Annotated in this window: 47 protein-coding genes and 1 pseudogene; 30 read left to right on the plus strand and 18 right to left on the minus strand. The window is 40.3% G+C overall.

What is annotated here, in order from left to right; genetic code table 11:
* Positions 1 to 294 precede the first annotated feature (294 nt).
* Complete coding sequence (locus tag CWB60_RS19070; protein ID WP_138577625.1) at positions 295 to 2,250, minus strand: TonB-dependent receptor domain-containing protein; 1,956 nt, start codon at positions 2,248 to 2,250, stop codon at positions 295 to 297.
* A 108-nt stretch (positions 2,251 to 2,358) separates the two neighbouring features.
* On the minus strand, positions 2,359 to 3,273 hold the full coding sequence (locus tag CWB60_RS19075; protein WP_138577623.1) for a LysR family transcriptional regulator: 915 nt from the start codon (positions 3,271 to 3,273) through the stop codon (positions 2,359 to 2,361).
* Between the two features lie 125 nt (positions 3,274 to 3,398).
* Between CWB60_RS19075 and CWB60_RS19080 the strand changes: the two are divergent.
* A pseudogene (locus CWB60_RS19080) lies at positions 3,399 to 3,740 on the plus strand (LysR substrate-binding domain-containing protein); the annotation flags it as partial.
* Between the two features lies 1 nt (position 3,741).
* Here the strand turns inward: CWB60_RS19080 and CWB60_RS19085 are convergent.
* The gene (locus CWB60_RS19085) at positions 3,742 to 4,617 is read right to left on the minus strand and encodes a LysR family transcriptional regulator (RefSeq protein WP_138577621.1); all 876 of its coding nucleotides are present in this window, start codon (positions 4,615 to 4,617) and stop codon (positions 3,742 to 3,744) included.
* A 119-nt stretch (positions 4,618 to 4,736) separates the two neighbouring features.
* Between CWB60_RS19085 and CWB60_RS19090 the strand changes: the two genes are divergently transcribed.
* The gene (locus CWB60_RS19090) at positions 4,737 to 5,705 is read left to right on the plus strand and encodes an aldo/keto reductase (protein WP_138577619.1); all 969 of its coding nucleotides are present in this window, start codon (positions 4,737 to 4,739) and stop codon (positions 5,703 to 5,705) included.
* 20 nt (positions 5,706 to 5,725) lie between these two features.
* Positions 5,726 to 7,465, plus strand: coding sequence for an alpha-amylase family glycosyl hydrolase (locus CWB60_RS19095; RefSeq protein ID WP_138577617.1), 1,740 nt, complete (start codon positions 5,726 to 5,728; stop codon positions 7,463 to 7,465).
* A 60-nt stretch (positions 7,466 to 7,525) separates the two neighbouring features.
* Here CWB60_RS19095 and CWB60_RS19100 read toward each other — a convergent pair whose 3' ends face one another.
* A complete protein-coding gene (locus tag CWB60_RS19100) occupies positions 7,526 to 9,595 on the minus strand; it encodes a bifunctional 2',3'-cyclic-nucleotide 2'-phosphodiesterase/3'-nucleotidase (protein ID WP_138577615.1) in 2,070 nt (689 codons plus the stop codon).
* A 135-nt stretch (positions 9,596 to 9,730) separates the two neighbouring features.
* Between CWB60_RS19100 and CWB60_RS19105 the strand changes: the two genes are divergently transcribed.
* From CWB60_RS19105 to CWB60_RS19130, 6 genes are all read left to right on the plus strand, one after another.
* Positions 9,731 to 11,164: an amidohydrolase family protein gene (locus tag CWB60_RS19105; RefSeq protein ID WP_138577613.1), complete on the plus strand. Its 1,434-nt coding sequence runs from the start codon at positions 9,731 to 9,733 to the stop codon at positions 11,162 to 11,164.
* Positions 11,165 to 11,183: 19 nt separating this feature from the next.
* Complete coding sequence (locus tag CWB60_RS19110; protein ID WP_138577611.1) at positions 11,184 to 12,473, plus strand: M20 family metallopeptidase; 1,290 nt, start codon at positions 11,184 to 11,186, stop codon at positions 12,471 to 12,473.
* Positions 12,474 to 12,575: 102 nt separating this feature from the next.
* Complete coding sequence (locus CWB60_RS19115; RefSeq protein ID WP_029771731.1) at positions 12,576 to 13,187, plus strand: TetR/AcrR family transcriptional regulator; 612 nt, start codon at positions 12,576 to 12,578, stop codon at positions 13,185 to 13,187.
* Positions 13,188 to 13,217: 30 nt separating this feature from the next.
* Entirely contained in the window at positions 13,218 to 13,628 is a 411-nt protein-coding gene (locus CWB60_RS19120; RefSeq protein ID WP_138577609.1) for a GFA family protein, read from the plus strand.
* Between the two features lie 15 nt (positions 13,629 to 13,643).
* A complete protein-coding gene (locus tag CWB60_RS19125) occupies positions 13,644 to 14,090 on the plus strand; it encodes a RidA family protein (RefSeq protein WP_055254750.1) in 447 nt (148 codons plus the stop codon).
* A 273-nt stretch (positions 14,091 to 14,363) separates the two neighbouring features.
* The gene (locus tag CWB60_RS19130) at positions 14,364 to 14,588 is read left to right on the plus strand and encodes a hypothetical protein (RefSeq protein WP_004588490.1); all 225 of its coding nucleotides are present in this window, start codon (positions 14,364 to 14,366) and stop codon (positions 14,586 to 14,588) included.
* Here CWB60_RS19130 and CWB60_RS19135 read toward each other — a convergent pair.
* Positions 14,585 to 15,787 carry an MFS transporter gene (locus CWB60_RS19135; RefSeq protein WP_249318446.1) on the minus strand — a complete coding sequence of 401 codons (1,203 nt, stop codon included), beginning with the start codon at positions 15,785 to 15,787 and terminating at the stop codon, positions 14,585 to 14,587. The genes CWB60_RS19130 and CWB60_RS19135 overlap by 4 nt on opposite strands.
* Positions 15,788 to 15,888: 101 nt before the next feature.
* Here CWB60_RS19135 and CWB60_RS19140 point away from each other — a divergent pair, with 101 nt between their 5' ends.
* Complete coding sequence (locus CWB60_RS19140; RefSeq protein WP_138577607.1) at positions 15,889 to 16,671, plus strand: AraC family transcriptional regulator; 783 nt, start codon at positions 15,889 to 15,891, stop codon at positions 16,669 to 16,671.
* 15 nt (positions 16,672 to 16,686) lie between these two features.
* Here the strand turns inward: CWB60_RS19140 and CWB60_RS19145 are convergent, their stop codons facing one another.
* The 3 genes from CWB60_RS19145 to CWB60_RS19155 all read right to left on the minus strand — a co-directional run bounded on the left by CWB60_RS19145 (position 16,687) and on the right by CWB60_RS19155 (position 20,182).
* Positions 16,687 to 18,747, minus strand: a complete 2,061-nt coding sequence (locus CWB60_RS19145; RefSeq protein WP_138577605.1) for a TonB-dependent receptor — start codon at positions 18,745 to 18,747, stop codon at positions 16,687 to 16,689.
* 74 nt (positions 18,748 to 18,821) lie between these two features.
* Entirely contained in the window at positions 18,822 to 19,478 is a 657-nt protein-coding gene (locus CWB60_RS19150; RefSeq protein WP_024031659.1) for a YoaK family protein, read from the minus strand.
* 11 nt (positions 19,479 to 19,489) lie between these two features.
* Positions 19,490 to 20,182, minus strand: coding sequence for a substrate-binding periplasmic protein (locus CWB60_RS19155; RefSeq protein ID WP_138577603.1), 693 nt, complete (start codon positions 20,180 to 20,182; stop codon positions 19,490 to 19,492).
* 118 nt (positions 20,183 to 20,300) lie between these two features.
* On the opposite strand from CWB60_RS19155, the gene CWB60_RS19160 reads away from it, so the two are divergent.
* The 6 genes from CWB60_RS19160 (at position 20,301) to CWB60_RS19185 (ending at position 26,322) form a co-directional block, all read left to right on the plus strand.
* Positions 20,301 to 20,549 carry a TIGR03643 family protein gene (locus CWB60_RS19160; RefSeq protein WP_054983514.1) on the plus strand — a complete coding sequence of 83 codons (249 nt, stop codon included), beginning with the start codon at positions 20,301 to 20,303 and terminating at the stop codon, positions 20,547 to 20,549.
* Between the two features lie 76 nt (positions 20,550 to 20,625).
* Positions 20,626 to 20,988 (plus strand): hypothetical protein, encoded by a 363-nt coding sequence (locus CWB60_RS19165; protein ID WP_138577601.1) that lies wholly within the window; start codon positions 20,626 to 20,628, stop codon positions 20,986 to 20,988.
* A 23-nt stretch (positions 20,989 to 21,011) separates the two neighbouring features.
* Positions 21,012 to 22,091 carry an endonuclease/exonuclease/phosphatase family protein gene (locus tag CWB60_RS19170; protein ID WP_096042199.1) on the plus strand — a complete coding sequence of 360 codons (1,080 nt, stop codon included), beginning with the start codon at positions 21,012 to 21,014 and terminating at the stop codon, positions 22,089 to 22,091.
* A 492-nt stretch (positions 22,092 to 22,583) separates the two neighbouring features.
* Positions 22,584 to 23,855 carry a hypothetical protein gene (locus CWB60_RS19175; RefSeq protein ID WP_138577599.1) on the plus strand — a complete coding sequence of 424 codons (1,272 nt, stop codon included), beginning with the start codon at positions 22,584 to 22,586 and terminating at the stop codon, positions 23,853 to 23,855.
* A 2-nt stretch (positions 23,856 to 23,857) separates the two neighbouring features.
* A complete protein-coding gene (locus CWB60_RS19180) occupies positions 23,858 to 24,379 on the plus strand; it encodes a hypothetical protein (RefSeq protein WP_138577597.1) in 522 nt (173 codons plus the stop codon).
* Entirely contained in the window at positions 24,367 to 26,322 is a 1,956-nt protein-coding gene (locus tag CWB60_RS19185) for a hypothetical protein (protein ID WP_138577595.1), read from the plus strand. The genes CWB60_RS19180 and CWB60_RS19185 overlap by 13 nt, the downstream gene beginning before the upstream one ends.
* Positions 26,323 to 26,925: 603 nt before the next feature.
* Here the strand turns inward: CWB60_RS19185 and CWB60_RS19190 are convergent.
* A complete protein-coding gene (locus CWB60_RS19190) occupies positions 26,926 to 28,302 on the minus strand; it encodes an NAD-dependent succinate-semialdehyde dehydrogenase (RefSeq protein WP_004588502.1) in 1,377 nt (458 codons plus the stop codon).
* 182 nt (positions 28,303 to 28,484) lie between these two features.
* Positions 28,485 to 29,003 (minus strand): NUDIX hydrolase, encoded by a 519-nt coding sequence (locus tag CWB60_RS19195; protein ID WP_126006098.1) that lies wholly within the window; start codon positions 29,001 to 29,003, stop codon positions 28,485 to 28,487.
* Between the two features lie 238 nt (positions 29,004 to 29,241).
* On the opposite strand from CWB60_RS19195, the gene CWB60_RS19200 reads away from it, so the two are divergent.
* From CWB60_RS19200 to CWB60_RS19225, 6 genes are all read left to right on the plus strand, one after another.
* The gene (locus tag CWB60_RS19200; RefSeq protein ID WP_024031667.1) at positions 29,242 to 30,582 is read left to right on the plus strand and encodes a sigma-54-dependent transcriptional regulator; all 1,341 of its coding nucleotides are present in this window, start codon (positions 29,242 to 29,244) and stop codon (positions 30,580 to 30,582) included.
* Between the two features lie 212 nt (positions 30,583 to 30,794).
* The gene (locus tag CWB60_RS19205) at positions 30,795 to 31,010 is read left to right on the plus strand and encodes a hypothetical protein (protein ID WP_004588505.1); all 216 of its coding nucleotides are present in this window, start codon (positions 30,795 to 30,797) and stop codon (positions 31,008 to 31,010) included.
* Positions 31,011 to 31,037: 27 nt separating this feature from the next.
* Complete coding sequence (locus CWB60_RS19210) at positions 31,038 to 32,522, plus strand: sensor histidine kinase (RefSeq protein ID WP_138577593.1); 1,485 nt, start codon at positions 31,038 to 31,040, stop codon at positions 32,520 to 32,522.
* Positions 32,523 to 32,984, plus strand: coding sequence for a response regulator (locus CWB60_RS19215; protein ID WP_024031669.1), 462 nt, complete (start codon positions 32,523 to 32,525; stop codon positions 32,982 to 32,984).
* 61 nt (positions 32,985 to 33,045) lie between these two features.
* The gene (locus CWB60_RS19220; RefSeq protein WP_138577591.1) at positions 33,046 to 35,016 is read left to right on the plus strand and encodes an ATP-binding response regulator; all 1,971 of its coding nucleotides are present in this window, start codon (positions 33,046 to 33,048) and stop codon (positions 35,014 to 35,016) included.
* Between the two features lie 15 nt (positions 35,017 to 35,031).
* Positions 35,032 to 35,646 (plus strand): fumarylacetoacetate hydrolase family protein, encoded by a 615-nt coding sequence (locus CWB60_RS19225; protein WP_064386337.1) that lies wholly within the window; start codon positions 35,032 to 35,034, stop codon positions 35,644 to 35,646.
* On the opposite strand, the gene CWB60_RS19230 is transcribed toward CWB60_RS19225, so the two are convergent.
* The 3 genes from CWB60_RS19230 to CWB60_RS19240 form a co-directional block, all read right to left on the minus strand.
* On the minus strand, positions 35,603 to 36,526 hold the full coding sequence (locus tag CWB60_RS19230) for an ABC transporter substrate-binding protein (protein ID WP_404821057.1): 924 nt from the start codon (positions 36,524 to 36,526) through the stop codon (positions 35,603 to 35,605). The two genes, CWB60_RS19225 and CWB60_RS19230, sit on opposite strands and share 44 nt — an antisense overlap.
* Positions 36,527 to 36,634: 108 nt before the next feature.
* A complete protein-coding gene (locus CWB60_RS19235) occupies positions 36,635 to 37,687 on the minus strand; it encodes an aldo/keto reductase (protein ID WP_138577589.1) in 1,053 nt (350 codons plus the stop codon).
* Positions 37,688 to 37,754: 67 nt separating this feature from the next.
* Entirely contained in the window at positions 37,755 to 38,177 is a 423-nt protein-coding gene (locus CWB60_RS19240) for an acyl-CoA thioesterase (protein WP_004588512.1), read from the minus strand.
* 476 nt (positions 38,178 to 38,653) lie between these two features.
* On the opposite strand from CWB60_RS19240, the gene dinB reads away from it, so the two are divergent.
* A complete protein-coding gene (gene dinB / locus CWB60_RS19245; RefSeq protein ID WP_138577587.1) occupies positions 38,654 to 39,706 on the plus strand; it encodes a DNA polymerase IV in 1,053 nt (350 codons plus the stop codon).
* Between the two features lie 239 nt (positions 39,707 to 39,945).
* Positions 39,946 to 41,481 carry a M17 family metallopeptidase gene (locus CWB60_RS19250; RefSeq protein ID WP_004588515.1) on the plus strand — a complete coding sequence of 512 codons (1,536 nt, stop codon included), beginning with the start codon at positions 39,946 to 39,948 and terminating at the stop codon, positions 41,479 to 41,481.
* Positions 41,482 to 41,700: 219 nt separating this feature from the next.
* Here the strand turns inward: CWB60_RS19250 and CWB60_RS19255 are convergent, their stop codons facing one another.
* Both CWB60_RS19255 and CWB60_RS19260 read right to left on the minus strand, forming a co-directional pair.
* Complete coding sequence (locus CWB60_RS19255) at positions 41,701 to 43,338, minus strand: methyl-accepting chemotaxis protein (RefSeq protein WP_138577585.1); 1,638 nt, start codon at positions 43,336 to 43,338, stop codon at positions 41,701 to 41,703.
* A gap of 143 nt (positions 43,339 to 43,481) precedes the next feature.
* Positions 43,482 to 45,707, minus strand: coding sequence for a S9 family peptidase (locus CWB60_RS19260; protein WP_096740059.1), 2,226 nt, complete (start codon positions 45,705 to 45,707; stop codon positions 43,482 to 43,484).
* A 112-nt stretch (positions 45,708 to 45,819) separates the two neighbouring features.
* On the opposite strand from CWB60_RS19260, the gene CWB60_RS19265 reads away from it, so the two are divergent.
* Entirely contained in the window at positions 45,820 to 46,224 is a 405-nt protein-coding gene (locus CWB60_RS19265) for an HIT domain-containing protein (RefSeq protein WP_004586851.1), read from the plus strand.
* Between the two features lie 44 nt (positions 46,225 to 46,268).
* Here the strand turns inward: CWB60_RS19265 and CWB60_RS19270 are convergent, their stop codons facing one another.
* A complete protein-coding gene (locus CWB60_RS19270; RefSeq protein ID WP_055254716.1) occupies positions 46,269 to 47,969 on the minus strand; it encodes a DUF8614 domain-containing protein in 1,701 nt (566 codons plus the stop codon).
* Between the two features lie 275 nt (positions 47,970 to 48,244).
* Between CWB60_RS19270 and CWB60_RS19275 the strand changes: the two genes are divergently transcribed.
* Positions 48,245 to 49,084, plus strand: coding sequence for an HDOD domain-containing protein (locus CWB60_RS19275; RefSeq protein ID WP_138577583.1), 840 nt, complete (start codon positions 48,245 to 48,247; stop codon positions 49,082 to 49,084).
* A gap of 81 nt (positions 49,085 to 49,165) precedes the next feature.
* Here the strand turns inward: CWB60_RS19275 and rdgC are convergent, their stop codons facing one another.
* Together rdgC and CWB60_RS19285 are read right to left on the minus strand one after the other, a co-directional pair.
* A complete protein-coding gene (rdgC, locus tag CWB60_RS19280) occupies positions 49,166 to 50,074 on the minus strand; it encodes a recombination-associated protein RdgC (RefSeq protein WP_004586854.1) in 909 nt (302 codons plus the stop codon).
* 83 nt (positions 50,075 to 50,157) lie between these two features.
* The gene (locus tag CWB60_RS19285; protein ID WP_004586855.1) at positions 50,158 to 51,915 is read right to left on the minus strand and encodes a sensor histidine kinase; all 1,758 of its coding nucleotides are present in this window, start codon (positions 51,913 to 51,915) and stop codon (positions 50,158 to 50,160) included.
* Between the two features lie 372 nt (positions 51,916 to 52,287).
* On the opposite strand from CWB60_RS19285, the gene CWB60_RS19290 reads away from it, so the two are divergent.
* The 4 genes from CWB60_RS19290 (at position 52,288) to thrC (ending at position 57,543) form a co-directional block, all read left to right on the plus strand.
* Entirely contained in the window at positions 52,288 to 52,656 is a 369-nt protein-coding gene (locus CWB60_RS19290) for a response regulator (RefSeq protein WP_024031682.1), read from the plus strand.
* A 229-nt stretch (positions 52,657 to 52,885) separates the two neighbouring features.
* Entirely contained in the window at positions 52,886 to 55,303 is a 2,418-nt protein-coding gene (thrA, locus tag CWB60_RS19295) for a bifunctional aspartate kinase/homoserine dehydrogenase I (protein ID WP_138577581.1), read from the plus strand.
* Between the two features lie 9 nt (positions 55,304 to 55,312).
* Complete coding sequence (gene thrB, locus CWB60_RS19300) at positions 55,313 to 56,248, plus strand: homoserine kinase (protein WP_029773773.1); 936 nt, start codon at positions 55,313 to 55,315, stop codon at positions 56,246 to 56,248.
* 11 nt (positions 56,249 to 56,259) lie between these two features.
* Positions 56,260 to 57,543, plus strand: coding sequence for a threonine synthase (thrC, locus tag CWB60_RS19305; RefSeq protein ID WP_138577579.1), 1,284 nt, complete (start codon positions 56,260 to 56,262; stop codon positions 57,541 to 57,543).
* The last annotated feature ends 128 nt before the right edge of the window (positions 57,544 to 57,671 follow it).

Genomic DNA, 57,671 nt, shown 5'->3' on the forward strand with positions numbered 1-57,671 from the left:
ATACCAATCCGCATAATTAAGTGAACTATTTTGAGGATGGAAAAACGTGTTGATAGCAAGGCAAAAAATTCGCTATTTAGTTGTTCTCGGCAATTGCTCCTGCATTGCTCTATCTTCTGCATCCATGCAGTCGTAAATGAGAGTTTTTTAACGCAGATAGCGACACGTTTAGCTCCTAAAAATGATTAAGTATTATTGCGGATTGGTATGGTTGACGCTATTTAAGGTACGCCCCCCTTAAACAGCAAAGGCTCAATAAAATATTGAGCCTTAAATAATGAGCAAGTTATTAAATTAAAAAACGTAAGACGCGCTTAATTTAACATTACGACCCGCTTCGTAATCTTGCACTGTGTCGCTTGAGTATGAAGCGTGAGAGTAATACGTTTTATCAAAAATATTCTCAACACCTAAGGTCATGCTTAATGCTTCAAGCTGGCTTGGTAGCCACTGCATGCTGATGTTATGAACCTGATAACCCACTTTATGAATATCAGCACCGCTTGATACCGAGTCATCAGTTCTGTTAACTAGGCTGGTCCAGTTAAATTTCAAGTCGTATTTTGGTACTTCGTAGCCAAGGTTTAGTGAAATGCTATCACCTACTTCATAACGCAGTTGCTCGCCTGTCTCTAGTTGTTCAGAGTCTGACTTAGAGTAACTTAAACGCGCACTAAATAGCGCTTTACGCAGTGAAAGCGTTGATTCAAAACCATCTATATCGTAATCACCCGAGTTTTCATAGGTACCAATTGGGCGACCTTTACCAATTGCCCAGTTGTCTATGTAATCTTCAATACGGGTTTTAAACAGGTTTAATGAAAAACCAAATGAGTCTAAGCCCATAATGTTTTGATCTTTAAAGGCAAAACCAATGGCGTTATTTACACCGGTTTCTGCTTTTAAGTCTTTATCAAAGTTAGTGCTGTAATCAACATAGCTTTCACGCAGGCCAGGACCTTGAAAAAGCTCTGTAGAGCTTGCGTTAACACTCCAGTTATCGTTAATTAGGTATTTAGCCGCTAAACCAAACGTTAACTCGTTCCACGATTTATCTAACGAATCGTTAGTACCGGCTGAGTACATATCTACTTTAAAGTAGTTGTAACGCACGCCAGGGGTTACAAATAACTGATCGGTTACAGCGATTTCGTCTTCAATATAAATAGCGTGCGAGTCGGCAGTGTCTTTATTGGTTTGTACGTGGTTTTCGATACGTTTTGATACTTGCTCATACCCTTCGCCGCCGTAGCGTAATGTATGGTTAAACCCAGCAAGTGCAATTTTAGATGTTGCAAGGGCAGTGTAGCCCGTATGCTCAGAGTTACCCTCAGTTCCTAGTGCAATATAGCTTAGTTCGTTGCGATAAACGCTAGCGCGTAGGATAATGGCATCGCCTTTATCTAGCTCGTAGGCAAGTGAAGTGCTGGTACGTGTGTAGTCAATATCTTCTGTTTGCGCGTCTGAATCTTCAGCAAAGCCAGCACCAAAGTTGGTTTTTACGTAGTAATCGCCTTCATCGTTATATCTGTCGTATGAGAACACTAAACGGTTACTCTCGTTTACATCCCAGCCGAGCTTGAAGATGCCATCTACCGTGCGGCCTTCGTTACCTGTAACTTCTTTACCATTGCCGTTTTTAAAGTTATTTCTGTCGGTGTAGGTGTAGTAGGCAAGGGCGTCTATGTTGTCGGTTAGCTGACCATATACCGCAGCAGAGCCACCTGCGTAATCATTGGTACCTAAGTTTGTGTATAAGCGTGCGCCAAAATCTTCACCTGGCTCTAGTAAATCTTTAGCATCTTTGGTTTCAAAGGCTACACCACCAGAAAGGCCGCCAGTTAGCACCGAGTTAGTCCCTACTTTTATATCTACTGCTTTTAAAATATCAGCATTAATAAGTAAGTTTCCTGAGTGGTGGAACATATTATTGTTTTGGCTAATACCATCAACAGTAATGTTAAGGTCTAAATCGTCAACACCACGAATATTAATACCTTGTACAATAGAGTGCGAGCCACCTACGTCAATACCAGCTTGGTCACGGAGTAAATCACTTAAATGGTTGGCTTGTTTTCTTTCAATATCGTCTTGTAGTAGCGAGTCATTAGTAATTGTTGTGCCCCATACTTCAATGGTTTCTGAGGTATCGGGAGCTTGATCTGCTAAGCTTATGAATGACATACCAGTACACAAAGTACCAATAACAACGTTAAGCGCGTGCTTATTAAATGGGAGCGTGTTTTTCATGGTGAGTATGTTTATCTAATTTTAATATTATTAAGAATGATTCGTATTAAAACGTTCACTGCCTTAAATGGCAATTTAAAATACATACCCTACATGAATAACAGTTATTTAAACTTCAAATACTTTATTTTTTACAAGCTCTCTAAACCATTGACATACAGGGTCATTATGGTGGCGTTGATGCCAGTATAAAGCCACTTGTGCATACTCTGAGCTAAGCTCTTGGGGCGGGGTTCTGGCAACTACGTCATGCTGTTGGCACACATCTGCAGCAAAATGATTGGGCACATAAAATATTAAATCAGTGTTTTCAGCAATGCTGCCAATACTGTAAAAGTTTTTTAAGCGTATTGGCGTCGCTATATTATCAATGCCTAGCGCGGCAAAGTTTTGTGCAATAGTTAATGCTTTTTCACCCTGAATTGATATTTGCCCAAAATTACAATCACGCAATAAATCAACGCTTAATTCTTGTTTAGCCAGCCTGTGGGAGCGAGCCATTACTAATTTAAACTCGCGCTCAAACAACGGCTGTTGATATAACTTACCCTCTGAATTAGCGGGCTTGTGGCCAGTAATCACAAAGTGCGTATCGCCTTTAAGCAAATCAGAAAACTGCGGCTTAGGCAGGGTGTCTATTTCAAGGGTGATATTAGGCGCTTGCTCGCGAACATCTTTAATTATTGTTTTTATAAATAAATGCATTTGCGGCGGTAGGCCAAACAGTTTAATGGTGGCTGTGCTGGTTTTAGGGTCGAAGGTTTGCTTGTTAACCAGTGTTTCTACCATATTTAAAATAGAATTTAGGTCTTGCTGAATTGATTGCGCTTTTGGTGTTAGCTCATACCCTCCAGCCATTCTTATTAATAATTGATCGTCAAATAAGGAGCGCAATTTACTTAACGAGCGGCTTATAGAAGGTTGGCTCATGCCTAAAGTTAAGGCGGTATTGCTAATATGTTTTTCGTTTAAAAGCTGCTTTAAAATAATAAGAAGGTTTAGATCGAGCTGATTTAAATTCATAGTTAGGTTTGCAAGTTATCAGTATTTCAAGCCATTATCCTAGCACTTAATTAGTTAGGTAGGTAAAGATGTTTATTTTTCAGGTGCTGAAATAGGCTTAATTGTTTTAATATGATCTAAAAAATTTTAATTGCCTTATAAACACGGTTGTCGCTAACGCAAAGCGTTGGAGTTATAGGCTTGATGGTAAGAATACCATTGTAAAAGTCTCAGGTAGTTTAGAGGTTAACGACTCACAAAGTTTAAAAGCATTTGCTTTAGCAAGCCAAGGTGTAGCGCAATTACCTAATTTTTACGTTAACCAAGCACTTAAAAGCGGTGAGCTGGTAGAGGTGCCAAGTGAATACGCGCCAAGCCCACAGCCTATTAATTTACTTTATCCGTCTCAACGATTGTTAAGCCCAACTGTTAAAGCTTTAGTAGATTATTTAGTAAACCAGTTATCTCAATATAAAAGTAATTGGTAAGCTAGTTTCTAAACCAGTTAGTGGTAAATTTAATAAAATGGCTAATACGTGCTGATTCGTTAATTAGCTGAGGGTGAATTAAATACACATCAGATTGCGGATACTGTAACTGCGTTAATAGCGGCTTCAAAGTGTGCGCGTTAATTTCTAAATCTACTAAATACTCCGGGGTGTATATAATTCCTTGACCTTGCAATGCAAGGCTTTTAAGCATGTGGTTATCGTTAATGCTTAGTTTTCCTTCAAGCTCAATGGCCCTATCGGAAAAATGCCACAGGCTAAATTGCGTGCTGGTTAAACAGCTATGCTTTAATAAATCTTCAACGTCGCTTGGCTCACCATTTTTAGCAATATAACTAGGCGAGGCACAGCACACCTGTTTATAACTAAAAAGCTTTTTGGCAATCATGTTTTGGGGCGGATTAAGGGTTGATCTAAATGCAATATCGTAGTTGCTTTGAATCAAATTGTGAGGGGTGTAGCTGCAGTCTATATTAAATTTAACATCAGGGTACTCTTGGTTAAATTGCTCGCAAATAGTTAGCAGATATCTATTGGTAAATTGGCTCGGCGCGGTAATTCTAATGTTGCCGGCAATAGCCTCGTGTTCATGGGCTAAGGTTCGTTCAAGCTCTAATAATGTGCTTTTAATATTTCCCATACAACTAAGCACATGCTTTCCCTGCGGGGTGAGCTTTACACTGCGGGTTGTGCGAATAAGTAGGGCTCTTTGGTATTCTTTTTCGAGCGCTTTTATTTGCTCAGACAAATACCCTCGGGAGATCCCAAGCGCTAAAGCTGCCTTTGAAAAGCTTAAGTGTTTGGCTACTTCGTTAAACAAAAATAACCGTTCAAATTTTTTATGTTCTCTCAGCATTTAAATGAGCACTGTGTTTTTATTGTTTGTTATAGCAAATAATGAGTTTTATTTTTAGTATTTAGTTGAATAATTTAATCGGTAAACTACAAGTCACTCTTTTTTAATACCGATAACTCATGACCAATAAAACTATTTCTCAATTTATACCCAATGCTAGCGAACTTATTTATGGCTGTATGGGCTTGGGTGGTGGCTGGAATAACAACCCAATAACCAAAGCCGATATAAACCAAGCACATACAGTAGTAGAGGCAGCGCTTGAAAATAACATTAATTACTTTGACCATGCTGATATTTATACTTTTGGTAAAGCAGAGCAGGTATTTGGTGAAGTTTTAAAAACGCGCACCGACCGTGATAAGTTAATTATTCAATCTAAATGCGGTATTCGATTTGAAGATGAGCATGGCCCAAAGCGTTATGACCTTTCAGGACAGTGGATAGAGCAAAGTGTAAATAAAAGTTTAGCGCAGCTAAAAACAGACTACTTAGATGTACTTATTCTGCACAGACCCGACCCACTCATGTGCCCTCAGGAAATTGCTAGCACTTATAAAAAACTAAAAAGCCAAGGCAAGGTACGTTTTTTAGGGGTGTCTAATATGCAGCAACATCAAATAAAAGCCATTCAACAAGCCCTGTCAGAGCCACTTATTTTGAATCAAGTAGAAATGAGCTTATTAAAAAATGACTGGGTTGAAGAGGGCATATATGCTGGTAACGCGCAAGGCGCAAATATTAACTTTACGCCGGGCTTAATCGAGTTTTGCCAGCACGAGAATATACAGCTGCAGGCGTGGGGAAGTTTATGCCAAGGGTTGTTTTCGGGTGCTGATATAACCGGCGCTGAAACCCGTATTAAAAACACGTACCAATTAGTACAAAGCTTAGCTGCGCAGTACGAAACAAGTGCAGAAGCCATTGTACTGGCATGGTTAAACAGGCACCCTACAAACATTCAATCTGTTATAGGGACTACTAACACTGCGCGTATTAAAGCGTGTGCACAAGTAAACAAAATACAATTAACGGCCGCTCATTGGTATGCACTTTACGAAAGTGTAAAAGGTTGCGAGTTGCCATAGTTTAGTAAAGGAGCACTAAAATGATAAAAAACACACTAACAACATTTTTACTAAGCACTGTAGTGACATTAACGGCCTGTAAAAGTAATCAGCCACCAGCGGCCGATAACGCAAACACTGCAAGCACTGATAATTATTTACAGCGCGATGTACGCGACGATATATTTTATTTTGTATTACCTGATCGTTTTAATAATGGCGATCCGCAAAACGATAATGGCAGCAATGAGCATGCTATTTCGGCTGGTGGGTTCAATTTAACAACCACCAGTGGTTTTCATGGTGGAGATATAACAGGCATTGAACAAAAACTCGACTACTTAGAAGCGCTAGGGGTTACAGCAATTTGGATGACGCCTTTATTACGCAACCAAGCGATTCAATCAGACGGTGTTGCGCACCATGGTTATTGGATTGTCGATTTTAGCGAAATAGACCCGCACTTTGGTGGGAATGCTTCTTTAAAAAAGCTAATTGATGCAGCTCATAAAAAAGGCATTAAAGTATTTTTTGACATTATTACTAACCACACAGCCGATATTATTCGTTACGACGAATGCCACATGCCAAACGGTCAATTTAAAGCAGGTTTAACGCATTGTGAGTATAAAGCGCTAAATAACCCTAAGCCGTATAGCCCATTTATTCCTGAGCACTTAAAAAATGTTAAGTATCCACAGTGGCTAAACAATGTCGATTATTATCACAACCAAGGCGACAGCACCTTTAGTGGTGAAAGCTCACTTAATGGTGATTTTAACGGCCTAGACGATTTAAAAACAGAGCATCCGCAGGTGGTGAGCGGCATGGTCGATATTTATCAAAATTTAATAAAAGAGTTTAAGCCCGACGGCTTCAGAATCGATACCGTACGCCATGTTAATCTCGAGTTTTGGCAAACATTTACACCTGCTATTATTGATTACGCTAAAGCGCAAGGGATTCCAAATTTTCATGTGTTTGGTGAGGTGTACGACCCTAACCCTAAAAACCTAAGTGTATTTACTACAGAAGGTAAAATTCCATCGGTGCTTGATTTTGCATTTCAAAAAATAGCGGCCGATGTGTTTTTTAAAGGACAGAACCCAAGCGCCATTAGCGAGCTATTTGCACAAGACTCACTATACCAAGATGAAGACAGCCAAGCCGATTTACTTATGACCTTTTTAGGGAACCACGACATGGGCAGACCTGGCTTATTTATAAACCAAACATTTGATCACGAAAGTGATGAGCTTAAATTAAAGCGCAGCCAATTAGCGCATGCATTTATGTTTTTATCTCGCGGTATACCGGTTATTTATTATGGCGATGAACAAGGTTTTACAGGCGATGGCCACGATATTGATGCACGCGAAGATATGTTTGCATCAAATGTTGCAAGCTATAACGACAATAACCTTATAGGCACCACGCAAACAACGGCCGATAATAACTTTAACCAGCAGCACCCATTATTTAAAACTATTGCGCAATTAAGTAAGTTACGAAAAAATCACGAAGGGCTTCGCCGCGGTGAATACAACGACTTATTTTTTGCTAAAAACACTGGCATGTTTGCGTTTTCACGCACAGTAAAAGGTGCAGAGCAGGCGTATATTATTGTGTTTAATAGCGAAAAAACGCCACAAACAATAGAGTTTAATAGCCCGTATAAACACTTTTCGCCTCTTGTAGCTGCCGAGCAACTTGAGCAACAAAATGGCAAGTTAACGGTCACTTTAAAAGGGCTAAGCTATAGTGTGTATATTGCTAAATAATTAAGGGTTTAGGTTAAGTAAAAGCCAGCTGCTAAGCTGGCTTTTTTTATGCCTTAAAGGTTACTGCTTTAAATCTATGGTGTATAGCGCAAAACCATTTTCGTCTGTTTTAAGTGGTGAGGTAGGCGCAACAGCAGGGAGTGTTTGTGCAATAGTAGCTACTTCATCAAGCGGTGATGTTCTAAACACAACATTTAGCTCTGTGCTGGTGGTCACGGTGCTAAAACGCCAGTTATTATCGGCCGAAGGGTCAATACTGCCTGTGCTACTTTTAGCGGCTTCGCTAATAATGTAACTACGCAGCACACCGCGGTTTTCATCTGGGCCTTCAAATGTTTCACGGCTAGTACCGTCAATCGCCGGGAAGTTACCGCCGCCCGATGCACGATAGTTATTAGTTACAATTAAAAACTCTGCCTCTAAATCTATCGCTTCACCTTGGTATTGCAAGTTAGTAATGCGCGAATTGTTTTCACTTATTAACACCCCATCGTTGTCGTATCGTTTTGGCTGAGTGACGTCAATTTCAAAGGTAACGCCGTCAATAATGTCAAAGTTAAAAGTAGGAAAAGTGGTATCGAGTAGGTTTTGCTCAGCGCTGCTGTTTATATCAATCTGATTAAACTGACCTGCAGAGCGTTCAAGCCACTCTTTAACATCGCTACCTGTTACTTTTACCATACGAATAGTGTTTGGAAACACATACAAACTAACGGTATCTAGTAGGGTAATATCGCCTGCTTTTACATTGGTGTAATCTTCAATACCATTGCGGCCAGCTCTAAAAGGGGCTGCTGCCGAAAGCACGGGTAAGTCATCAAGCTCAGTGCCTTGAATAAACGCTTTACCCCACGCTATTTGTGCATCTGATACTATTTGAATTGACGGGTCGTCTTGCACCAAAGCAAAAAAGCTATATATAGGGTTTGAAATTTCAGCAAATGGTTCGCTTACCCAATCAATCGTTGCTTGGTGTTCAAGCTCAATTGCTGCGGCTACATCGGTATCTACAGCAGCTACATCAACAAAGTCGCCGTTTTCATCTGTACCACTAATAGCGCGGGTTTCTACTTTTGAGCTGGTTACTTCCCAGCCGCCTTCATCGTTTGGCTCAACAATTAAATCAATAACCCCTAAGTTATTGCCAAAAAAGCCAGGCATAACAGCCGGTACGCCATTAAGTTTACCGTTTACGTTATCAATACCCGCCGATTCATAGCCATCGTACGACGAATCACCCGGAAACAAACGGTGGTTATGACCAAATAATATGGCGTCTACGTCATCTACTTTAGACAGGTAAAGGGCCGTATTTTCAGCGAGGTCTTCTTGGGCGCTGGCTGTTAACCCAGAGTGCGGAATGGCAATGATAATATCGGCGCCTTGTGCTTTCATTTGTGGAATGAACTTTTCAGCAGTAGCAACAATATCTTTTGCAATTACCTTACCTTGTAAGTGCGCGCTATCCCATTGCATAATCTGCGGTGGGGTAAGGCCTAAGTAACCAATTTTAATTGTTTGTTCGTTGCCGTTTATATCAAATACGGTTTTATCTTGAAGGTAGTATGGGGTGTAACGGTTTTCATCGTTGCTGTCGTCATCATCACCATCATCAACGTATACATTGGCATTAATATACGGGAAGTCGGCACCACTTAATGTGGCATCTAAAAACTCTAAGCCAAAATTAAATTCATGGTTTCCTAAGTTAGCAACATCGTAATCAAGCAAGTTCATTGCTTTAAAGGCCACATGGGTTGCGCCATTTAAAATATCGTCTTTACGTACAATCGCTTCGTAATCGCCAAGCGGGCTGTTTTGAATTAAATCACCATTATCAACAAGTACACTGTTTTGCACTTCATTGCGGGCTTCTTTTATAAGGGTAGCGGTGTTAACAAACCCTAAGGTTTCTGAGGGGGCTTGTGCAAAGTAATCGTAGTTAGATAAATACATGTGTATGTCGGTTGTTTCCATTACGCGCAAAGTAACCGGTGCAGGCTCTGGTGTTTCTACAACGACAGGGTCGTTATTATCGTCATCATCAATGTCGCAGCCACTCAATGCGAGTGCAATAGTCAGTGCCAATGTTGATTTTAAAACGTGCTTTTTAGCGATTCGATTTTTCATAGTCATTCCGTGTAATTTAAAAAGAGTACAGTAAAAAAGATTTATTAAAGTATGATGAATTAAAATGTGAATCCAGATTTACATTTTTAGGTGGTGCATTTATAGTAATGTCTTCTACCAAGATGAGCACACACTATGAGTATACCTATGTACGCATTTAAAAAAATTAAAAAATCTTTATTATTAATTGCTTGCGCTTTAACTAGCTTTACAAGTTATGCAGTTGATGAGCAATTTGTACGTTATCAAGCGGGGCGTTATGCAATTAAAAATATCACGTTAATCGATGGCACCGGCAAACCGGCACAAACTAATCAAACGGTTGTAATAAATAAAAATAAAATTGTGAATATAGGCGCCACAGCAGAAGTAGGCGTCGCTAAAGGTGTGAATATTATTGACGGTAGTGGAAAAACATTAATTCCGGGATTGGTGATGATGCATGAGCACATGTTTTATCCAACTGGCAAGGCTCATTACACCGAAATGCTTTACAGCTTTCCTCGCCTATATTTAGCAGGCGGTGCAACCACAATTCGTACTGCAGGCACCACTGCACCATATGCTGATTTAAAATTAAGAGATGATATAAACGCAGGTAAAAGTTTAGGCCCAGATATAGATGTAACGGCACCGTATTTAAATGGCCCCGGTTTACCTATTTTAAAAATAAAGTCGCTACGCGATGCAGACGATGCTAAAAAAATGATGGACTACTGGGGCTTAGAGGGGGTTACCTCATATAAAGCGTATATGCATATTAATCAAAATGAGCTTGATGTTGTTATTAAAAAAGCGCACGAGCAAAATAACAAAGTAACGGCTCATTTATGTTCAGTTACATACCGCGAAGCAGCCGCTTTAGGTATTGATAACCTAGAACATGGCTTTTTTGCCGCCACCGACTTTGTTAAAAACAAACAAAAAGATGTATGCCCAAGTAATAAAGACGTACAGCAATCGTTTGTTGAGTTAGATATAAACTCGCCAGAAGTAACGAGCCTAATAAATTACTTAGTGGCTAAAAATGTAGTACTTACCTCTACACTTACTGTATTTGAAACCTTTACTAAAGGTCGCCCTAAAGCCTACCCAAAAGCACTTGATGCATTAATACCGCAAGTACGTGATCAGTACGAGTCGCGCTTTGAAAAAATAGCAAAGCAGAGCGAATCTAGTTGGCCTTTAGTATTTAAAAAAATGATGCAGCTAGAAAAAATGTTTGTAGCCGCTGGTGGTAAATTAATGGTGGGAACCGACCCAACAGGTTATGGCGGCGTTATTGCTGGCTTTTCCAACCAGCGTGCAATTGAATTACTCGTAGAGGCTGGGTTTATGCAGCCACAAGCAATAAAAATAGCTACGTTAAATGCAGCGCAGTATTTAAATAAGCAAAATACAATAGGTAGTATTGAAGTAGGTAAACATGCCGACTTGGTTATTGTTAATGGCGACTTTGCTAAAGATGCGTCGGCTATCCGTAATATGGAAACTGTATTTAAAAATGGTGTAGGCTATAACTCAACAGCACTTTTCGATAACACTAAATCGGTTGTTGGGCTTCATTAAAATAATAAAGGAAATCAGGATGAAAAAATCACTACTTTCGGTGGCATTAGGTTTTGCTGCACTTGGTGCGTTTAACGCGCAGGCAAACCTTGATCAGCACGTTAAAAATGTAGAGCAGCAGGTAATTGAATGGCGACGCGACTTTCACCAAAACCCTGAGCTTGGTAATCGCGAAACGCGTACCGCAGGCATTGTGGCTAAACATTTAAAGTCGTTAGGGATGCAAGTACAAACCGATATTGCTTACACCGGTGTTGTTGGTATTTTAAAAGGCGCAAAGCCTGGCCCTACAGTAATGCTACGCGCCGATATGGATGCACTACCGGTAACAGAAAAAACAGATGTGCCATTTAAATCAACCAAAACCACAAATTTCCGTGGCGTTGATGTAGGCATAATGCACGCTTGTGGCCACGACACGCACGTAGCTATGCTAATGGGCGCAGCCGAAGTATTAGCAAATATGAAAGATGAATTGCATGGCAACATCATGTTTGTGTTTCAGCCTGCTGAAGAGGGCGCACCTTTAGGCGAAGAGGGCGGTGCAGAGCTAATGCTTAAAGAAGGTATATTTAAAAAATATAAACCTGACGTAGCATTTGGCCTGCATATTACATCGAGCCTACATACGGGGAAAATTGGCTATCGAAGTGGGCCGTTTATGGCCAGTGCCGATCGCTTTGAAATAACTGTACATGGTCGCCAAGCGCATGGCTCAGCACCGTGGACAGGCGTTGACCCTATTGCTGCCTATGCGCAAATTGTAACGGGCGTTAACCATATTGTTAGCCGCCAAGTAAATATAACCAAAGAGCCTGCTATTGTGTCGTTTGGTAAAATTGCCGGTGGTGTGCGTAATAATATAATTCCTGAAGAAGTTGAAATGGTTGGCACTATTCGTAATTTTGATATGGATAATCGCGCGCAAATCTTTGAAAATATTAAAACAACCGCTACACATATTGCTAAATCATCGGGGGCAACGGCCGATGTGCATATTCACGAAGGTTACCCAGTAACGGTTAATAACCCTGAACTTACTGCGCAAATGTTACCTAGCCTTGAAAAAGCAGCCGGTAAACAAAACGTGCAAGAAATGGGTAAAATAACCGGCGCAGAAGACTTTTCGTTTTATGCCCTAGAAATACCTAGTGTATTTGTATTTTTAGGTGGTACGCCTGACGATCAAGACTTGAAAACGGTAGCAAGTAACCACTCACCTTATTTTTATGCCGATGAGTCATCGTTTAAAGTGGGTACCAAAGCGCTTAGCCAATTAGCGGTAGATTATTTAAATAGCCAAAAATAACGACATAACTACCCAGCGAGTAATGTAATTGCTGGCTGGGTATTGTTGTTTATATTAACAAGCTGCACTATGTGTGCACTTTAACCTAACACGTTTAAATTTATGTCTGATCAACCCTTTTTGGCACCTAAGCAACAACGCAGTCAACAAACCCAAGAAAAACTATTAAAAGCGCTGCATCACAGTTTAAAAAGTAAGTTTTTTGAGCACATAAGTATAAAAGAGCTGGCCGATTACGCCGAGGTGTCGGTAGGTACGTTTTACCGTCGCTTTAAAAATAAAGAGTCGCTGCTGCCCATGTTGTATCAAGACTTTGGTATTGCATTAGATAACTGGGTAACAGAGCTTGAGGCGCAGCACTATAAAAACTTAGACGATGTAGTTAACACTTTATGCCATAAAACCTATGTGTTTTTATCATCACAGCAGGGGGTATTTAGAACGCTACATTTAAATTCGCGTTTGCACAGCGAGTTATTAGGCAGTGATAAACACATAAACAGGCGAGTAATTTATCAGCGGTTAGCGCAACTAATTAGCCAAACAGATACCAAAGTGAGCGAGGCGGCGGCAGGTACTGCAGTATTTTTAATTGTCAGTTCATTGCTTGATAAAGTGCTGTATCACGATTTAACCCCTGCGATAGCCTGTGATTTATCGGCGCAGCAATACGCGCAAGAACTACCTAAAATTATTTTAGCTTATTTAGGTTAAGCACCTTTAAACATACTCAAGGAGAGTAAAATGAAAATTACCGGAAGCTGCTATTGTGGTGAAATTAAATACCAAGCTCAGTCGCAAAATAATAACGTACTTGTATGTCATTGTAGCGATTGCCAACGCATGTCGAGTGGGCCATTTAGAGCCGTAATTATGGCTGAGCCAAACTCGGTGGTATTTACTAAAGGCGAGCCAAAAGAGTATGTTAAAACAGCACAAAGCGGTAATAAACGCGCACAAGGTTTTTGTGGTACGTGCGGCACTACACTTTACGCAACGAACGAAGCAAAAGCCGATAGAGTGTACGGCCTGCGCATAGGGTCCGTTGATCAGCGTGATGAATTTACCCCAGCTGCGCAAATTTGGTCGCAATCAACGCTTACATGGCTAAACGATTTACACCAAGTGCCGGCTTTTGAAACTACACCTAAATAAACAGGTAGGCTATTAATGAAAACACTGACAAAAACAGCCTTATTAGCAAGTGTACTACTGACGAGTTTTGCCCAGGCAAAACCCAGTAATGTCGACTTTTTAAATACAGGCAAAGCTAATCCTAACTTACCATTTTCGCAAATAGTAAAAGCCGGTAATACGCTTTATATGTCGGGGCAAATAGGGATTAACCCTGCAACCGGTAAGTTAGCAGCGGGTGGTTTTGAAGGTGAAGCTAAGCAAACCCTTGAAAACATTAAGCGCACTTTAGAGCAGCATAACTACAGCCTGAGCAATATTGTAAAGTGCACTGTTATGCTTACCAATATTAACGATTTTAAAGCGTTTAACGCTATTTATACGCAATATTTTAGTGCGCCGTATCCTGCACGTAGTGCATTTGCAGTAAACGCGTTAGCCCTTGATTCGTTAGTAGAAGTAGAGTGTATTGGTGCTGTATAATACCAATCGACTTAAATATTTAATCATTCTAACGTGCTAAATAGAGCGCTAACAGCGTTGTAAATTTCTTATGTAGAACAACTGCATGTCGATATTCATGCCTTGTTATCACGCTATTTATCTGTCGCTATAAATGCCTAATAACTTAACACGATTGGTGTAAGTAATTTTAGATTGCGTAATTTTATAAAGGTAACGTTGCGCTTTAAATTTGTGTGAAATTTTTTTAACCAAATGACTGTCTATTTATAAGACAGTCATTTGGAGAAAAATATGTGTAGTTCACCGAAAAGTAGCCGAGCAGTTAAAAAGTCAGCCATTAACTTTAATGACGAACTAACCCAAGAGCAGCGTTTGCGTTTTGCTGCAAAAGCTAATTTAGCGCAGCTGCGCCGCGAGCAACGTCAAGCCGCTAATAAGCGCTTTGAGCAAAAGCATCGCCCCGCTAAAAAGCCAGCAACGGGCTTGTTTTCATGGTTACAGCAGCTAGTAAGTTAACTATTATTAAGCGTGGTGTTTTTGCCGCTAAACCATCCACATGTAGCACATAACACACCTGCACCTGCACATAACCAAAGCGGCGCACTCCAGCTGCCGGTACTTGTATGTAGCGCCCCAGCTACCATAGGGCCAATAGCCGCCAACAAATAGCCAATACTTTGTGACATACCCGAAAGCGAAGCCGCTTGCGTGGAGTTATCGGTACGTAAGCTAATAAACGACAGTCCTAAAATAAAACACGCTCCCGAGCTAAAGCCAAGTAGTAGCGTCCACACTAATGCAAAGCTTGGCATATAAAGTAGCCCTAGTGCACAGCACGCACTAAGTGATGCAAGTATAAAGCTAAGCGCACTTTGATCTTTTAATTTTCCTAGTAAAGGTATAAGCACAAGCCCAGGTATGGCAGTCGCAATTTGAAAAGCACCATGATACGCGCCTGCTTGCGTTGCGCTTTGGCCCGCTTCGGTGAGTATGCTAGGCAGCCATGTGATAATGATGTAATTTAAAAATGAATTTAGCCCCAGTAACAAGGTAATTTGCCAAGCAAGTAGGTAGCGCCATACGCTTTTATTAAGTGTTGAGGCCTGTGCTGTTTGTGCCGGTTTTGTGTGTTTATTTAATTGCGCCATCCACACAATTAAAGTGGTAATTGTAATGAGTGCACTTGCCCCTAATGCAAACTGCCAGCCTAACCCTTCATATTGGCTAAGCGGATAAACTAATGCTGAAAAGCCACCCGAGGCAATGCCCATAGTGAGTACATAAGCAGAGGTCATTACCGCCACTTTTGCCGCAAAGTCGCGTTTTATTATACTTGGTAGCAATACGTTAGCTATGGCAATACCTGCGCCTATTATGGCTGTGCCTACAAAGAGCATAATGGATGAGTTAAACACCCGTGCGGCAATACCCAGTAATATTAAAAATACAGCAAAAAACAATGTGCGCTCAAGCCCTTGGCGTTTAGCCAGGCTTGCAGCCATAGGCGATATAATGGCAAAGGCAATTAGCGGTAAGGTGGTAATAAAGCCTGCTTGCGAAGCGGTTAAATTAAAATGCGCAATTATTTGTTCAAGCACAGGGGCAACCCCTGTAAAAGGCGCACGTAAATTGGCAGCAATAAGTAAAATACCTATTACAAGCAATACGCTTGAAAAGCGCGACATATCAGCATTACTGTGAGGTGTGTGAGTCATTATTACAAAATAAGTTAGCTAATTATTGGCGCTAGTATAAACAAATCAGCAGTATTATAATTTAGCTATACTGACATTGAATAACTAAAAACTGACAAAATATGTTTGAGCCTAAAGGGTGGGGATACCTACAAAACTACGAGCACATGGAACAGCCTATAATTGCCAAAGTAGATACCGCACAAGGCAGTAAAGAATACCCGTTACATACTCACCCTAAGGGGCAGCTAATTTTAGCGCTTGATGGTTATGTTACCTGCGAAGCGGCTAACAAAATGTGGATGGTGCCAACGCACAGTGCTATTTGGGTACCTGCAAATACCTTACACAGCAATCGCGCATCTGATAACGCCAAATTGTGTTTTGTATTTATTGATGCCAATAAGCACGGCATGCCACAGCATACCTGTACATTAGCAATAACGGGGCTGGTAAAAAGTTTAATGCTAAAACTAGCAAGCGAACACCAAGCCTATAATGAAGACACTAAAACAGCTCGTTTAGCTCAGGTACTGTTTGATTTATTAATTGAAATGCCCGCCCAGCCGCTCGACTTTGTGTTATCTAAGCATGCGGTTATTCAAGCTATGGGGCAGCAGTTACTCGCACAGCCAAATAATCGTAAAACCGTTGCACAATGGGCACACGATTTTGCTTTAACCGAGCGGACGTTGGCACGGCTTATAAAAAAGCAAACCGGTATGACCTTTGGTAAGTGGCGAATGCAATTACATATAATTACAGCGCTGCAGGCACTATCAGATGGGCAAAGTGTACAGCAAGTGTCGGCGTTATTGGGGTACGAATCGGTGAGTGCGTTTATAACTATGTTTAAAAAGGTAATGGGAAAATCGCCCACTAAATATATGGGCGATTTAAATTAACCTTTATACATGGTTTTACCACGTGTACGTAGCCGAAAGCATGGCGTTACGCGGTTTACCAGGGAAGTACCTATCGCCAGTAAAGCTGGTGTAATCAGCACGCTCTGCATAAGCTTCGTCGGTAAGGTTAATTATACGTGCAAGCACTTCTAAATTATTGGTAACTTGCCACTTTGCACGCAAGCTTAAAATATCATGCCCCTCGTAGCTAAGTAGGTTTTCTGGGTCGGTATAGTAACTACTTACGCTATGCCATTGCAGTGCAAGCGCTAGGTTATTAAAGGCTTGCCAAGTTAAATCAAGGTTAGCCACATTGCGTGGCGCGGTGTCTACGTTGTTACCGTTTATATTTAGCCCATTAATTAACTGATTATTGGTATACGTGTGCTTTGCATGTGTACCTGCAAATTGTAAGTTAAGCGTTTTGCTTAATGCATAATCTACTTCAAGCTCAATACCTCTGTGACGTGAACTGCCATCGTTAACGTTAAAAAAGTCGCTATCGCGATAAATAGTATTGTGTTTGCTCATAGCATACACAGCCAATGCGTAACTTACATTGCTGTAATATCCTTTTAAGCCAAGCTCGGCATTATTGGCTATTTCGGGGTTTAAATCGGCGGTGGTTTGTTCGCGTTGTAATTGGTAAAGCTCTGCCGCTTGCGGCGCTCGGTAGCCACGCGAAAAGTTAGCGTATAGCGTATTATTTTTGTTGGCCTTGTAGCTCACGCCAAATTTAGGTGAGGTATTGCTAAAGCTATTTTTACCACTGGCTGGGCGACTATAACGGCAACCGCCAAAACCACATTCTGTGCCGTCTTCTGTTGTGCGCCCTGTGAGCATATTATTAGTGTAATCGTACTGCATATGCTCATACCTGAGGCCGGCGCTAATAAACCATTTATTTAATTGCCACTCAACTGATGCAAACGGCGCATATAGAGTTGCGTTTACGTCGTAATCGTAGTGTTTGCCTTGCGGTACTGTGGCTACTAAAAATGCAGAGCCTTGAGTTGGCTCGTTTTGGCTTTGAGTAAAATCGCTGCGAGTGTATTCGCCATCAAGCCCTAGGTTTACTTTTACATTACTTTGCAAGTTATGTTGATAAAGCGATTGCACACCTATGCCTGTTTGACTGTTGGTTTCAAGCGGGGTGCCAGGTAAAAAATGCTTAAAAAAGTCCATGCTTTGGTCGCGCACATAAGGCGTAATAGAAAGCACATTGCCGTTTTTTAATTGCCACTGGGCGTTGCTCCACGCTCTAAATGAGCGGGCTTTTCTAAATGCATCGGGGTCAAAGTTTTGCTGTGCTATGTCTTCGTTTTTATAGCTTTCAAAACCCGTAATAAAGCCCGCAGTGTGCTGATCTAAATTTGTGTATGTAAGGCCAGAGGTAAGCAATAGGTTTGAGCGCTCAAAGCGATGACGAATATTTATTTTTTGCTGTTTAACGCTTTCATCATCACGGTAACCGGTATCGTCGGTAATACTTGCGTTTATGCCAATACCACTGTTGCCGTAGTCTTGCCCAGCGCGAAGCTTATAACGGGCATACCCGTATGAGCCATAATCAAGCCCGACTAATCCACCGCCTTGGGTTGTATCAGGGGTTATTACGTTAATTACACCGTGTACGGAGTTTGAGCCATACAGTGCAGAGCCCGGCCCTTTTAATAGTTCAATACGCTGCGCCATTTCGCTATGCGCTTCAAATAGCTCGTTAATATTACAAAAGCCTGCAGCACGCAGTGCAATGCCATCTTCAAGGGTTAGTATGCCGCCACAGGCTGCCGCGCCCGAGAGCACCGGCGAGCGAAGAGCCGGTAGGTATTCTTGCCCATTTCCGCGCTGTACGTTAGCACCTGCAATACGTTGTAACGACTCTTCAACATGAGTAGGCGCAATGCTATTTAACTGCGCTTCAGATAAGGTACTAATAGTAAGCGGATAGGGGGTAGCCAGTGCTTCTGTACGTGATGCGGTGGTTGTTATGGTTTCTATTGCATCATCGTTTTTATTATCAGCAAGTGCAACGTGGCTGAGTGGTAATAACAGCGGCAAAATATAAGGTTTCATACATTCCTTTAAGGTGAGTAACGCTTTATTAACGCCATGGTAAGGTGTTTTAAACAGTTTTTAAACCGCTTGCGTTAAAGTGCGCGTATTCTATATACCCGATAAGTTAGCGATAATATAAAGCAAGCCGCAGCGGGCACGGTTAAAGCAAGTAGGGCTAAGTGCTCATAAAGCATAAACCCGCACACTCCACCTAATAAAAAGCCGGCAATAATAAGTATAAATATTACGCCTTTGCGGGTATCAAAGGGTTCACCTTTTAGCGCCTTGCCTATCATTAAACCTAGGTCGGTAAAAATACCGGTTAAATGAGTGGTGCGCACTACTGCGCCGCTGTAGTTAGTGGCAAGGGCATTTTGTAAACCACAGGCGGCAGAGGCAAGCGTAATGCCATAAACATGGGCGCGGCTGAGTAAATAGGTGCTTAAAAGCAGTAATAGGCCTTCAATAAATAATAGGGTGTCGTAATGGCGCCCCAGCTTTAACGAGCCGCCGGTAAGTAAAAAACCAGAAAGGGCAGAGCCAAGCATAAAGCTTAAAATTATACTCATTAGTAGTAACGCAGCAGAGGTACTGCTCATTAGTTTTATACCAAGTAAAGTAACACTACCGGAAAGGTGAGAAATAGCCTGATGCTCAAACCCTAATAACCCTACAGCATTCACAATGCCAGCAATAAAAGCGAGCGCAAACGCGCCGTACTCCACCCATTTTGGTAATTTAGTTAACATTGCCTACCTTATTAATGCACACCGAATTGCGCTTTATAGCGTTTTATTTGCTCATCAACGATTGCGGTGTTGACCACGCCATGCTTAAAAGCAATATAAACAGGTAGGGCATAGCCTTCAAGCTGCTTAGCATGTATGTTTTTATAGCCTTTTGAGTACCATAAGCCGGCTTGATAATTAGTAATTGCGTAGTCAACACGCTGTTTATTAAGCAAATCAAATGTGGCTTTAGTGGAGAGTGAATGCATAAAGTTGCTTTGTTTAATATTGTATTCTTTTGCCAGTACATTGGGTAATTTAACGCCTCTTAGCATAGCAATGCGTGAATTTGATAAGTCATTATTAAGGTTTGCTTTTTCTGTGCTAAATAAACCAAATTGGGTGGTGTGTAGTGGCTCAGTGGTAAATTCTAAATATTGCGCACGCTCGGTATTATTTGCCAACGCAAAGTAACAATCGTAGTAACCTAACGTCATTTCTTTTTTAATACGAGCCCACGGTAAATGCACCAGCTCAATGGTTACTTTTAAATTACGCTCTATAAAAGTTAAATAGTCTATGTCTATCCCTGTAAAGGTATGTGTTTTATCGTCATAAATTGTAAAAGGCGGGTAATGGGTAGTTGCACAGCGCAGCGTTTTATTAGGCGCTGCTAATAATAGCGAAGAAAAACTAAAAGCTAAAAGCAGCAATAATGTGCGCATAAATGTAAATCCGATTTTTTCTTATGTTAGTGTGTTTATTATACAGCGATATTCGGTTTTGAGGTGATGATCTATGTATTTTTTCTTCTCGTATAAGTTTAAATTTTAAGAGATAACCATGTTTAACGCAGAGCAGCAATCGCGAATTATAGAAATGGCGTGGGAAGACAGAACCCCCTTTGAGGCTATAGAGCAGTTATACGGGCTTAATTATTCACAGCTGGTCGTGTTTATGCGAGAGCATATTTCAAAGGGTAGTTTTAAAGTGTGGCGCAAACGCCACGCAGGGCGTAAAACCAAGCATTTAAAACTGCGAGACCCAGCCATAATGCGCAGCCATTGCAAAACACAGTACAAGCCGAGATAAATAGCTGCTTGCAGTTTCATATGATGTTCAGGCGTGTTTGATAATCTTTAGCTATTAACATTATTAGAGATTATTTATGAAAGCGTTTTTATATACGGTTTTTTTAGCGGGTGCCTTGGTTAGCGTTCATGCACAGGCAAAGCCCGACAAAGGCAAACACGGCCATAAAAATGGCCACCATAAACATCAGCAGCACAACTATAAAAGCAGTAAGAAACTATCTAAAAAGCAGCAAAAAAAGTTAGTGCGTGCTGGGTGGACGCCACCAGGGTTAAGTAAGCGTTACCATAGAGGCGATTACCTAGACCGCAATGTATATAAACAAGGCCGCGTTATTGAACGTTCTAGAGATAATGGTACAGTAAGTATAAAAATAGACAGTACAGTTATACACATGGTGCACGATACCCGAGAAATACTTTCAATTTTAACTCGTTAAGTACAATTTATAAGGATATTTAAATGCTCATTGCACTGGCTATAATCATTGGCTTTTTTTTATTAGTGACCTTGTTACCTATGTCGTACAGTCAGCACTACTTAGTGCGCAGCTGCGACTTCGTTCGACTACAGGTATTTTATATAGCCAGCGCTGTTGCAATTATATCGTTTTATTTACTGTGGCAAAGCGGCAATAGCGGGTATTTGTATACTGCTTTGACCGCATTACTAACCATGGCATTACAAGGTAAGTGGATATTTCCTTACACTTGGCTTGCTAAAAAAGAAGTTAAAACGGCCTCAGTGAGCGAAGATCACAGTGTTAGAATCATGTCGGCTAATGTGCTTATGTCAAACCACAATAGTGAGCAACTAATCTCACTGGTTGATAAACACCAGCCCGACTTATTAATTACCCTTGAAAGCGACAGCTGGTGGGAAAATAAATTAGCTGTTCTTAAAAAAAACTACCCCTATTATATTGAATGCCCTAAAGACAACCGCTACGGCATGCATTTATACAGTAAATTTAAAATTCTTGATGCGCAAATATGTGAGCTCATTGAAGATGATATTCCTTCAATTCATATCCTGTTCGAAAACAATGAAGGCCTTGAAATGCAAGGGCACTTTATACACCCCGCGCCACCAAGTCCCACTGAAGAAGACTCATCGCGCCCACGCGACTCAGAGCTAATAATGGTCGCTAAAGCACTTAAAAAGCCAACACGCCCGACCATTGTAGCCGGTGATTTAAACGATGTGGCATGGTCGCGTAGCACCCGTTTGTTTATGCAAATAAGTGGTTTTTTAGACCCACGTAAAGGCCGTGGCTTTTATAACACCTTTCACGCAAGTTACTTTTTTATGCGCTGGCCGCTCGATCATTTATTTCACAGCCAAGGCTTTAAAGTAAAGCGCATTAAGCGCCTTGCAAAATATGGCTCTGATCATTTTGCACTACTTACCGAGCTGGTGTATGAAAACGCCAAGCAGCATTCATTAGAAGATAAATCAGACGAGCTTAAGCAAGAAGAGATACAAGAGCTTGCTATGAGCAAAGCCGATAAGCGAAAAGTGCCAAGGTTTGAGAAGAGCTAGCTATTAGCTTGTGTAGGTCGGATAAGCGAAGCGCCATCCGACACAGTACAATACCTTGCCAATCATAATTAATATTTTATGTGCCGAATGTCTCAGGATGTGAAGCTACCTTTCAGGTTTAACTCATTTCTGCCCCGAAACATTAAGTCTGTTGTTCAGCATTGCATGTGTTGCCTTCTCTTTCTTTGTTTTTGCAAATGGCATCACAACTGAATGGCTACGCAGAACGTGCGATTATGAAAGAAATTATGGTAATGTAATTAGGCACATGGAGCTTTGGAAACGCGCTGAATTGGAGTAGCGGTGCCGATAAGATGTTGATGCAATAAAGTAAGTTTCGAAGTTGAATTGGGTAATAACTGCGCTGTATAAAGGTACAACACAAGAACTTTTCTGTTGGTTTTTTAGGTTTAATCCTTATAATTCAATATCTAATAATAACTACAGTCTTCTTATATATGGACTACACTACTTGTGGTGGTTTGGAATAACATGCCTAAAGATACTATTTATCGCGGAGCTTCAGATAAAACCAAAGGCTTTCGACTTCAAAAGATCCGTGCAATCAAGCTGATGATTGAAGAAATCATTAAGAACGATAGGCAACTATTTTACACAGCGATTGAAATTACAGAAGATGTTGACCATACCATAGTTAATGAGTCGCATAATGAATCCAGAGTTGAAGAACTTAAAGCATACGACAATAGTGCCTTTACACTCCAAAGTGAAGCTGTTAAGAATACTTTAGTTAGCTTTTTCGATATCTACTTTAAGAACTGGCAGTCCAGTGATAACGTAAAACTAGGGTTTTATACGACAGCAACAATAGGTAAAGAAAAAAAGAAGGTCTTGTTCAACGGCACTAACTTAGCACCTCCGGCTCAACCAATTTTGAAAATTTTTAGTGACGGAGGCCCGCTAGACCAATCAACATTCGAATACTTTAAAGCTACCATTCTCGAAGAATATCGTAGTCAATACTTCAAAACTCCTAATCCAAAGTCGGCAAACTACGCTCAAGAACTGGCTAGACAACAAAATAAATTAGATAACTCCTATTTCCCTATACTCAAAAATTTAACGCTAGAAGAGGCAAATAATTTTCTCGACAAAATATATTGGCATTTCGATGATGAAGATAATGATGCTCTCAAGGCAAGTGTACTGCAACTAATCAAAACCTGCCCCTTATCAAATCTTAGTAATGAGGATAAAGAAGAGACTATTTTTTGCGAACTTATGGAACTATTAGATGAGAGGCAGAATGATAATGTGTTTTCTAATAAGTTTATCACCGGTTCTGACGTAAAAATGGTATTCAAAAACGCAGAGAGCAGTATTTCCGTTGAACTATTAGATCCTTCATGGGAGAGGTACCATGAAGAATCTCAAAGAATCACAGATAAAAGAAACCTGGGGGATAAACTCATGTCTGTCTGCCCTGATTTCTCTAAGCAACTTCACGGGATATACTCGCGAGAGGCATGCACAGTAAAAATTGATACAAACAGTGGGAAATCATTCTTAGCTCTGAAGTATAGAGTTTTCTTAGCTTGTGCAGAGTATTTAGCACTCAATGCACAGAGCACCTATACGCAAGATGAAATTATTACAGCCATAGGAAATATGCTCGAGAAGTCAACTGCTACAATCGAGGCACTAAAAAATGACTTTACTTATAGGGTGTCAAATGAGGTCATTATTAAAAGTATAATCTACGATCTGTTTGATGAGTGTTTTATTGCTCTGAACGAGGTATAACGATGTGTGATATAAAAAAAAGGCTTATGTTCAGCTCTAGTGATGATCCCTACTATATGTGCTTTTGGATATTAATAACACTAGATCGATTAGGAAAAAGAAATGGCAGCTATTTCAATGATAGTCGGAAGCTATTATTCATAATCTTGCTATTAAGTGACACTAAAACTTTTGACTCAATTATAAAATCAACAGAGTTTAATGCTTCTAAACAAGAAAAAGAAATACTATATGAATCATATAAAGATGGGGTAACTCAAATAACTAGATTTAATTCTCTTTTGATTACACTAGAAAAAAGGGGCTTAATCACGTTAAGGAAAAGTAAAAGCCTAGACACTTTAGATCTTACTTTAAACAAGGATGTAATTCCTAAAGAGTTTTTTAGTAAAAAAGAGTTTGGCAATGAATATGAAAAGATAAAAAAGTTAAAATCATCTGTTGAGCGAATAACAGCCCTTTCCTTAGATACGTTTATTGAAAGAGTTTATAAAAATAATGGTGTTAAAACATGGCATGTTTGAGAATAAATAAAATAAACTACTATGGAGACAAATATTATTTCGAATCAGAAGTATTCGATACTAATATAGTGCTCATAGAGGCTGACAATGGAACAGGAAAAACAACACTAAATAGTCTTATTTATTACTGTTTGGGAGGAAAAGTAACTCACTTTGATAGTAAGTCAGATGAACCTCACGAACAAATAGCATATGATAAAAATAATTATGCTGAATTATTTATCTCTATAAATAGTAAAAATTACTTACTACGTCGTCAAATCCAAAAAAATGAGATACTCGTAGCTGAGTACTTAGATGATGATGGTGTACCTTTTTTTAGTCCGGAAGTGGTTGCTGACACAACCCAAATATACAGAATTTTTAGAGCTCCCAATAGTAACGATAATATTTTCTCTGATTGGATACTTGATGAGCTGGGCATCGACGTTGTTAGTTTAGGCCAAGGTAATAGTACTTTTAAATTCAATTTTTCTGATTTACTAAGGCTGATTTATCACAATCAGTTACCTGACCCAAGCGGTATCTATAAGCCTTTAGACAACAAAACGAACTTTTTTACTGATTCTGAATTGATCAGAAAGGCTATTTTTGAGCTTTTACTTGGTAATCAGTTCTCAGAGCTTTATACAGGAATAACAAAAGAGAGAGAGGCTGATAAAGAATATCAAGTTGCTAAGAATGTATCTGAAGAGTACAGAAAACTCGTAGATAATTTAAATGAGCTATCGGGAAATAATGATATTTTAAATGTAGATGCCATTAGAGGTGAACTGAATGAAAAGGAGTCTCGTTTAAGTAAACTACTCTCAAAAAGAGAGCTGATAACAAAACAATCGTTACCTGAACCCTTACAGACTACTCAAATCGATATATTAAAAAATGAAATCTCGTTATTAGAGCAAGATATCATTGAAATGAAACGCTCAGAATATATTATTTTAAAAGAGATCGTTGATTTAAAAGAACTAATAAAACAAAGAGATCAAGATATAAAGAATATCGAGAAAATAATCCACACACATAATAACCTCTCTCTATTTAACTCTAAGACTTGTCCATATTGCTTAGAAGAAGTGGAAATAGATGAAAATCACTGTATTTGTGGGAATCCCGTTGATGAAATGAGGTTTGAGAGATTCACATATACATCAAATGAATATATAGATATTCTCAAATCCCGCGTTAAATCTAGAGAAACTATTGTTGTGGCTTACGAGGCATGTATTTTCGAGTTGAACGAACTAAAGCAAAAAATCAGGTGCTTCGCAGAAAAAGCGCATGGAATGAAAAACCTCCTTAATGAAAAAATAGAATCTTCAGGGCAGATTTCGCCCTCATCAAATCTAGAAGAAGTAGATTCTTTCATTTTTGAGTTGAAAGATGATATTTCAAAACTAAACCAAAGACTTACTATGGAGGAGAAACTCCTAGAGCTTATCAAAAAATCTGACGAACTTAAGGTGAGATTTGACAACGCTGCATCTCATAGAAAGCTACACGAATCAAAAGCTGAGCTTGATATGCAAGAGAAACTAAAACAGTTTAACAGTTTATACAACGAGCTCATGACTGAATCTTTGGACGAGTGTAGAACAGCAAAAATTAGCTCGGAAAACTATATGCCAATCATTAATGGGGGGACTTACAAGGAGGCTAGTTCAAAAGTCTCTATAAGATTAATGTACTATTTAACTTTTTTAAAAATGTCATTGAGTGACCCTTCAATAACATTCCCTAGATTCTTACTCGTTGACACACCGGAGACAGCCGGAATCGAAGAAGATAACCTATTGGCATGTTTAGAAAAATTCAAAGGACTAAAGGGTTCGTATCAGATAATACTATCAACAGGTCTAGGAAAATATCCGAAGGAATTCCTAAAATATAGAAAGCTCTATCTACCAGATAAGAAAGCAAAGCTGCTTAAACTACGTGGATAGTTCAAATCAAACCACAATGACAGCCAAAAAACTGGAAGATGGTAATAAAAAACCTTGATTATGTGAGTGCTATCCGCAGTGAAATATATCTAGAGAAGTATTCCTTTTTCTTTATATTAATTAATCTGTACTAATGCCCAAACTATTTCAAGGAGCACGTTTCAGCTAGAATGACTTGGCTGGTGGCAAGCCACTACTTTGAATGCATAGTCTCTGTGCGTTAAAAAGCAGTAGTGCTACCGGTCAAACGATGGTATTTTTTATTTAGGGTAGTAAATGTAATCTTACAGATAGAAATCGTCTTAAGTTTGTAACAATGGTCTGTCCAAAAACGAGTTTACTGACCGTTTGCTCACCACTCTTACCTGCCTAGCTAAGCCAGGTTGTCTAAATTCTATGCTCAGTATTAGTCAATTGACAGCTTTGTTTTTAATTTCTCTCACAGTGTTTACGGTTTTAAATACACTTGTTGTATAGATCTATTCGTGCGTAAAACCATGCAGATTCGTCCATAAAAAAGCCTAAAAGTGATTGCTCACCTTTAGGCTTAATAATATTTTTTAAAACACGTATAAATATTCTTTTAATACGTGTATAGCTAGATTAGCTATTGATCATAATACATTTGATATTCACAAATTCGCGCATACCAAAGCCGCCGTGCTCTCGGCCGTAACCACTTTCTTTAACACCACCAAACGGTAGGTTTGGTTGGGCAAGGCCGTAACCGTTAATGTTGATCATACCGGTATCAAAGTGCTTTTTAGCCAGTTCAATGGCTTTTTTCTCATCTTTAGAGAAAATACCACCGCCTAAACCATAGCGAGAGTCGTTGGCGATGCGCATTGCATCGTCGTTGTCTTTTGCTTTAATGAGCGAGGCTACAGGGCCAAATAATTCGTCATCGTATGCTGGCATGCCCGGCGATAAATTATCAAGAATAGTCGGTGGGTAGTAGTAACCTGTTTGCGATGGCACTTCACCGCCTGTGACTACATTTGCACCGGCTTCAACAGATTGCATTACTTGGTCGTGAATTTTATCACGTAAATCTTCACGTGCCATTGGGCCTAGATCGGTATCTTCGGCCATTGGGTCGCCCATTTTTAATGCTTCAAATTGCGCTTTAATTTTTTCTTTAAAATCATCATATAGTGATTCTACAACCACAAAGCGTTTTGCCGATACACAGGTTTCGCCGTTGTTGATCATGCGCCCTGTAACACAGGTTTCAACAGCAAGGTCTAAATCTGCATCATCAAGTACTAAGTAGGCATCGTTACTACCAAGCTCAAGCACTGTTTTTTTAACGTATTTACCTGCTTCTTCAGCTACTTTTTTACCGGTAGCGTCACTGCCTGTAAATGTTACGCCGCTGATTGCTTTGTGTGAAATAAGCGCGCTGGCAGTTTTGCCATCAATAAGTAAGTTGCTAAAGCAATATTCAGGGAAGCCCGCTTGTTTAAACAGGGTATCGATTTTCTCTGCCATACCAAATACATTACCGGCATGTTTAAGTACGGTGGTGTTACCGGCCATAATGTTAGCTGCACTGTAACGAATTACTTGGTAAAGCGGGAAGTTCCAAGGCTGAATACCTAATAAAACGCCCGTTGGTTGGTAGCTAACAATAGCACGGCCGCCATCCATATCGCGCTCTTCATCGCCAAGTACTTGTGGGCCGTTTTCGGCTGTATAACGACAAATACCTGCGCACAGTTCAATTTCTTGAAAACCTTGCTCGTACACTTTACCCATTTCTTCGGTCATTAGCTTAGCAATGGCTTCTTTTTGCTCTTCGAATAAAGAGGCTAGTTTATTTAAATACTTAGCACGCTCGGTAAATGAGGTTTGGCGCCATTTTAAATATGTTTCGTGAGATTTTTCGACTACTTGCTCAGCTTCCTCTTGAGAAAGCAGCGTGTAGGTATCAATGGTTTGTTCAGTTGCGGGGTTGATTGTTTTAACTGTGTTACTCATTTTTATCTCCTTACAAATTAGTTATCAGTAAGGGTGCAAACACAAAGCCAGTTTGTTTTATAAAGTAAAATAGGGTTTAAGTTATTGAATAGTGGTCGCTTTAAATTTAATTATGGGATGTAAATAAAAAGCGAGTGATGAGCAAGCAGTAAAAAATACTGCTTTATGCAAATTTTACAGCCTTAGTTAAACAGTTGCTGTGCTATTTGTTTAAGTAGGTAAGTTTCTCGAATGATAGACAGCCCTTGTTTTTTGCTAAGGCTCATTGTGCGCTCGTTGTGTGCAATGGCGTCGTATATATTGACCCATTTAGGCGTCATACCATTTTGTTGCTCGTAATGTTCAAGCTGTGCTTTGCCAAGCTCTTTGTCTGTATCGCATAAATAGCAATACGACTGTATGTGTATAATATCAAAGTCGTCTTTGTACCAAGGGCGGTACTCTTCGTATAACCCAAAGGGTTTAATAACCTGTATATTTTGCGCGCCAGTTTCTTCGCTAAGCTCTCTTATTAACCCTTGCTCTAGGGTTTCACCTTCATCTACACCGCCGCCGGGTAAACTGTAGTCTTCGTAGCGATTGGTATACATTAATAAAATGTGTGCATCTTTAATCACAATGGCGCGGCCTGTGCGGCGGGTAAATTGAGTGCCTTGGTTTAAATTTATGCCAGGGTGGACCATTGTTTTTAATAATTGCATTTTGTCTCCTTTTTAAAAGCAAAATTATATCAGCTGGTATACTTAGGCGAGTAGTAAAAATAATTCTAATTATTTTTAAAAATTATGATCGGTATGGCTTAAGTTTACGTACATACTGGGTTGTTAAAATTAAACGTTAAAAGACTCAATAGTTTAATCATTTTTAAGAGATTCTAGTAGCCCCTTTTATTTGCAAAATAGGGTGCGTAGAATAAGAAGAAAAGCATAGGGATTTATCATGTTAAACATACTTTTAGTCGATGATGACGTTGAATTTAGTGACGTTGTTTGCCACATTGTCGAATTCCTCGGGCACAACATTTGTACTGCAACTAGCTTAAAAGAAGCACATCAATGGTTTGAAAATAATACCTTTGATCACGTATTACTCGATTTTATGCTGCCAGATGGCAGTGGTCTTCATTTACTCGATCATTTAAAAATGATTGGGCAGTCTCCAAAAGTGACGCTTATTTCTGGCCACCCTTCAGTAAAAGGGATTTTGGCAGACATGTGTGAGCAAGATGTTGGGCATTTATTAAAGCCGCTGCAACGCGAAGACCTAGAGCTGGTATTAAACGGCCCTAAAAAAACAGCTAAAAAAGCTAAAGTTCCGGCTATTACTCGCCATTTTAATAGCTTAATTGGTGAATCAGAGCCAATGCAAAAGCTTTACACCATGATAGAGCGCGTAGCAAAAACCAATGCTAACGTGATGCTAATGGGGGAAAGCGGTGCAGGTAAAGAAGTGGTCGCCCAAGCAATTCATAACGCTAGCCAATGCGAAGGCCCTTTAGTGGCGAGCAACTGTGGTGCTTTGTCTAAAGAATTAATAGGTAGTGAGTTATTTGGCCATGAAAAAGGGGCTTTTACAGGTGCAATTGCCCGTAAAGAAGGGGTGTTTGAGCAAGCAGACGGCGGTACGTTATTTTTAGATGAAGTAACCGAAATGCCTATAGATATGCAGCCAAACTTACTGCGTGTGCTTGAGACTAAAAAAGTAACACGTGTAGGCGGCAATCGTGAATTGCCTATAAACTGCCGCGTTATTTCTGCGACTAACCGTTCGCTGACCGACTTAGCGCAAAATAATATTATTCGTGAAGATATTTACTTTAGGCTTGCGGTTTTTCCCATTGATATACCTGCGCTGCGAGAGCGAAAAGAAGATATTCCACTGCTTGCGAAAGCCTTTTTAGAGCAACTTAACGATGAAAATGGCACTTCGTTTTATTGGCACAACGAGCAGCTAAAAGAACTACAGCAATACGAATGGCCAGGCAATGTGCGTGAACTTCGCCACGCTATCCATCGCGCCTTTATTATGAGCGACCCACAATCGAGCGAAATTACACTTCCGGATAACTTAGAGTCGCCGTTTTCGCGTGTAAATACGCAAGTGGCCGACAACCATGTTTCGGCAGGGCAAACCATTGAAGAAGTCGAAAAAGAGTTAATCCACGCCACGCTAGATAAGGTGCAAGGTAATAAAACGCTAGCTGCGCAAATGCTAGGGATCAGTACAAAAACATTGTATAACCGATTAAACGCATACGGCGGAATTGGAGAATATAAATAACCTGAACTCTGAATAATAAACCTATCTCTAGCAGCTATTTTCAACGTTAACTGCGTTAAATTTGCTTGCAATAGGCCAGCTATTGACGCGTAAATTCGGCTTGTTTTCATTGAAAATCTCTGACTAGAGAAAAGAATTTGGTTATCACTATAATTTAATATTTTAGTAAGTTTCTTAACCAGAGTTCAGGTTGAATAAGTATAGGAAGTAATATGAGTGATGAAAAAGAAGTTAATACGCTAAATAAATTGGTACATGATGCGAGAGCTCCACTGAATAGAATTTCTATGAATGCAGAGCTCATTAAACTGGTATTAGAAAACGATATGCCAAAAGATAAAGCGTTAGCAGCACTCGATAAAATAATTTCAAACTGTCAGCAATGTAGCGAAAGCTTGCAAAACATTACTGATTTTAATAATAAGTAGTCATTTAAAATTAGGTATTTACACATAATGAGTAAGCAAAAGCAGCAGGGTAAAACGAATATAACGTGGGCCGCTTTTATCGCAATAGTACTGTGTATTGTTGTTGGCAATGCAGTTTTGGCATTAAGTACTATTCAGGGATTAACGCAAACGCAAAAAAGCTTGGATAACACCAGCTTATTAGCCGATGCCATTGAGCGTCTTCACTTATCAATTGTGCAGGCAGAGTCTGGCCAGCGCGGCTACTTACTCACCGAAGAAGAAGACTACTTAATGCCTTATTACGATGCGATAGGGCAAATAGAATCGCAAATGGAGCATGTAAAGTCTCTACACTCTGAAATTGATGGCCAAGCTGAGCGAATTGCTGAGCTATTAGTGTTAACAGAAGCTAAAATTAAAGAGCTTAAACAAACGGTTAAGCTGGCTACTAATGACAAAGAGCGCCGTGCGTTATATGTATTAAATACGCACAGAGGGCGAGAGCTATACAAAGATATTCGCGTTAAAGTTAATGATATTCAAGACCGAGAATTACTGTTTAAGGTGAGCCATTTTTCTAAGCTGGCACAAATAAAAAATGAAGCAAAAATCACCTTTGCTATTACAGCGGTTACCAGTGCGCTTTTAATAATAGGTATGTTTTTATTAACACGCCTAAATTTAAGAAACGCGGCTAAATACCGTGAGGAGCTTGAAATACAAAACGAAACACTTGCAACTAAAGTGTCTGAGCGCACGCAAGAGCTGACCTTATATTCAGATGAGCTTAGCCGCTCAAACCGTGAGCTTGAAGAGTTTGCGTTTGTTGCCAGCCATGACTTACAAGAACCACTACGAAAAATTCAAGCATTTAGTGACCGCCTAGAAACCATGTTTAAAGATGAACTGGGCGAAAAAGGCATAGATTACATAGGCCGTATGAAAAATGCAGCGCAACGTATGTCTAACCTTATTAACGATTTGCTAGAGTTTTCGCGGGTAACAACCCGAGGTAGAGACTTTGATGACACTGACTTAAAAGGCGTAGTTAACGACATTTTAAGTGATTTAGAAGTTGCCATTAAAGAAAGCAATGCGCACGTAGAGGTGGGCGAACTACCGGTTATACAAGCCGATAAAAGCCAAATGCAGCAGTTGTTTTTAAACTTACTGTCTAACGCTGTTAAGTTTAGAAAACCAGGTGTTGAGCCACACATAAGCGTAATGTACGAGCACAAAGACGAGTTTAGTGAAGAGCACAACGAAAAAGTGGGTTGGCAAATTATTACCATAAAAGATAATGGTATTGGTTTCTCACAAGAGTATGCTGATAAAATATTTGTACCATTTCAGCGCCTGCATGGGCGTTCGGAATATAAAGGCACAGGGATTGGGCTTTCAGTTTGTAGGCGTATAGTTGAGCGGCATGGTGGGATAATTACCGCTCATAGTAAAGACGGTGAAGGGGCAACCTTCATAATAAAATTACCTGTGGAAACAACGCTTTTCACACTACAAGGAGAGGCTTAGATGCCGTATTCAAAAGTGAAACCTATTACAATATTAATGGCAGATGATGACGAGGATGATCGCCTACTCACGCAAGATGCGCTAGCCGAAAGCCGTGTATTAAACGAGCTGCATTTTGTGGAAGATGGGGTTGAATTATTAGAGTACTTAGAGCGCAAGGGTAAGTTTGAAGATAAAAATTCATCGCCACGCCCAGGGTTGATTTTGCTTGATTTAAATATGCCACGTATGGATGGCCGTGAAGCACTTGAGGCCATTAAGGCAAACCCAAACCTTAAAGGCATACCGGTTGTTATTTTAACCACCTCTAAGCAAGAAGAAGACATGGTTAAAGGCTATAACTTAGGAGCGGCCTCTTATATTACTAAACCGGTAACATTTGATGGCTTGGTTGATTTAATGAAAACCCTAGGAAAATACTGGGTAGAATTTGTAGAGCTGCCGACAACGTTTAACGACTAAATAAGTAGCAACATTAAGCCCCTAATTAGGGGCTTATTAAATGCAATTAAAAGGAGGTAGTATGTTAGATAAAGTGACTCGCTTACTTTTAGTAGAAGACGATGAAGATGATTACATTCTCACTTGCGACTACTTAGATCAGTTAGATTCACATACATTTGACATAGAATGGATAAGCTCTCCTGAGCAAGCAATAAGCATTTTAAGTAAAAACGATCACGATATTTGTTTGCTTGATTATCGATTAGGCGCCTCAAATGGGCTAAGTGTATTAAAAAAGGCCATTGCTAATGGGTTTAGCGGGCCAATTATTATGCTTACAGGGCAATCTAATGATGAATTAGACTCTGCAGCACTTGATGCCGGCGCGGTAGATTACCTTATAAAAACAGAAATGAGTTCGAGCCGGTTTGCTCGCGCTATACGTTATGCTTTAGCGCGTAAAGATGTTGAAGGCGAGCGAGTAGAGCGTTTAAAAGCCGAGGCAGAGAACCGCTCAAAAGACAGATTTTTAGCCCACTTAAGCCACGAATTACGTACCCCGCTTTCATCTATATTAGGTTACACAGAGTTACTGCTGCAAAGCGACTTTAGCAAACAGGCCGAAAACGAATTAGGGGTTATTTACCGAAACGGTAAGCACTTGCTGAGCTTGTTAAACGACGTGCTCGATTTATCTAAAATTGCTGCCGACAAATTAGAGCTCACCTTAAGTGAAGTAAACTTAGATAGCATGCTGGCTGATGTTTACACTTTAATGCGTGTATCTGTGCTTGATAAAGGCTTAAACCTTCGCTTTGAGTCTCTACAGCCCTTACCTCTTATTGTGAGAGTAGATGCCACCCGCGTACGCCAAATACTCATTAACTTAATCAATAATGCGGTTAAATTTACCGAAAAGGGCGAAATAGTGGTTAGTGCCTGGACCGAGTGGGTTGAAGGCCAAGAAATGCTATTTTTTAGTATTAAAGATTCAGGCATGGGGATTGCCCCTGAAAAACAAGCATTAATTTTTAAACCCTTTGAGCAAATAGCCGATGTAGAATCGCGCTCTGTTGGCGGAGCAGGCTTAGGCCTTGCGATTTGTGCCGAGCTATTAGCGCGTATGCACGGCAGTATCGATTTAACCTCTAGAATGGGCGAAGGCTCTACCTTTACTATTTCGGTGTACCCAGGTGATATAAGTGAAGTAGAACGCCAAGTATTAAACTTTAGTAGTGGCTCGCAATTACAGACAAAATCAGCACCATGCAAAGTGACTGGCCGCGTATTAGTGGTTGATGATTTACGCGATTTACGTATGTTAGTTGGCCATATGATTAGCACATGTGGTGCGCGCGTAGACTACGCCGAGCATGGCCAGCAAGCGCTTGAAAAAGTAAGAATTGCCGAGGCGTATCGCTCACCTTACGACATTATTTTTATTGATATACATATGCCTGTAATGGGCGGTAAAGAAGCGACAATAGAGCTTAGAAAAATGGGCTATACAGGCCCAATTATTGCGCTTACTGCCGCCACTATGAAAGGCATACATGAAGAGCTTGCCGCCCTTGGCTTTAACGATGTAATACCAAAGCCCGTTGATAGCTCTTCTTTGTATCAATGCTTACAAGATTACTTAGTATCGTCAGAGCATGCGCCTCAAGCTAAAAACATTCACAGCGACAAAGCTGTAATAGAGAAAAAACAGCGCTTTTTATTGGTTGAGGACGACCAAGATGCAGCGCAAATTACGCAGTTGTTGCTAGAAAGTTTAGGGGTAGAAACCGTTATTACCTCAACGTGTGCACAGTGTTTACAAACCCTCAATCATGACCAACAATTTAATAAGGTATTGCTAGATATGCACTTACCTGACGGGCGTGGTGTAGATTTAGGGAAGCAAATTAACGAACGTTACCCTGACTTAAGCTTAGTGATTGTTAGTGGTGCAGAGCCCGATCCTAAGCAGATCAAAGATTTAAATATTAATCATGTACTTTTGAAGCCGATTAATCTGAGCTTATTAGAAACCTTGATCAGCTCGTAATTTAGAAGTTATTTTATGCAGTCGATAAAACTAGAAAGTGAGATATTAACGCCCTCTAAAGTAGTATGCGTTGGGCGTAATTACACCGCGCATATTGCTGAGCTTAATAATGAGCTACCAGATCAAATGGTATTGTTTAATAAACCGAACAGTGCGCTTTCGTCTACCTTATTTGCTACGCACAATAACGACACACTGCATTATGAAACCGAGCTGTGTTTTGTTATTAAAAATAATGAGTTGGCAGGCGTAGGTTTAGGGTTGGATTTAACTAAACGTACCGTGCAAAGTAAGCTTAAAAATAAAGGGCTACCGTGGGAGCGCGCCAAGGCTTTTAACGGCTCGGTATTACTAACGCCCTTTGTAAGTATTGCGGATGCCGAGCAGGCGTTTACGTTTGAGCTTAAAATTAACGATAACGTTATTCAGCAAGGCGATACGCAATTTATGATACATAAGCCTAAAGATATTTTAAGTGAAATTAATGAGTTTATGCACTTAGAAAATGGCGATGTAATAATGACAGGGACGCCTGCAGGCGTAGGAGAAGTGCCTGCAAATAGCGTATTTACAGTAAGCTTGTATGCTAATTCGACGTGCTTGTTATCGCAGAGCTGGCAGGCACAATAGGATTGAGTATTTGCTGTTGGTAATGCTTAGTAAACTGCGGAAAACTTTGCTCTAACCAAAAACGCTGACTATTTATATAAGCAGGCGATTGTAATACCTGCTTATGTAGCGCTTTATTTATTTTATTAAGCGCCTTGGTAGCAAAATCATTCGGTGCTCTTACTGCACACCCTATAGCCCCTAAAACAAACTCTCTGGGGTCTTCTTCAATTGGCAAACTGACTATATTCTTAAACTTACTGTGGTTGACAAAATAATCCCCCATAAACGGGTAGTCTATTGTGTAATCTAAAAAGCCGCGACTTAAGCGAGCAATAACAGCTTGGCTTTCATTTTCGCTGCTCCAGCTTAGCGATGCTTTATGATACACCGTGGTGTTTTCGATTATTTTATTAATTTTTGAAGTAAACTTGCGCGCCGCGGCTTGACCATATACATATTGCTCGTCTGACAATAAATGAATAAGTTTAATAGGGCTGCCATGCTTAGCGTGTATTTCTGGAGCAAGTTTTTGAGTGGTTAAAACCGAAAAAGGCGGGTAAACCGTGGTGGGGGTAGAAAACTGTAACACCCCATTGGCCGTTTTTTTATGAATAACACACGGAAAACATGCATTATCGCCTTCATTTAAGTGCTTATTAATTCGCTCTTGCGGCACGATTAGTCGCGTATGTTTTACATCATCAATACTGTTAATTAGTTGCTCGGTGAGGTTGTCACAAATACCGCCTTGCGGCGCATGCGAATCTTTATCCATATGAAACGGGGGCGTGTAACTTTGTAGCCATACAATTTCTTTAATTGGGTGAGTATTGTCAGCGTACCCGTAACGCATTAAACCACCTAGTACACCAAAGAATAAAATTACATTTCTAAGCATAACTCACTAAAAATAATCCATTTAAGTTAACTTTAGTATAGTTTTACTTTGTATATGTTCAAATGTAAGAGAGAAAAAGGCAGTAAAAAAACTGCCTATTATTTTGGTTTAGTATGGCTGCGGGTAATCTTTAAAAATAGTACCAATTTCAGCTAGTGTGTCGTCGCTTAAAGTTATGCTAAAAGCGTCAATGTCTTCTTTTAATTGGGCCATGCTGGTCGCACCAATAATTGACGAGGTAACGCCATCGACTTGATTACACCAAGCAAGTGCCAATTGGGCTGGGGTTATGCCGCTTGCATGTGCAAGCTCTACATAACGCTGCGTGGCTTTTTGCGCGTTAGGGGTATCTCTAAAAATGCCATTGCGCTGCATAAATGTCCAACGCGAGCCAGCTGGGCGCGCGCCGTTTAGGTATTTACCCGTTAGCAGGCCTGCAGCAAGCGGTGACCAAGGTAAATAAGCAATGTCTTCATGGATACACTGCTCAATTAAGTAGGGCCAATCTTTAGCGTGCGCTAGGCTAAACTCGTTCTGAATAGACACCATACGCGGTAAGTTATGCGCTTTTGCTAAATTTAAAAATTGGCTAATGCCCCATGGGGTGTCATCTGAAAGGCCACAATATTTTATTTTTCCGGCTTTAACACACTCATTAAGGCCCTCTAAAATATCAAGCATACCCGCTTGTTGTTGCTCAGTATCTACGTCACTAAAAGTGAGTTTACCTGGCCACTGCCTGCCAAAATGTGGGGTAGAGCGATTAGGCCAATGCAATTGGTATAAATCTATGTAGTCGGTTTGTAGGCGTTTCAGCGAGTTATCTACGGCCTCAATGACAGCGCTGCGTGTTATATCGCCGCCATCTCGTACCCACGATAGGCCATTGCCTGCAATTTTGGTCGCCAATACAATATCACCGCGCTTTTGCGCATTGCGACTAAGCCAGTTACCTATAATTTGCTCTGTTTTACCGTAGGTCTCTGGTGAAGGAGGAACGGCATACATTTCGGCAGTATCTATAAAATTAACGCCTTGTGCCAAGGCATAAGCTATTTGCTCATCGGCTTCTTGTTGGGTATTTTGTTTACCCCAAGTCATGCTGCCTAAGCATACTCTAGAAACATCAACACCGCTGCTGCCTAACGGACTGTATTGCATTTAAAATCCTTAAATTATGTAAGATCTTGAGAGTGGATAATTAATACCAATTCGCAATAAAACCTAATTAAGCGAATTGGTGTAGTGCCGATAGTAATGGCTCTGAAATCGCCGCTTTTTGTCCTGTTTTAAAGTCAAACATAACAACTTGAGAATAGCCTGTGGTAGTAATAGCTTGCTGAGCATGGCTAAATACAGAGTAATTCATCATAAAACGGTCGCTTTTTATATCTGAAATAGTAATACCTACGGTTAAGGTATCTGGGAAGGTCACTGGACGTTTATAGCGAATATTGTTTTCACTAATGACCGGGCCTATTCCACCTGGTTTTATCGTATCAAACTGATTTATTTTATTTAGAAAATCGATACGCGCAATTTCAAAATAACGCAAGTACACCACGTTGTTAACATGTTGTAGGGCGTCCATATCGGCCCATGCTACGGTGATATCGGTATGTATAGGGTGCTGATCTTTGAACCTTTGCATGTATGTGTACTCTTAGTTTTAAATGAATGAGATTATCAATATGGTGTTTGTAGCTCAAGACAATAAATGCCATGTTTTTTTATATGATGATTGTACCTATTTATTTTTAGGACTACAGTTAAATAACACAGACAACACACACACGAGAACACACATGCAAAATATAATTAATTGGGCTTTAGCCAGTTTAGTTTTTATAGCGTCTTTTGCTTGCTATGCAATGGGTAATGCCTCCGGCGGCATAATGCTTTTAGCTGCGGGGTTTTTATTGGAGTTTGTTTTTTGGCTACATTGCTTTAAAAAATCAAAGCGCTTTAAGCAGCCGTTTTAAAAAAGCTGTTTAAAGCTTGCACGGTTTAACGCGCTACACCTAGTAGCGCTTTTAACTTTAGCAAGTTAAACAGGCTTTAATGGACTTGCTTAATGAAAGTGAATCCTTAATAATGGCTGTATAAATAAACAGTTGTTATGTGGTAATGAAAAAGTTTATTCATATCGACATGGACTGCTTTTATGCAGCGGTTGAAATGCGCGATAACCCCAAACTTGGCAGTGTGCCTTTAGCGATTGGTGGCAATAGCCGTCGTGGCGTGCTCTCTACAGCAAATTATATAGCGCGCGAATATGGTGTTCGCTCGGCTATGTCTAACTACCACGCTAAGCAATTATGTCCCGATTTAGTTATTGTGCCTGGGCGCATGGCGGTTTATAAAGAAATTTCTAACCAAATACGCGCTGTATTTAAACGCTATACCGACCAAATAGAGCCGCTGTCGCTTGATGAAGCTTACCTAGATGTAACCAACAGCACCGCATGCAAAGGCAGCGCAACGCTTATTGCTCAGCAAATTAGAGCAGATATTTATAACGATACCGGCCTTACTGCCTCTGCCGGGGTTGCCCCCATTAAGTTTATTGCCAAAATAGCCAGTGACGAAAATAAACCCAATGGTCAATTTGTGGTTTTACCGGATGAAGTTGATGCGTTTTTAAATAATTTACCGCTGGGTAAAATCCCTGGTGTGGGCAAAGTAACCCTCGAAAAGCTTAATTTAAAGGGGTTATACACAGGTAAAGACGTTCGCGAGAAAGGCGTTAATTGGATGCAGCAGCATGTGGGGAATTTTGGTGTATCGCTTTATCAAAAATGTGCTGGCGAATATATTGGTAAAGTAACCACTGAGCGAGTCCGTAAATCCCTTAGTGTTGAACACACCTATGAATACAATAAAAATAGCTTACAAGAATGTTTAGATCAGTTACCTAAATTACTCGAAGAGCTAACAGCGCGCCTTAATAAGCAACAGCTACAAAATCGTATTAATAAGCTAAGTGTAAAAGTGAAGTTTGCAAACTTTGTTGTTACCTCAGCGGATCAAGCTCATCATCAATTAAATACTGCTATTTTTACTGAATTACTCTCTAAGGCGTATCAACGCGGTATGCAGCAACCGGTGCGTTTATTAGGTATTGGGGTAGGTGTTAAAAATGAACCTAATTTAAATCTGCAACTGAGTATTCTTGATTAACCACACGCTTTTTTGCAATTTAGAGTGCTTTAGTACAGTAATTTAAACGTGGAGCAAGCAGGGGCTGCCTTTACTAAAAGCTATATAGTTGTTGTTAGTTTCTTCTTAAAACACTGAGTCACTTTAGTTAGCTGTAAAACCAAGTTGCCAGATTAACATGAGCTGATCGCAGTTGGCTGGTTTTGTGTTTTTATATCAACGATAATAGCCCCTTATGTTTTCTAACAGGAGTTTTACTTATGGCATATCCTCAAGCGATAGCTGCACAATCACTTAGTGCAAGCTTTGACTCATTTTCTCACGATGCACTTATTATAATTAGTGATGACTTTTCTCAATTAGCCAATAACTCATTAAGTGATGCTATCGAATCACACGCTAAAGTAGATTCTCGTATTGGTAAACAAGTTACGTTTTTAGTGGTTGATAATGTACGCGTTGTTTTAGCACCTACGGGGCCGCTTAACCGCGATTACGATGATGTAAGGCGCTACTTTGATGCTGCTAAACTAGCGATTAACGAAGCAAAAGCCGCGGGTAGTGTGAACCCTGCTATTTACTTACCTAAATTACATACAGATGCGCGTTACCAGCATGCGTTAGAAGTGGCGTATTTAGGGGCATGCCAAGCATTATGGCAGCCTTTAGAGGCGCGCGAATACCACGGCGAAAGCATTGAACCTATTACGCAAATAGGTTTAATAGATGCAAATGAGCAAACAGTTAAAGCTGTAAATGCAATTGCAGCAGGGCAATATGCGGCACGTGATTTATGTGGTACTGAGCCTGAACGTATGGCGCCACCACGTTTTGCTGATTACTGTGTTGAGCTTTTTAAAGGCTCTAAAGTAGCGGTTGATGTGATTGACGATATTAACACGATAGATAAAAACTACCCTATGCTTAGCACTGTTGCGCGCGCATCTTATGCGGTTGAGCGCCATCATCCACGTGTTGTTAAGCTAGAATACGTGCCAGAAGGTGAAGTAACGCGCACGCTAATGTTTGTTGGTAAAGGCTTAGTATACGATACCGGCGGCGCCGATTTAAAAGTAGGCGGTTACATGGCGGGTATGAGCCGCGATAAAGGTGGGGCTGCATCCGTTGCGGGCTTTATGAAAGCCGTGGCAGATTACCAACCTAAAGGCGTTAAAGTTATTTCTTACTTAGCTGTGGTTCGTAATTCAATTGGCTCAGATTGTTTTGTACCAGATGAAATTATCACTAGCCGTGAAGGCGTACGTGTACGCATTGGTAACACCGATGCAGAAGGGCGTTTAGCTATGGGTGACCTACTTAGCGAAATGAAAGATGTCGCCAAAGGTGAAGTTAACCCAACACTGTTCACCGTGGCAACCCTTACAGGCCATGCGGCACGTGCTATGGGCCCTTACGGAGCGTATGTTGAAAACGGACCTGCACGTAGCGCTAATACCTCTCGTCAAATAGCGGATTGTGGTGATTTATGGGCAGATGCAGCTGAGGTTTCTCGCTCTCGCCGTGAAGATTACGACTTTATCAAACCGCGTACCCTCGCTGATGATGTTTTATCAAGCAATAATGCCGCCTCTGCTGTTACAGCCCGTGGGCATCAATTCCCTATGGCGTTTTTAGCCGTTGTTGGTGGGCTTGATAAACACGGTAACGACTCTGAGCAGCCGCTTCCTTATGTACATATGGACATTGCTGGTAGTGGTGTCGAAGGCGGTGATTGGCAGCACGGCAAGCCAACCGCAGCATCAGTAACGAGCTTGTTTGCGCGCTACTGTATGTAATACCAATCCGCAATAATACTTAATCATTTTTCGGGGCTAAACGTGTCGCTATCTGTGTTAAAAAATTCTCATTTAGAACAACTAAATAGCAAATTTTTTGCCTAGCCATCAACACGTTTTTCCATCCTAAAAATAGATCACTTAATTATGCGAAATGGTATAAGCTAAAAACGCTTATGTAATAAAAAGCCCTGTTAATTCAGGGCTTTTGTTTTTTAATTATTTTAATTTAAAGCGATTAACCACGCTCGAAAGCCCTTGGCTACTTTGTTTAAGGTTATCGCTGGCATCGGTAAGTTGCTTTGTATTATTTAGTGATTGCTCGGTTGATTGAGATAGCTCGTTAATACGTAAATTAACCTCGTCAGCAGCTTGTGTTTGCTGCTCGGTGGCACGGGCTATTTGGCTGTTCATGTCGGTAATTATAGATACCAGCCTTTCTATTTCATTGAGCGATGTATCTGCAGATGAAACCTGCTCTACCGTCGTCACCGACAGTGCTTGGCTTGATTTTACCGCCTCTACTGCCGCTTTAGCGCCTTCTTGTAATTTAGTGATCATGGCTTGAATTTCATCTGTGCTTTGCCCAGTTCTGCTGGCTAATGTGCGCACTTCATCGGCAACAACTGCAAACCCTCTACCGTGCTCGCCTGCACGAGCCGCTTCTATAGCAGCGTTGAGTGCAAGTAAGTTTGTTTGCTCCGATATACTTCTGATCACATCAAGCACAGAGCCTATATTGTTACTTTCGTTTGCTAAATCTTCAGTTACTTGGCTCACTGTTTCTATATTACTTGAAAGTGTTTCTATGGCGGTAATGGTATTCGCTACCACGTTTTTACCGGTTGAGGCATTGTGCGCTGCATCATTGGCAGCTTGTTCAGCGGCTTCGGCATTACGACTCACATCATGAATTTGGTGCGTCATTTGCTCCATGGCGGCGGCTACTTGTGTGGAACTGTCGTTTTGTAGTTCAATGAAGGAGTGGCTTGTTTTACTTGACTCATCCACCGTATGAGCGTGTTTGCTTACATCATCAGCACTGTGCGATACATGTACTAACGACTCGCGCATTTTTAAAACAAATAAATTAAAAGAGCGTGACAGCTCTGATATTTCATCATTGCCCGATTCGTTTAGCGTACGTGTTAAGTCACCTTCACCTTGCGATATGTTTTTCATCATGTCTGCGGCAAGACGAGTAGGCGTGAGTATACTTTTACCAATAAAGTAACTTAATAAAATGACAGCAATAATCATAACTAAAGCGCTAATTATGATGAGATTACGCTGCTCGCTAAATGCTTCATCTATTGAATCTAGGTATACGCCTGAGCCAATAATCCATTGCCACGGGCTAAAGCCTTTTACAAATGCGACTTTATCTACCGGCTGGTCTTTTCCTGGTTTTGGCCATTTATAAGGTATAAAACCTTCTTTTTGTTGTTTTACAATGTTCACCATTTCTACAAAAAGTGCTTTGCCATCGGGGTCTTTATTATTACTTAAGTCTTTACCGTTAAGCCCAGGCTTTATTGGGTGCATTACCATTTTGGGCTGGTAGTTGTTTACCCAAAAGTAATTTGTTTTGTCATAGCGCAGCGCTTTTATAGCGGCCAGTGCTTGTGATTGAGCCTGCGCTTGTGTGAGTGTATTGTTTTGTTCAAGCTGGTGGTAATGCTCAATAACACTGTATGCCGTTTCTACTACATTTTGGGTTTTTAGATATTGCTCGTTTTTGAGTGAGCTATATTGATGAGTTAAGCTAGATATACTAAGTACTATTAAGCCAAATACAACAATGGCTATTAACAGTAAAAAACGCTGGAAAATACTGAAACTACGTAGGTTAAGCATTAATTTGTCCTCAATTAGTGTACGCCTTAGCGCATAGAATAAGCGTAGCTAAAAAAAGCGTTTAATCTAGGCTCACTAACTTATTAAGACAAAAAAAAGGCTGATTTTTCAATCAGCCTTTAGTCTATTTAGTCGTCATATGATTATTTAACATCAAAATGTCGATTAAAGAAGTTTGTGATGGTTTGGTGTAAATGTGTTTGCACCTGTTTACCGCGTAAGCTGTGTTTTGAGCCTGGGTAGGTCATCATTTCAAACTGTTTTTCGTTATCTTGTAGTTGTTTAAATAATTTAGTGGCGTGGGTAAATAACACGTTGTCATCGGCCATGCCATGGTAAATCATTAATGGGCCTTTTAAGCCATCAGCGTATGGGAATACGGCGCTGTCTTCGTAGCCTTTGGCATTGGTTTTTGGATGACCAAGGTAGCGCTCAGTGTAATGGGTGTCGTAAAGTGCCCAGTCAGTAACTGGTGCACCTGAAACACCGGCTTGAAAGTAATCGCCCGCTTTAAACATGGTCATTAGGGCCATGTATCCGCCATAACTGTGGCCATAAATACCAATGCGTTGTGGGTCTACGTAATCAAGCGTGCGTAAAAACTCAACGCCTTTAATTTGATCAGCTACTTCTACAACACCTAAGTGTTTGTAAATAGCGTCTTCAAACTTTTTACCACGGTTGTATGAGCCTCGGTTATCGAGCTGAAAAATAACATAGCCTTGTTGCGCCATGTATTGAAAGTACAAGTTTTTGCTGCGCCAGCTATTTGTAACGCGTTGTGCATGCGGGCCGCCGTATACATTAACAATTACTGGGTGCTTTTTACCGTCTGCAATATTACTTGGTTTAAACAAGCGGTAATGCATTTCTTGGCCATCTTCAGCTTTAATTGTGCCGTACTCTGGAGTTGCTAAATCACTTAAATAAGGTGTTAATGGGTGGCTATCATCAAGCTTATTTTGTTCAAGCCATGTGATAAATTCGCCGTTTACTTTACGTAGTGCCGCCGAGTTAGGCTTGTTTACCGATGAGCTATTATCAATAAACGTTTTGCTGTCTTTAGCCATTACCACTTTGTGGTATTGGCCTTGTTCGGTGATGCGCTTAATATTGCCTTTTTTAAACAGTGGTGCGCTGTATAAATGGCTTTCAAGCGGGGTGTCTTTACGTCCTGCAAAGTACACTATGCCCTTTTTCTCATCTACGCCTTTTAAGCTATCAACAACCCAGTCTCCTGAGGTGATTTGTCGAATTAGCTGGCCGTTAGTGCGGTACAAATAAAGGTGTTTAAAACCATCGCGCTCAGAAGCCCATACAAAATGCTTTTTGTCTTTTAAGAAATGCAGATCAAAGTTTAAATTGATCCACGTATCGCTGTTTTCTGTTAACGCTACTTTTTGCGTTTTAGTATCGCTATTGTAAAAGCGTAGTTCTAACTTATGTTGTGAGCGATTTTGCCATTGATACGAAAGTGTAGTGCTGTCTTTTAGCCACTTAGCACGTGCAATGTAAATATCTTTATCGTCGCCTAAATCAACCCAGTCAACGTTTTGATTATTTAAAGACACAACGCCCAGTTGTATTTCAACGTTGTCGGTGCCTGTAAAGGGGTAACGTTGATTAAATAGCTTTACTTCGTCTGCATAAATTTCGTTACGGATGGCTTCTTTTACTGGGGTTTCATCTACGCGGGTAAATGCAATTTTAGATTCATCACCAGCCCACCAGTAGCCAGTCATACGGCTCATTTCTTCTTGCGCTACAAATTCGGCCATGCCGTTTTTAATAACGCCACCGCCATCTTTGCTCAGTTGTATTTCTTTACCTGAATCAAGTGCTAAAGCGTAAAGGTTTTGCTCGCGAATAAACGATACATAGTTACCTTTAGGAGAAAAACGGGCATCGGTTTCAAACGCTTCTGTATTGGTAAGTTTTTTACTTTTACCAGATGCAAGCTCGTAATAATACAGGTCACCATTGAGTGGGAATAACAGGGCTTTGCCATCTTTAGACCATTTATACTCTAAAATACCTTTACCAAAAATACGTTGGCGTTCGCGGCGTGCTTTTTCCTCATCAGAGAGGTTTTCTGGGCCTGAAAATAGCTTTGCAGAATCAACCAGTATTCTGTTGGTGTTATCTTTTAAGTTGTATTCCCATAAATCATAACGGTTGTAGTCGTCGGTTTTACCTTGCAGGTAAGTTACGCGGCTACCGTCTGGTGAAAACTTAAGTTGTACGGGAGCTTTACCCGACAAGCTCGGATCATCAAAAATACGCTCTAGCGATAATGGTTTTGCTTGTACGCTTAGTGCGCCAACAGCTAGCGGTAGTGCGAGGGTTAAGTGTTTTATTTTTTTTAGCACAAGGTTGCCTTAGCTTATTATAAATATTGTATTAAATGGTAAAGCTAAGCGTGTGCAACTGCAAATAAATGCTATAAAGTGGCCATTATTAAAGACTAACTAGGATGTGACGATGACGAACCACACTTTTGAACTCGCCCCAGAGCTTAAGCGCGATTGTATAGAACTGGCAGATTGGCCTTTATGTAAGGTGCTATTACTTAACGACAGCCAATACCCTTGGTTTGTATTGGTACCTAGAAAACCTAATTTAAAAGAGATCATCGATTTATCTGATGCCGATCAAATTGTATATTTAAAAGAGTCGGCCAAACTCAGCAAGCTTATTATGCAAGTGTTTAGCCCTGATAAATTAAACGTGGCCGCTTTGGGTAATATGGTGCCGCAATTACATATTCATCATATTGCACGTTTTACAACTGATGCTGCGTGGCCTGCACCGGTGTGGGGTAAGTTTCCTGCAAAACCATACACAGATGAGCAAATAATAGCGCTAAAAAAAGCGCTGCAGTTATAAACTACAGCGCTTTATTAAACTATTACAAAGTATTACGTGTTGGGTTAGTTAAGGCCTAACACGTCTTTGCCTTGTTTAAAGGTTACATCAACCGGAATATTTGCTTGGCTTAGTTTTTCTAAGTCTTTAGCAAGCTCTTCTTTAATATCGCCATGAGTGGCAATTAGTTGATCTACTTTTTCGTAATCGCCGTCACCTTGTAATGTTAAAATTAAGCGCGACAGCTTAGCCATAGCCACGCCCATTTTTTCCATATTTACACGGTATAAGCCCTCTTCATTTTTAGAAAAAGCGCCTTCTTGTGCAAAAAAGTTAAAGCGGATCATGTTGGCTTTACCATGTGCGCTTGATGCACCAAAACGTACTGAGCGGAAAATACCCGCCATAAAGGTGGTGTAGTAATCTTCTAATGTGCCTTCGGTAATTTCGCCTTTTTTAAGTAACTGCTCAACCATGTATAAACCTAAAATATCGGCTTTACCTTCTTCAAGTGCACTTGCGTGCTCTTGTAATGATTGGCGCACAGTGCCTTTATTTGTAATGGTGTTTTTAATACCTAGGCCATGAGCCACTTCGTGAAACATGGTATTGGCAAAAAAGGCGTTAAAGGTAATATGCTTACGTTGCTCAGGTACAATTAACTGCTCAGCAATTGGCACTAAAATTTTATCAAATTTTGCACGCATTGCGTTTTTAAGCTGCAGGCGACGAGTGCCTTTTTCAAGCTGTACTTGCTCATCGTTTGGTAAGTTAATGGCAATCGTTTTGCTGCCCGCATTTGAGTGACCTGCATAGTAAACCACATCGTAAGCATTTAAATCGGCGTCTGAGCCTGGCACTTCTTGCTTATATTTAGCATCTACCGGTAAACCTTTTTGAAGCTCTGGTAAAAAGGCCGCAAACTTAGCTAGGCGCTCGCTCCATTTTAAATCTTTAATTAGTACATACGACTCATAAGCAGAGCGGTAGCCAAAGAGTTGATCTTCGTAAGTTTCAATTGGGCCAATAACCACATCAACGGGGTTATTTTTCATGTCCATCCAGGCAAAGTCAGAACCCTGAAAATCATCTTTTTGTAGTGCATCAGCACGTAGGTTTAAGTAATTGGCAAATTCTTTATCATCGGCAAGCTTACTGGCTTCACGTAATAAATCTGCTGCTTTAGCTAACTCCTCAGCGTATTCTTTTGAGTAAGGCACGCTGTAAAGGTTACCTTGCTCATCACGTTTAATTAATGAATAAAGGCCTTTTTTATCTTCTACGTCGGCGTTATTTAGCTCTTCTTTTGTTATGTCGGCTGGGTAGAATTGTGCGCCAAGGGCTTTTTCTTTGTAACCTGATAAAAACGGTTCGTCACCATTTAAACGATCCCAAGGACCGTAGTTAATATCAGCAAATTTACGTACTTTTTCATCACTTAGCTTTGCTAAAAAAGCGTCTTTATTATCGCCAAAAGCCTGCTTCCAAAATAGCTCGTCCATAATTTTAGAGGCATCGATAAGCTTAGCAACCATGGCTTTTTGATTCTCACTTAAATGAGATAGGTCGGCTTCTAGGCTAAAGTCGGTGTAAATATCTAAGCGTTGTTTATCAATATTAATTAAATCTGGGCCAGCTTGCGCGGCACTTTTTTGAGCAAGTTCTACACCTGTGGCTTCGGTCGAAGAGGGGGCTTGCTCTGAGCATGCACTAAGAAAAACGACGCCTGAGAGTAAAATTGCTTGGCTAATTTTGTTTAAGATCATTTGATTGCCTGTTAAAAAAGTAAGTTTAATTATTTGTACGCTTAAATATAATTGCTAGCGCGTACAAACGTTTCCTTATAGTGACTGCATTAAAGCAAAACTAAATGGTAAATAGCAAGTGTTTGGCGTTGTACCGCGCCTACAGGCGATAATAACAATTAATTTATATAATTTTCTTAACTTTATCGGTAAGTTAGATAATACTCATTGTATTACTCATTTTATCCGAGGTTAGCAGTTGCATTGCGGCCCAGAAACAAAAGGATGACAGTTCTATGTCTACAGAAAATGCACTATTAACGATTTTGGTTGATAGAATCAATAACGACACTTTGGTTTTACCTACGTTACCTGAAGTTGCAATTAAAGTGCGCCAAGCGGCCGATAACCCTGATGTAAACCTAATGCAAATGTCAGATGTGATTGGGCAAGACCCGGCTCTTTCAGCGCGCATGATTAAAGTGGCTAACAGTGCAATTATGGGCCGAGTGGTTAAAGTGTCTAACTTACAGCAAGCGGTTACTCGCATTGGTTTACGCCAAATTAAAAATATAGCAACTGCAATGGCAATGGAGCAGCTGTTTGTTTCTAATAATGAGCTAATAAAAGGCTACATGAGTAAAGCGTGGCAAAAAACGCTAAATGTGGCGGGGCATTCAATAACGCTTATGGCGTTTTATTTACAAAATAATAAACGTACATCGTTAAATAGTGACGCTATTACGCTGGCGTCGTTGGTATATAACATTGGTGTATTGCCTATTTTAACCGAAGCTGAGCGCCACCCAGAGGTGTTTGCTAACCCAAGCTTTTTAGCGCATGCAATTCAAAAGCTCAGTGGTAAAATTGGTGGCTCAATTATGGGAGCGTGGGAGTTTCCACCTGAATTTGTAAATGTTGCTAGACATTGGGCAGACCCTACGTATCGCCCTGAAGAGATTGGTTATGTTGATTTTATTCGTATTGGCGCTATTTTAGAGGGGACTTTACAGGTTTCTGATAAATCAGCGGCTTTACAAACTTACATAGATAAAGGCGTTATTCCTTCTATGCAGCTATTTTCAAGTGACGAATACAACGACATGCTTGAAAATGTAAAAGACACATTTAGCTAATTAGCAGTTATAAAGGTAAAAGCAAAAAGCACGACTAAGTCGTGCTTTTTTGGTTTTAATAGCGCTTATAATTTTAGCGTTTTATAAATCTTCTGCATCACCTAAACCGGCCGTCAGCTCTTCAAGCAGTAGCTTGATTTCTTCTGAGGCTAAAATAAAGTCAGCATCTAATTTAACCGCCATATCTTCTTTAGGAATATCGGCGTTTTCTTCTTTTAAAGTTTCTGAGTAGCTTAAACGCTTGATAGAGCCATCGTTTTGCAGCATAAACTTCAGGCGTTCTTGCCAATCAAGTGCAAGTTTGGTCACGCGTTTACCATTTTCTAGGTGCGATTTAACTTCATCACACGATAAATCATGACCTTTTAGTTTAACCTGTGCGCCACTGTCGTCGGCTTCTTCTAGCTCAGCATCAAAACCTATAGCAAAGTTTTCAGGGGTGCTGAAGTTAGTTAACCAATCAGTTAAAAATACATCTAGGTCGTAGTTTGCAAAAGCAGGTACTACCGGTAATGTGCCCAGAGACTTACGCAGCAATGCAAGTAGCTCTTCTGCTTTATTAAAACTGCCGCTGTTTACTACAACCCAGCCGTTTTCTTGGTCAATAAAAGCAAACTGTAGGCTCGATTTTTTAAACGCTTGAGGTAATAAGGTAGTTAAAATGTTTTCTTTTAACTCGTCTTTTTCTTTCTTTTTAACAGGGCGGTTTTCTTCCGCTTCTATTTGATCTACTTTTTCGGCAACCATTTCATTAACAACAGATGCAGGCAGCACTTTTTCTTCACGTTTGGCACACACTAAAATGCTTTTTTGTGAAAAATGCGCCAGCGAGTCACCATGCTTACCAAATGCTTTTGTCCAACCAAATGTAGAAAGGTCTTGAGAGCCACAAGGGCGAAATACATCTTGTTCTAACGCTTTTTCAAACTCTTCTTGAGTGTACGAAACATCTTGCTTAAAGCGATAACAAATCAGGTTACTAAACCACATAAGGTAACTTTTCCATCTTTTAAATTTGCTCAATCATAGCAATAAAATGGGGTTCTCGAAATGGCTGATTTTAAGCAAAGCCGTTATTGATTAAATAATGGCTTTGGCATGTTTTTAGGAAATTCAATATGGTAATGAAGCCCTTTGCCAGGCTCACTGCTTGCCTCTATTGAGCCGCTAAGTGTTTGCTTAACTAAGTTAAAGGTTATGTGTGTGCCTAACCCACTGCCGCCTTGGTCGCGTTTTGTAGTAAAAAATGGGTCAAACAATTTGGCTAATTGCTCTTTTGTTACGCCATTGCCGTTATCGGTGTAGTCAATAATAAGGAGTGTGTCATCGGCGCTAATATTTATATCAATATTGCCCTGCGCAATATTATCAAAACCATGAATAATTGAGTTCATAATCAAGTTGGTAAAAATTTGGCTAATTGCCCCTGCAGGCAGGTTAAGAACTAAATCATCCGGACACTGTAAATTTATGGTGTGCTTGGTTTTTTTTAGTTTAGGGTGGAGCGATAAAATTACTTCGTTTAAATAATCTTTAAAGTTAATTGTTCTTACAGCTTCACTGGCTTGGTCTACCGCTATTTGTTTAAAGCTGGCAATAAGCTCAGAGGCTCTATCAAGGTTGGTTGTAAGCAAGCTTGTGCTTTGCTTAGCTTCGTTTATAAACTCTTCTAATGCTTTGGGCGATAATGTTTTTTCTTTGTAGGCATTTTCTAACGTGTTTAAACGCTCTTGTAAAAACGATATAGCGGTTACACCAATCCCTATAGGTGTATTTATGTCGTGTGTAATACCGGCGACTAATCCGCCTAGTGCAGCCATTTTTTCAGTGCCTACTAAGCGCTCTTGAGCAAGGCTTAGCTCGTCTAGATAGCGTTCAAGCTCTTTTTGTTTAGTTAATAATTCTTCTTCGGTATGTCTGCGTAAATCAACTTCTTCGGTTAGTACCAGCTTTTGTTTTTCTAGTTCGTACTTTTGCTGTTGTAAATCCATCATAGCTTGGCTTAAGTTTGACGTTTTACGGGCAACATCTTGTTCAAGCTGTATATTGTGCTGGTCGAGCTTTTCGTTACTAACAATCAACTCACGTTGGGTATGCTCAAGCTCTTTTCTGTATTGAACTACTTTATCTATTAAGTTATTAAAAGACTGCTCCATAACGTTTAGCTCGTTATGCTCTTCGGTCTCAATGTCTATGTGTTGACCTTCTAAGTCATCAAGCTCTAAGTTTTCTATTTGATCGGTTAACTCGTTTAAAGGGTCGGTGAGCAGCTTTCTAAATGCCATTAAAAACAGAATGATCAAAAAGGTGGTTTTGATCATGGCGTTACCAATTAAAAAGTAAATAGATACCATTATTCGGCTAAATACCACATCGCGGCTAGAGAACAAGGTCACATCACCTACTTGAGTAGCGCGCCCCGAAAATTCAAAAATTAGGGGGAAGGTATAGCCAAAGAGACCCGATTTGGTGTCCTCTATAATGACTTCCTCTTGTACGAGTTGTTGGTTATAAAGTTTGTGTATATCCAAAGAGCGCCCCAGCTGCGAAATAATTTCACCGCTGTCGTCGCGCACTATAATGCCCTCCACCATAGGTATAGCAAGTAAGCCTTCTGCGGTTGTAATTGTTTGCTTTGTGTTTAGTTCCCAAATTGCGCGTGTTAAGCTTCGGCTAAAGGTTTTTTGCAGCGTACTTAGCTCATCACGAATGTAGTCTTTAGTATTTACAAATTCTGCAAGCACCTGTCCACATGTCACCACAAAGGTAAGCAAAAAATACACTGATAAAACATTAGTTAACAATTTCTTAGAAAGGCTTTTTTGTAACATATGGGATTTACTCATCCGGTGTAATTATATCTAAGTTGCAATTTCTAACTTAAAAGTTAGTCAATAAAACCTTAAAAATAAATAAAAAATTTATATTTTAAAGAGATAGCCCAGCTATTGAGTCGTTTTGTTTTAATAATAGTGCACTAAACTGATTTAAATTAATTTTAATGCCTACTGAGATTATAAAAACGATGATTTTTAATAGGCAGCTAGAGCAATTATTAATAATATTTAACGTTTTATTGTAAGGTTACAGTATTACATTATGCGAACAAGCAAAGTGTTAGAGTTTTAGGAACGTGTTAGAATAGCAAAAACCAACGGACGGCTCGTTTTTATAATTTTTAGAAGGTTATTTTAGTAGTTAACATGATGAAATTTTCTATATTAGTGTGTGATGACTCCACTGTTGCACGCAAACAAGTTGTGCGTTGTTTGAATGAGTGCGTGAGTGCCGACATTCAACAAGCCGCAAACGGGGCCGATGCGCTGGCGCTTTTACGCTTGCAGCAATTTGATCTTTTGTGTTTAGACTTAACCATGCCAGAAGTTGACGGCGTACAAGTGCTGGAGCGCATCAAGGCAGAAAAAATAGAGTGTTTTGTACTAGTGATCTCCGCTGATATACAACAACAAATGAAGCAAAAAGTCGCGCAGCTAGGCGCTATCGATTTTATAAATAAACCTATTAATAAATCGGCTTTAAGTGAAGTTTTGCATAAATTTGGCATTCATTAGGTTTTTTCATGTTCAAAAAGGCTGTTTTATCTTTTAATTTGGGGTTGACAGCATAGCCTTTGTTAAGGCAGTCTTAGCTCTATGAAAACAATTAATCGCGCACTGACCATTATTATTACAACCACCATTCTTACTGGATAGTGGCATAGGTCGGTGCAACAAATTTAAAGGCCTGTGTTCACTAAGAACACAGGCCTTTTTTCGTTTTATGGGATGAGGAACATAAATAATGCGCGTTTTAAAATTTGGAGGCTCTTCGCTTGCCGACTTTGCCTGTTTGCAACAAGTAGCTTTGCTGGTAAAAGCACAGTTAAAAGATGAAATGTTACTGGTACTTTCTGCACCCGGAGGTATGACTGATTCATTAGTTGCGCTGGCAAGTGCCGCTGAGCAAGGTCAAGATTTTTCTCAGCAATGGCAAGCTTTGCTAAGCCGATGCGAGACATTAAAAGCAGAAGTAGAAAAAAGCAGTGGCGAAGTAACAAACTGGCCAGATTTTAATGAGCTTAAAAATAAGCTAGATGGTGTGGCGCTTATTAAGTGCTGCCCAGATCAAATTCGTGCTTTTGTAATTAGTTTTGGTGAGCGTGTTAGTGTATCGCTAATGCAAAGTTTATTAAGCTCGCACAATGCACAATACCTTGAAGCAACGCGTTGTGTTGCCTCTACTGGTGGCTACATTGATGCTGAGGCCGACTTAGTAACGAGCAAAGCACGCTTTCAAGCAGTACTTAAAGAAAACCCAGCCACCATTTACATTATGCCAGGCTTTACAGCAAGCAACGAACAAGGCGAACTTACTACACTTGGTCGTAATGGCTCTGATTACTCAGCAGCTATTGCGGCGGCGTGTTTAGATGCTGAAATTTGCCAAATTTGGACTGATGTTGATGGTGTGTACAGTGCTGATCCGCGCTACATCAAAAAAGCAACTAAAGTTGATTTCTTATCTTATAAAGAAGCGATGGAGCTTTCTTACTTTGGCGCTAAAGTACTTCACCCTAAAACCATTTTACCGTGCGCGAAAGCGGGCGTACCGTGCGAAATTAAAAATACCCATAACCCAGATGCTCAGGGGTCATTAATTGGTAACGACTATTCATCTGATGAGCCAGTAAAAGCGCTTTCTAGCTTGCAAGACTTAGCAATGCTTACCGTGTCAGGCCCTGGCATGAAAGGTAAAGTGGGCATGGCCTCTAAGGTATTTAATGCCCTTGCGCACGATAACGTATCGATAGTATTAATTACTCAATCATCGTGTGAATTTAGCATTAGCTTTTGTGTGCACGAAAGCGATTTAGCGCTCGCGCTAGAAGCCCTGCAAAGTGCATTTGAACTTGAATTACAAGCAGGCTTAATTGAGCCGGTGCAAGTACAACGTAATCTTGCCATTGTTACTTTAGTGGGCGATAACATGCGTGCACACAAAGGTTTAGCAGCACAGTTTTTTGCTTCTCTTGCACAGGCCCAAGTAAACATTGTAGCCATTGCGCAGGATTCTACAGAAAGTGCTATTTCGGCGGTTATTGATGGTGAGCTGTGTAACGATGCAGTGAAAATATGCCATGAAAACTTTTTTACCCACGTCCCTTCAATTGACGTATTTTTACTTGGCTGTGGCTTAGTAGGCCAAGAGCTTATTTCTCAGTTAGAGCGCCAGCAAGCGTGGCTTGAAAAACGTAATATTAAGTTAAACCTATATGGCGTTGCTAATTCTCGTCAATTGCATTTAGACAGCGAAGGTATTGCATTTGATGACTGGCAGCAAAAGCTTGCAGCATCAGAGCAAGCGTTTGATTTAAATTTAGTTGAGCAGTTTGTAAAACAAAATCACTTAGTAAACCCCGTGCTTGTAGATTGTACGTCTTCTGATGCGCTAGCAGCTCAGTATGTTGATTTTTTAAATGCGGGCTTCCATGTGGTTGCCGCTAATAAAAAAGCAACAACCAGCTCGTATGATTATTACCAAGACTTAATTGCAGCAACACAAAAAAATAACCGCAAGTTTTTATACGAAACAAACGTAGGTGCAGGCTTACCGGTAATCGATAACCTACAGTCGTTATTTGGTGCAGGTGATGAGTTACTTGAGTTTAGCGGTATTTTATCAGGCTCACTGTCGTATATGTTTGGTGCACTAGAAGATGGTTTATCACTTTCTGAGGCAACCATTAAAGCAAAAGAAAGCGGTTTTACAGAGCCAGACCCACGCGATGATTTATCGGGCACCGATGTGGCACGTAAATTACTTATTATTGCTCGCGAAGCCGGCATGAATTTAGAGCTTAGTGATATAGAAGTCGAGTCAGTATTGCCTCAAGGTTTTGCTCAAGGCGACAGCGTAGATGAATTTATGGCTAAACTGCCAAGTTTAGACGCTGAGTTTAACGACCGTATTCAAAGTGCGGCAGCAGAGGGCAAGGTACTTCGTTATGTAGGTACAATTAAAGAAGGTCACTGTAAAGTAGGTATTGAAGCGGTAGACTCATCGCATGCATTAAATGTTATTCGTGATGGTGAAAACGCGTTAGCTATTTTAAGCCAGTATTATCAACCACGCCCATTTGTAATTCGTGGTTACGGTGCAGGCTCTGCAGTAACCGCTGCAGGCGTATTTGCCGACGTATTAAAAACCTTATCGCGCTAGGAGAGCATTATGATAGAAGTATATGCTCCGGCGTCTATAGGTAATTTTGCAGTGGGCTTTGATGCACTTGGCGCAGCGCTTGCGCCTATTGATGGCAGCTTATTAGGTGATGTAGCTGTAGTAAGCGCCGCAGCAAGTGATGAGTTTGTTTGCTCTGGCGAATATGCCCATAAGTTACCAAGCGATGCGAGCGAAAACCTAGCATATCAATGTTTAGTGCATTTTAGAGCGCACGTTGCGCCAGATATGCCAAGTGTAAAATTAGAGCTTAAAAAGAACTTACCAATTGGCTCAGGGCTAGGTTCGAGTGCGTGCTCGGTGGTAGCAACCTTTGCTGCGCTTGATAAGTTTGCTCAAACCAATTTAAGCCAAGTTGAGCTGATTGAATTAATGGCTGATTTTGAAGCGATAGTCAGTGGCGGACGTCATTATGACAACATCACCCCGTGTTATTTAGGGGGCTTACAGCTTACAGGCGATTTAATTCCTGATAAGTCAATTGCTCTACCAGTTGATGAAAACTGGTACTACGTAGCAGCGTTTCCTGGGTTTTCGCTTAATACCGCAAAGGCACGCTCGGTATTACCTAAAGAGCTAAGCATGCATGCAGGGGTTGAGTTTGCACAGCGTTTATCGGCATTTAGCAGTTTGTTATTAACGCAGCGTTTTGATGATGCACTGAGCATTATGCAAGACGATATAGCAGAGCCGTACCGAGCACCGTTAATCACAGGGTTTAGCGAAGCGAAAGCAAATTTGCCAGCGCTTGGTGCAGAAATTGTCAGTATTTCAGGTGCAGGCCCTACGTTATTTACAGTGTGTAAAACATTAGAAGCTGCCGAAAAATGTGCGCAGTGGTTAGCGCAAAACTATATAAATGAGCAGGGCTTTTGCCACATTTGTAAATTAGATAACGACGGCACGCGTCAATTAACAGTTTTATAGGATAGGCATTTATGCAATTACATAATTTAAAAGAAAATTCTCAAAAAGTGTCGTTTGTTGAAGCGGTAAAAACAGGGCTTGGGCGCAATCAGGGGGTATTTTTCCCTGAAAGCTTAGCGCCACTCGCCGATGTAGATGCGTTATTAGATATGGACTTTGTTACCCGCAGTAGCAAAATTTTATCGCACCTTATTGGTGATGAATTACCCGCTGATACCGTTGCTCAAATGGTTAAAAATGCATTTAACTTCCCCGTAAAATTGGTAGAGGTTGAAGACAATAACTATTGTTTAGAGCTTTTTCATGGCCCTACGCTTGCGTTTAAAGACTTTGGCGGGCGCTTTATGGCTGAGTGTTTAGCACAGTTTAATCAAGGCGAAAAAGTCACGATTCTAACTGCAACCTCTGGCGATACTGGCGCTGCTGTAGCGCATGCATTTTACAACAAGCCAAACATAGATGTGGTTATTCTATACCCTAAAGGCAAAATTTCGCTTGCTCAGCAAAAGCTATTTACTACGCTTGGGAACAACATTCATTGTTACGCGGTTGATGGCAGTTTTGATGATTGCCAAGAGCTGGTTAAAAAGTCGTTTTTAGATGACGAAGTTAAATCTACACTTGGCCTTAATTCAGCTAACTCAATTAACATTAGCCGTCTAGTGGCACAAGTATGTTATTACTTTGAAGCCATTGCTCAGCTACCAAAAGAAAAGCGTGCTACAGCGCATATTTCAGTCCCTAGTGGTAACTTTGGTAATGTATGTGCCGCCATGATTGGTGCTGTAATTGGTTTGCCGTTGGGTAAACTAAGCGCGACTACAAATCAAAACGACACCGTGCCACGTTACATGCTTGATAAAAATTGGGCGCCAAATGCCACACTTGAGTCGCTTTCAAATGCGATGGATGTAAGCAAGCCAAATAACTGGCCACGTGTGCAAACAATGTTAGATAATAACTGGTTTAGCTACGATAATTTTTACTCAACCAGCGTGAGCGAAGAAAATACGCAAGCAGTGATGAAAAATATTCAACAAACTGGTTATGTTGCAGAGCCGCATACCGCCATTGCATACCAAGGTCTTGTAGAGAATAAAGCACCCGGCGCAGCAGGTATCTTTTTAGCAACTGCTCACCCTGCTAAGTTTAAAGATAGCGTAGAAGAGATTCTAAATATTGAACTTGATATGCCAAAACCACTTAGCGACGCACTTGCTAAACCTTGTTTAGCAAGCGACATTAACCCTGATTATGAAGCGTTACGCACTGAAATACTCGCTAAGTTAGGCTAACTAACTTAGCGTTAAAAAAGCGGCTTTGGCCGCTTTTTTTGTATTTTGAACGCGCTAAATAAAGTATTTATCATTAACTAATTAAATGTAAAAAATAAAAATCATTTAAATTTTTAATGCATTTATAA

It is taken from the genome of Pseudoalteromonas sp. S327 (genome assembly GCF_005886415.1).
Classification (GTDB): domain Bacteria; phylum Pseudomonadota; class Gammaproteobacteria; order Enterobacterales; family Alteromonadaceae; genus Pseudoalteromonas; species Pseudoalteromonas atlantica.

Coding starts and splice junctions, on each gene's coding strand:
- CWB60_RS19210 (WP_138577593.1), top strand. CDS start 31,038: ATGAGTAAGCAAAAGCAGCAGGGTAAAACGAATATAACGTGGGCCGCT.
- CWB60_RS19115 (WP_029771731.1), top strand. CDS start 12,576: ATGTCTGATCAACCCTTTTTGGCACCTAAGCAACAACGCAGTCAACAA.
- CWB60_RS19220 (WP_138577591.1), top strand. CDS start 33,046: ATGTTAGATAAAGTGACTCGCTTACTTTTAGTAGAAGACGATGAAGAT.
- CWB60_RS19150 (WP_024031659.1), bottom strand. CDS start 19,478: ATGTTAACTAAATTACCAAAATGGGTGGAGTACGGCGCGTTTGCGCTC.
- CWB60_RS19225 (WP_064386337.1), top strand. CDS start 35,032: ATGCAGTCGATAAAACTAGAAAGTGAGATATTAACGCCCTCTAAAGTA.
- thrC (WP_138577579.1), top strand. CDS start 56,260: ATGCAATTACATAATTTAAAAGAAAATTCTCAAAAAGTGTCGTTTGTT.
- CWB60_RS19135 (WP_249318446.1), bottom strand. CDS start 15,787: ATGACTCACACACCTCACAGTAATGCTGATATGTCGCGCTTTTCAAGC.
- CWB60_RS19265 (WP_004586851.1), top strand. CDS start 45,820: ATGACGAACCACACTTTTGAACTCGCCCCAGAGCTTAAGCGCGATTGT.
- CWB60_RS19120 (WP_138577609.1), top strand. CDS start 13,218: ATGAAAATTACCGGAAGCTGCTATTGTGGTGAAATTAAATACCAAGCT.
- CWB60_RS19130 (WP_004588490.1), top strand. CDS start 14,364: ATGTGTAGTTCACCGAAAAGTAGCCGAGCAGTTAAAAAGTCAGCCATT.
- CWB60_RS19275 (WP_138577583.1), top strand. CDS start 48,245: ATGTCTACAGAAAATGCACTATTAACGATTTTGGTTGATAGAATCAAT.
- CWB60_RS19075 (WP_138577623.1), bottom strand. CDS start 3,273: ATGAATTTAAATCAGCTCGATCTAAACCTTCTTATTATTTTAAAGCAG.
- CWB60_RS19170 (WP_096042199.1), top strand. CDS start 21,012: ATGCTCATTGCACTGGCTATAATCATTGGCTTTTTTTTATTAGTGACC.
- CWB60_RS19230 (WP_404821057.1), bottom strand. CDS start 36,526: ATGCTTAGAAATGTAATTTTATTCTTTGGTGTACTAGGTGGTTTAATG.
- CWB60_RS19090 (WP_138577619.1), top strand. CDS start 4,737: ATGACCAATAAAACTATTTCTCAATTTATACCCAATGCTAGCGAACTT.
- CWB60_RS19185 (WP_138577595.1), top strand. CDS start 24,367: ATGGCATGTTTGAGAATAAATAAAATAAACTACTATGGAGACAAATAT.
- CWB60_RS19095 (WP_138577617.1), top strand. CDS start 5,726: ATGATAAAAAACACACTAACAACATTTTTACTAAGCACTGTAGTGACA.
- CWB60_RS19235 (WP_138577589.1), bottom strand. CDS start 37,687: ATGCAATACAGTCCGTTAGGCAGCAGCGGTGTTGATGTTTCTAGAGTA.
- CWB60_RS19140 (WP_138577607.1), top strand. CDS start 15,889: ATGTTTGAGCCTAAAGGGTGGGGATACCTACAAAACTACGAGCACATG.
- CWB60_RS19145 (WP_138577605.1), bottom strand. CDS start 18,747: ATGAAACCTTATATTTTGCCGCTGTTATTACCACTCAGCCACGTTGCA.
- CWB60_RS19175 (WP_138577599.1), top strand. CDS start 22,584: ATGCCTAAAGATACTATTTATCGCGGAGCTTCAGATAAAACCAAAGGC.
- CWB60_RS19105 (WP_138577613.1), top strand. CDS start 9,731: ATGAGTATACCTATGTACGCATTTAAAAAAATTAAAAAATCTTTATTA.
- CWB60_RS19195 (WP_126006098.1), bottom strand. CDS start 29,003: ATGCAATTATTAAAAACAATGGTCCACCCTGGCATAAATTTAAACCAA.
- CWB60_RS19100 (WP_138577615.1), bottom strand. CDS start 9,595: ATGAAAAATCGAATCGCTAAAAAGCACGTTTTAAAATCAACATTGGCA.
- CWB60_RS19180 (WP_138577597.1), top strand. CDS start 23,858: ATGTGTGATATAAAAAAAAGGCTTATGTTCAGCTCTAGTGATGATCCC.
- CWB60_RS19125 (WP_055254750.1), top strand. CDS start 13,644: ATGAAAACACTGACAAAAACAGCCTTATTAGCAAGTGTACTACTGACG.
- CWB60_RS19215 (WP_024031669.1), top strand. CDS start 32,523: ATGCCGTATTCAAAAGTGAAACCTATTACAATATTAATGGCAGATGAT.
- CWB60_RS19110 (WP_138577611.1), top strand. CDS start 11,184: ATGAAAAAATCACTACTTTCGGTGGCATTAGGTTTTGCTGCACTTGGT.
- CWB60_RS19270 (WP_055254716.1), bottom strand. CDS start 47,969: ATGATCTTAAACAAAATTAGCCAAGCAATTTTACTCTCAGGCGTCGTT.
- CWB60_RS19255 (WP_138577585.1), bottom strand. CDS start 43,338: ATGCTTAACCTACGTAGTTTCAGTATTTTCCAGCGTTTTTTACTGTTA.
- CWB60_RS19070 (WP_138577625.1), bottom strand. CDS start 2,250: ATGAAAAACACGCTCCCATTTAATAAGCACGCGCTTAACGTTGTTATT.
- CWB60_RS19240 (WP_004588512.1), bottom strand. CDS start 38,177: ATGCAAAGGTTCAAAGATCAGCACCCTATACATACCGATATCACCGTA.
- CWB60_RS19155 (WP_138577603.1), bottom strand. CDS start 20,182: ATGCGCACATTATTGCTGCTTTTAGCTTTTAGTTTTTCTTCGCTATTA.
- CWB60_RS19165 (WP_138577601.1), top strand. CDS start 20,626: ATGAAAGCGTTTTTATATACGGTTTTTTTAGCGGGTGCCTTGGTTAGC.
- thrB (WP_029773773.1), top strand. CDS start 55,313: ATGATAGAAGTATATGCTCCGGCGTCTATAGGTAATTTTGCAGTGGGC.
- CWB60_RS19205 (WP_004588505.1), top strand. CDS start 30,795: ATGAGTGATGAAAAAGAAGTTAATACGCTAAATAAATTGGTACATGAT.
- CWB60_RS19290 (WP_024031682.1), top strand. CDS start 52,288: ATGATGAAATTTTCTATATTAGTGTGTGATGACTCCACTGTTGCACGC.
- thrA (WP_138577581.1), top strand. CDS start 52,886: ATGCGCGTTTTAAAATTTGGAGGCTCTTCGCTTGCCGACTTTGCCTGT.
- CWB60_RS19160 (WP_054983514.1), top strand. CDS start 20,301: ATGTTTAACGCAGAGCAGCAATCGCGAATTATAGAAATGGCGTGGGAA.
- CWB60_RS19250 (WP_004588515.1), top strand. CDS start 39,946: ATGGCATATCCTCAAGCGATAGCTGCACAATCACTTAGTGCAAGCTTT.
- CWB60_RS19190 (WP_004588502.1), bottom strand. CDS start 28,302: ATGAGTAACACAGTTAAAACAATCAACCCCGCAACTGAACAAACCATT.
- dinB (WP_138577587.1), top strand. CDS start 38,654: ATGAAAAAGTTTATTCATATCGACATGGACTGCTTTTATGCAGCGGTT.
- rdgC (WP_004586854.1), bottom strand. CDS start 50,074: ATGTGGTTTAGTAACCTGATTTGTTATCGCTTTAAGCAAGATGTTTCG.
- CWB60_RS19085 (WP_138577621.1), bottom strand. CDS start 4,617: ATGCTGAGAGAACATAAAAAATTTGAACGGTTATTTTTGTTTAACGAA.
- CWB60_RS19200 (WP_024031667.1), top strand. CDS start 29,242: ATGTTAAACATACTTTTAGTCGATGATGACGTTGAATTTAGTGACGTT.
- CWB60_RS19285 (WP_004586855.1), bottom strand. CDS start 51,915: ATGTTACAAAAAAGCCTTTCTAAGAAATTGTTAACTAATGTTTTATCA.